The organism is Coprococcus hominis (ex Arizal et al. 2022), from assembly GCF_040094675.1.
GTDB lineage: Bacteria > Bacillota > Clostridia > Lachnospirales > Lachnospiraceae > Coprococcus_C > Coprococcus_C hominis.
In genome coordinates this window covers 1-57,671 of the sequence record NZ_JBBNHG010000038.1, presented here as the reverse complement: position 1 = coordinate 57,671, position 57,671 = coordinate 1, and the positions used below count along the sequence as shown (strand labels likewise).

The following is a 57,671-nucleotide window of genomic DNA, read 5'->3' as shown; positions in this document are numbered from 1 at the left end:
GTGTGTTCCTGATGGGACTTTCGAATCTGGAACCGATTATGCAGAGACTGCGCGAAGAGGGGGAATCGGAGGAGACACCGGTCAGTGTGATTTCAAATGGTATGCTGCCCGGAGAGACAATCGTGCGCGGTACGGTAGGGACGATCGGCAAGCTTGTTTCGAAGAACGAGCTTGTTTCACCGGCAATCATAGTCGTCGGGCAGACAGCTGCCTGCACGATGAAGGATAAGAAGCGCAGTGCGATTGATGGCTGCAAGATCGGCGTGGTTGGCACGGCAGTATTCCGGGAGAAACTGCGCGGACTGCTGGAAGAAAAAGGCGCATCGCTGTTTTCAATCTGTGATATGCATGTCAGAACGTGTCCGGATATGGAGAAGTTGGATGTGGCAATTCAGAATTTGAAGGATTACCAGTGGATCGTATTCACAAGCCAGAACGGAATCAGGTTATTCTTTGACCGGGTGCGCGCGTGTGCAGTCGATCTTCGGAAGTTTACAGATATCCGATTTGCAGTGGTTGGAAGTGGCTGTGCGCAGGCGCTGGAGCAGTATGGATTTTATGCAGATTATATACCGGAGCAATATACGACAGAAAGTCTTGCAAATGGGCTTTGTACCATTGTAAAATCAGGAGAAAAGGTTTTGATTCCGCGGGCGAAGGAAGGAAGTCTGGTCTTAGAACAGATTCTATCTGCGAACCGGATTGACGCGGAGATTCTATCCATCTACGATGTGCGTGGCGCGCGGACAGAAAACTGGAAATACTTAAATAATTACGATGCAATTTTATTTGCAAGCGCTTCCGGGGTGCATGCATTTGCAGATTGCCTTGCCGAGACCGGACAGCCAGACTGGAATCCAGCACAAGGAAAGAAGCGCATTGTACTTGGCACAATCGGACAGGTGACAGCAGACGCCCTTATAAAATGTGGTCTGCCCGCCGATGTCGTCCCGGAACAGTGCGATGCGGAAGGTTTAGTAAGGGCATTGGATATTGCCTTTGACATGAAAAAGACAGATAATAATAAAGAGTAAAAATGTAGATGGAGGTGGACATACTTACCAATTCTTAAGCAGACCGTTGAAGCACGCTGGCACTTAATGAGCGACGGATTCATCGTCGCGAATTTAGTACCATTGCGTGCTGAACCGAGCGAGGAGACATCCATGGAACGTAGTTCCATTTAGGATGGATGTCGACGACTTATCACAGAGCATAGCGATGTGATGTTACCCGTGCGCGTCTGCGTAGAAATGGTAAGTATGTTCAACTCCTGTAGAGAGGTACATTTATAATTACTGTAAGTTATAGGAAAAGAGGAATATACACACATGATACGATTAAGAAGATTGAGAGAAAATGAAGTACTGCGAAACATGGTGCGCGAGACACAAATCAGCAAATCCGATCTCGTCTACCCGGTATTCATCAAAGAAGGAACCAATGAGAAAAACCCGGTCGATTCCATGCCGGGCATCTACCAGTATACATTGGATCGGTTCGATGAGGAACTAGAGCGCATACAGGCGGCTGGCATTCCGGCAATTTTGATCTTCGGTATCCCGGAACACAAGGACGAATGCGGCAGCGGCGCTTATGATGAAAATGGTATTACGCAGCGTGCGGTGCGTGAGATCAAGAAGAAAGCACCGGAGCTTTTGATTATCGCAGATGTGTGCCTGTGCGAATATACCTCCCACGGACATTGCGGATTGGTGCAGGACGGAAAGATCCTGAACGATGAGACACTTCCGCTTCTGGCGAAGATGGCAGTAACACTTGCCAAGGCGGGCGCAGACATGATCGCACCGTCTGACATGATGGATGGACATATCGCATATCTGCGAAAGGCATTGGATGAAAATGGATGCGTGGATACATTGCTTATGGGATACAGCGCAAAGTTTGCGTCCGGATATTATTCTCCGTTTCGGGATGCGGCACATTCCGCTCCGGCATTTGGTGATCGCAGAACGTATCAGATGGACCCTGCAAATGGCAGAGAAGCATTGCGCGAATGTGAGGCAGATATCGAAGAGGGGGCGGATATCATTATGGTAAAGCCGGCACTTGCTTATCTTGACATCGTGAAAGCGGTGCGTGGCGAGACGAAGCATCCGCTCGCAGTCTACAATGTAAGCGGCGAGTATTCGATGGTCAAGGCAGCAGCATTAAACGGCTGGATCGATGAGAAGCGTATCGTCATGGAGAACATGATCGCGATGAAACGTGCGGGTGCGGATATCCTCATAACCTATCATGCACTTGACGTGGCTAGATGGCTACAGGATGAACAATAGAATGATTCGCAGGAATGTGTATCACGATAGATGTGTATCAGATGACAGGAGGAAGCATCATGCAGACAGAATCAGAACAGTTATTTGAAGAATCCAAGAAATATATCCCGGGCGGCGTGAATTCGCCGGTGCGTGCATTCGGCTCAGTCGGACGCTCCCCGATTTTTATAAAAAAAGCAAAGGGTTCCCGTATATTCGATGAGGATGGAAGGGAATATATAGATTATGTATGTTCATGGGGACCGGGAATCCTCGGACATGCAAAGGAGACGGTAATCGAAGCGGTGAAGGCAGCCTGTGATGATGGACTGACCTTTGGTGCACCAACAAGAAAAGAGCTGGAGATTGCGGAGCTTATCACGGCACATATGCCTTCGATGGAAATGTCCCGTATGGTAAATTCCGGTACAGAAGCAGTGATGAGTGCAATCCGCGCGGCACGTGGATTTACCGGAAGAGATTACATTGTGAAATTCAAGGGCTGTTATCATGGACATAGTGATGGACTTTTGGTAAAGGCAGGTTCTGGCGTGATTACACAGACAGTGGCAAACAGTGCCGGTGTTCCGGAGGGCTATGCAAAATACACCCTCGTCGCAGAATACAACGATGAGGAATCCGTAAAACAGTTATTCAATGCGTATAAGGGACAGATTGCAGCAATCATTGTCGAGCCGGTTGCGGCAAATATGGGTGTAGTTCCGCCGAAGGCAGGATTTTTAGAGTTCCTGCGTGACATCACGCAGACGGATGGTGCATTACTGATCTTCGATGAAGTTATCACAGGATTTCGTCTGGCACCGGGTGGCGCACAGGAATATTTCCATATCAAGCCGGATCTGACAACACTTGGCAAGATCGTTGGTGGCGGTATGCCGGTTGGAACCTACGGAGGCAGACGCGAGATCATGCAGTGCGTGGCACCGCTTGGCGAGGTATATCAGGCAGGAACCCTGTCCGGTAATCCGATTGCGATGACCGCAGGCATTGAGACATTGAAGCTGCTGGACGCACATCCGGAAGTGTATGCAAAGCTCGAAGGAAAAACCGCAGGACTTGCACAGGCAGCAAGAGAGGCATTTGGCGATCGGGTCTGTGTCAACCAGATCGGTTCATTGATGAGCATTTTCTTCACAGACAAGCAGGTGGTTGATATGGATACCGCCATGACGAGCGACACGAAGCAGTATGCAGCATTCTTCCGATATATGCTTGATCATGGAATCAACCTCGCTCCATCGCAGTTTGAGGCAATGTTTATCTCAGATGCACATACAGAGGAAGATATCCGGAAAACGATTGATGTTATAAAAGAATTTGCACACAGATAGATCGTGGATAAAATAAGAAATTGATTAAAAAAAATGAAACGAATGAAATAGAAACCAGTTTGGAGGAAAACGATGAGTGATACAAGGAAAGATGTCGTAATTATCGGTAGCGGTCCCGCAGGTTTATCGGCGGCGGTTTACGCGAAGCGTGCGTTGCTGGATGTGGCAGTGATCGAGAAGGAAATGTTCAGTGGCGGACAGATTGTTACAACTGATCGTGTGGATAATCTGCTTGGCTTCTACGGAACAAATGGCTATGATCTGTCAGTAAAGTTCCGGAAACATGCAGATGCGCTGGAGGTTCCATTTATGGAGGGTACGGTGACGGACATTGCCAATCAGGATGATTACAAGGAAGTGCATCTGGAAGATGGCAGTGTGATCGAGACAAAGGCAGTGATTGTAGCGACAGGAGCTGCTCATCGAAAGCTCGGCGTGGAAGGCGAAGCAAAGTTTGCCGGTGCCGGTGTTTCGTACTGCGCAACCTGTGATGGTGCATTTTTCAGGAATAAAACGGTGGCCGTTGTCGGTGGCGGTGATGTGGCACTTGAAGATGCCCTGTACCTTGCAAATGTATGTGAGAAGGTCTACCTGATTCATCGTCGTGATGAGCTGCGCGGTGCCAAGGTATTGCAACAGCGGATCTTCGATGCGGCAAATATCGAATTCCTACCACACACCGAAGTACGAGAGATCTGTGGTGAGAACATGGTTGACCATATCGTGATCGAGGATAACCGGACAGAAGAAAAACGAGATCTCGCATTATCCGGCATCTTTATCGCGGTTGGCATGCAGCCACAGACTGCACTTGTAAAAGAGGTCGTAGAGATGGAGAACGGCTATATCCGTGCCGGTGAGGACTGCCGCACAAATATACCATTTCTATATGCAATCGGAGATGTGCGCACCAAGACTGTCCGCCAGATCGCAACTGCAATCGGAGATGGTGCTGCTGTGATCGCGTCACTCGAACACGATCTGCTGGCATAGGACAAGCTGGCAAATCGTAATGGACGCCTGTTACAGCGGAAAAAATTGACAATCCTACCCACAAGATATATAATGTCTTGGATTTTACACAGTAGATATTGTACTTTCATACAAAAATCAAGGCAAAACAAGACAGGATTGTCTTGTGTTAGGATTTTGTATGTATAGCTGGTTTGTGATGAGGACAAAGAAATCTTCAACATATATTCAAATATAAATTCATGAAATATATATGTTTGGAACTTAGAAGTCCTTGATGTTCTTTCAGAGTGCAGCCATGTTTGAACACGATGTTCAAACAAGCCGCCACTGAGCCATGGATGGCGAATTGGCGGCGATGGCGGACATAGAGAAAAAGAAAATTAAGAACATCTAGTACTTCTTAGTTTCAATACATCATATATGAAATGAATTTGTATTTGGATATATGAGGAGAAAAGTTTATCTCATCACACACCAGCGAGGTTCAAAAGGAAAAAGGAGACAATCATGTCGAAGTTACGTTATCATATCGCAGTCATGGCTGCAAAATTCAGCAAAGTCATTATCCGCCTTTCGGGGCGCAACGGCACGCATACCCCAGGCGTTGTTGCCAGAAAAATCTGCCCGGATTTCATGGCGCAGGCACCGAAGGCACCGCTCTGTATCTGCGTGACAGGTACGAACGGTAAGACGACCGTATCAAACATGCTGACCGATATGCTGGAGAAGGAAGGCAAGAAGGTAGTCAGCAACCGGACCGGTTCGAATATCGTGCCGGGCTGTGTGACAAACCTGTTGAACAGCGTCAACTGGCTTGGCAGATGCCGCGTGGACGCAACTGTATTTGAGGTGGACGAGCGTGCATCCCGTCTGATTCTTCCATATGTAAAGCCAGATTATCTCGTCGTGACGAACCTGTTCCGTGATTCACTGAAGCGAAACGCACATCCGGATTACATTTTCAGTGTCATTGACACATACTGCCCGGACACAACGAAGCTGATCTTAAATGCAGATGAGCAGTGCAGCAGCAACTTAAAGCCGAATAGTGAGCATGTTTATTTCGGAATCGGAAAGCAGGACGATGACAAGACGGAGCCATACAACCTGATCGCTGATTATACATTGTGTCCAAAATGCGGTACGAAGCTGAAGTTCAACTACCTTCGTTATCATCATATTGGAAATGCTTATTGTCCAAACTGCGATTACAAGTCTGCAGATGCAGATTATCTTGCAACGAAGGTCGACAAGGAAGGCAAGAAGTTAATTGTCCGTGAAAAGGATGGAAATGAGATCGAATACGCACTGATCCATGATGCGTTGTTTAATATTTATAATGAATTGACTGTAATTACGATGATGCGGGAGCTTGGATATTCTTCCGACGAAGTGAAGAAGCGGATTGCAGAGATTCATGTGCCGGAATCCCGTTACAGCGAGACGAAGGTTGGAAATGTGACAGTCGTTCAGGCGCTCAGCAAAGGACAGAGCGCAGTCAGCTCCTGCCGTACGTTCGAGTATGTGGCAGAAGAGCCTGGTAAGAAGGTCATCATGATCGCAGAGGATGATTTCAGCGACAGACAGAAGAGTATCGAGTTTATCGGCTGGATCTACGATCTGGAATATGAGCAGTTTGCAAGAGACGATGTAATGCAGGTTGTCTGCTGTGGACCAAGATGTCTCGATCACCGCGTGCGTGCGCTGATCGCCGGAATCCCGGAGGAGAAGATTGCATGGGATCTCGATGAGGTTGCAGCGGTCGATAAAGTAAAGTTAGAGGGCGTTGATAAGGTATATATCTTATACGACTGCGATACCTATGGTATTTCCTGCAAGATGAAGCAGAAGCTTTTGAAGAGACTGGAGGATGAAAAATAATGAAGATTGAAATCCTTTATCCGGAGCTTTGTACCTTATATGGTGACAAAGGAAATATGCAATACTTAAAGCTCTGCTTACCGGATGCAGAATTTGTAGAGACAACACTGAATGCGAAGCCGCTGTTTCTGACAGAGGATATTGATCTGGTATATATGTGCTCAATGAGCGAGAAGAGTCAGGAAGTGATCTTAAGCCGTCTGCTTCCTCTGAAGGAAGAAATCTTCCGTGCATTTGATGCAGAGAAAACGGTATTCTTATTCGTTGGAAATGCGCTCGAACTGCTTGGCAAATACATTAAGCGGGAAGATGGCAGCAAGGTGGAGGCACTGGCGTACTTAAACAGCTATTCGGTCAGACAGACACCGAACCGTTTCAATACATTGATGAAGGCAAAATTCGATGACATCACACTGCTTGGTTATACAAGCCGTTTCTCCCATACATTTGGAATTCCGGAGCAGGAGAGCTTCTGCAAAGTAGAGATGGGAACCGGCATGAATCCGAAGTCGGTATTCGAGGGAATCCGCAAAGGAAAAATCCTTGCGACTTATATGCTTGGACCAATCCTTGTAGCAAACCCGGATTTCACACATTATCTTCTGCGTATGTTAGGCGCGGATATGGAGAAAATACCGTATGAAGATGCGATGCGGGATGCGTATAACCAGAAGATGAAAGAGTTTGACAAGCCGGATTTGGAATTATCTTAAGTCTGAAATACAGAATTCATTCTTTTTTCACTTGCGAAGTGAGAGAATGAGGAGTATATTATAGCTTGATTATGAAGAAAATGAGTCACACAGAGTAGGAGGTACGAGTGTATGACTGACGTTGAAGTATTTGAGAATTATGAATCAGAGGTACGTTCTTATTGTAGAAGCTTCCCTGCGGTCTTTACGACTTCAAAGGGTTCGATCATGAAGGATGAGAACGGAAAGGAATATATAGATTTCTTCTGCGGAGCAGGAGCCTTAAACTATGGACATAACAATGACTATATTAAGGAAAAGATGGTTGCATACCTGATGAGTGATGGAATTATGCATTCGATGGATATGATGACTGTTCCGAAGAAAGAGTTTTTGCAGTTCTTTGAAGAAAAGGTGTTACAGCCAAGAGGATTGAATTTCAAGGTAATGTTTCCTGGACCAACCGGAACCAATGGCGTAGAGGCTGCATTGAAGCTGGCGCGTAAAGTAAAGAAGAGAAATCAGATCTGGGCACTCATGGGATGTTTCCATGGTATGACACTTGGCGCATTGTCTCTCACAAGTGATGCGGGCAGCCGTGGCGGCGCAGGTGTATGTCTGAATGATGTTACACATATTCCGGCACCATATATGTTCCCGGAGCTTGATACAATCAAATATATGGAGACATTGCTTACGGACGACCACTCAGGTGTGGAGAAACCGGCAGCAATCATTATCGAGACCGTACAGGCAGAAGGAGGCGTGCATGTATTTTCCAATGAATACCTGCAGGGTGTCCGTGCGTTGTGCGATAAGTATGATATTTTGATGATCGTGGATGATATTCAGGTAGGCTGTGCGAGAACAGGAACCTTCTTCTCGTTCGAGCGTGCAGGTATCGTACCGGATATGTTCGTAATGTCGAAGTCCATCGGTGGATATGGTATGCCATTTGCTCTGACAATGTTCAAGCCGGAGTTAGATATCTGGTCACCGGGCGAGCACAACGGAACGTTCCGTGGCAACCAGCTTTCTATGGTTGCAGCGAAGGCAGGATTGGAATATATGCTTGACCATAAGGTTGAGGCTGAGGTAAAGCGCAAAGAGGGAATCATCCGCAAATATATGGATGAGAACATTGCAAGACCGGGTGTGGAGATCCGGGGAATCGGCTGTATCTGGGGCGTCCAGGTTGCAGATGGAAAGCTTGCTTTGGCAATCTGTAACAAATGCTTTGAAAAGGGATTGATCATGGAACGTGCAGGCCGAGATAACAATGTGTTGAAGCTGATGCCGGCGCTTGTGGCAACGGATGACGAATTGATGCGCGGACTGGATATCATCAGAGATTCAATGAATGAATTGATGTAAGAATTGTACAGAGATAATCTGTGTAGAAAGTAAATCGAGCAGGATGTATGAACCTGCTCGATTGTGTTTTATTTTAGATAATTTTGATGTACTTGATAAATGGAAAGGTATGATAGATTGTATGGAACCTTGGATGGGAAGAACAGCAGCCGTCGTAGATCTTGGTATGCTGAAAAATAACTTAGCAGAGATCCGCAAGAAATTAAAGCCGGGTGTCGAACTCATGGCGGTTTTAAAGGGTGACGGATACCGGCACGGCGCGGAAGGATTGTATCCGACATTGAAAGCCTGCGGCGTGACCAACTATGCGGTTGCACTGTGGAGCGAGGGTGTTGCCTTGCGGGAGCATGGCGCGACAGAGCCGATTCTTGTGCTTGGAGATACCAGAGATTATGACTTAGATGAGGCAGTCCGTTACAATCTGGACTTTCCAGTATTCTCGGTGGAATATGCGAAGACGGTTGCCGAGGCAGCGAAACGGCAGGGCAGAAAGCAGAATATACAGATCAAGCTCGACACCGGAATGAGCCGGATCGGGTTCCCGGATAACGATGAGACGCTTGAAGCAATCAAGGAGATTTCACAGATGGAATCCCTGAATATGACAGGCATTTTCACGCATTTTGCACGTGCAGATGAGTACGATCATAAGAGTGCAGGGAAGCAGCTTGACCGCTTTCTGCGTATGACAGAGAAGTTAAAGGAAATGGGAATCACATTTCCGAAGTATCATGTGGCGAACAGCCCGGCGATTTTGCTGATGCCGGATTCGCAGCTCGATATGGTACGTGCCGGAGATATCTTATATGGCTTGAATCCAATCGACGAAGAAGGGTTCAAAAAAGAGAACTTCAAGGAGATTTTGAGCTGGTACACGTATGTGGTTATGGTGAAGGAGGTTCCGACAGGAACGGAGGTTGGTTATGGCGGCACATTCGTGACGAAGCGTCCGACGAAGATCGCAACCCTGCCGGTTGGATTTGCGGATGGATACCGGAGAGATCTGTCGAACCGAGGAAAGGTGCTGATCCGTGGACAGGAAGCACCGATCATCGGAAGAGTCTGTATGGATCAGTGTATGGTCGATGTGACAGATATCCCGGATGTACAGAGAAACGATCAGGTGACGCTACTTGGCGGAGACCTTTCCATCCAGTGGATGGCAGATCTGCTTCAGACAAATGTCGATGAGATTGTATGCAATATCTCCCAGCGTGTACCGCGTGTCTATATTGATTCCACACAGGAATCATAAGTTCGTAGTAGAAAGAGGAAAGTTATGCAACAGGAAACCCGTGTAAGAAATGCCTCGCGAAATGTTGTGTTTGGCATGTTTTTGAAAGGCTATCAGATACTGCTTCCATTTATCATGCGTACAGCAATTATGTACTACATGGGCGATGGGTATCTCGGCTTAAACAGCTTGTTTGGTTCGGTGCTGTGGGTGTTGAACCTTGCGGAGTTGGGCGTTGGTTCAGCGATGGTTTATTCCATGTACCAGCCGATTATCGACAATGATAAAGAGCAGATCTGCGCGTTGTTAAAATTATATCGGAAATATTACCGGATCATCGGACTGGTAATCGCAGTCGTTGGCGGAATTCTGACGCCGTTTATTCCGTATCTTGTAAAGAGTGATATGCCGGAGGGCGTGAGCATCTATGTCGTGTATCTGCTCAATCTGTTCTGTACCTGTATGTCGTACTGGCTGCTCGCGTACAAGAACAGTCTGCTGACTGCACACCAGAGAAATGATGTAGCGAGCAAGGTCATGCTTGTGACGAATACGTTCCAGTATGCGGCACAGTTAGTTGTCGTTATGACAATCGGTGATTATTATATCTATCTGATTGTACAGATCTTCACACAGATCGTTACGAATCTGGTAACGGCATATTTTGCGAATAAGATGTATCCGGAATATAAGGCAGTCGGAAAGCTGCCGAAGGAGACAGTAAAGAAAATCAATAACCGTATCAGAGATCTCTTCACCATGAAGGTGGGACAGGTCATTGTGTCGTCTGCGGATACGATTGTTATATCGGCATTCTTAGGACTTGCTGCGAATGCATTTTACAACAATTATTACTATGTGCTGACTGCGGTAACCGGAATCATGAATGTGGTGTTTGTATCGTGTACCGCAGGTATCGGAAACAGCATTCTGGTGGAGACGGAAGAAAAAAATTATACGGATTTGAAGAAGCTTTCATTTATCATTATGTGGCTTGCAGGTATGTGCAGTGCGGTTATGCTCTGTCTGTATCAGCCGTTCATGCGGCTCTGGGTAACAGAGAAGCGAATGCTTCCATTTGCAGTCGTTGTTTGCATGGTTGTGTATTTCTTCATCAGCCAGGTAAACCAGATTCTGATCACTTACAAAGATGCAGCGGGAATCTGGCATGAAGACCGGTTCCGTCCACTTGTGACGGCACTTGTGAATCTGGTGCTGAATATTATTCTTGTACAGTTTATTGGTATCTATGGTGTTATCCTGTCTACCGTTATTTCGGTGCTGGCTGTTGGTATGCCGTGGATTCTGCACAACCTGTTTACGGTATTATTTAAGCGGAATGCATGGGAATATATACGGAAGCTTCTGTATTATACAATCGTGACAACGATTGTATGTACACTTACCTATTTGGTTGCAAGCCAGATACCGGGCGTTGGAATTCTGGCGCTGATCCTGAAGGCAATCGTGTCTGTGATCGTGTCAAATCTGTTGATGTTTGTGGCTTATTTCAAGATGGGAGAGTTTGCAGAAGTAAAGAAACTTGTGATACGCGTATTGAAGAGACAGGCTTAATGTGGGGCGGCAGCAACCATGTGAGCGGGAAGGAGAACATATGAGGAAGTTAAAATTATGGGTGGCGTGTGCGATGGCGGCAGCGATGCTTGCACTGACTGCATGCGGAAAAGAAGATAAACTGGTGCTGGTGACAACCGAAGCGGCAGCGTCACAGAGTGATGCGACAACGACCGAAGATATTCTGGCAGATATCCGGGAGGAAGCAGAGAATACAACGGAAGAGGAAAAGAAGCGCGAACCCGCTTCAGAGGAAGATAAGAAGGTCACGATGGAAGCAATCTATGATGCAAACAAAGGGGATACATTGCTTGCGGGTGGAAACAATTACAGCTTGAATACAATCTATTACAGTGATGGTGTTGAGGTGTATTCGGAATATCAGTTCCTTGGGTTTGCCGAGGACGGCACGTATCTGCAGGCGTACGAGGATTCAAATGGAATCGTGCAGGTGCTTGATAAAGAATATGGTTATTGGTATCTGATTGATGAGGACAAGACGTGTTATGCATTGATCTATCCGGAACCAAATGTGGCAGATGCGATCATCAACACGAATCACAACGATATGATTATCTCCCTTACAGAGGCGGATCAGACGATCAAGGATATCTACCGTGAGGACGGAGATCTGGTTGTGGAGACAAATTATAAGAATGACAACGCATCTTATGTATTCCAGTATGTTCTGGATGACAATTACAAGGTGCTTGAATATTATTGTTACGATGCCAATGGGGAAAAGGTATCATATTCCTGGGTGACAGAAGGAAATTCTTATACATATCCGGAGGCAATCGCGACCGCACACGAGTCTATGATGACGCGGACAGTTACGTTCAAGATTTTAGAGGGAAAAGGACTGGAGAGCAGTTATACAGTTCCAGTGGACAAACCGGTACAGCTTGCATTGCTGGAATATAAAGCATACACGGATGAGGCATGCACGACAACTTGGGAAGAGACCGCCGACGATTCAGGCATGTATACCGATGAAGTTATCTATCTCAAACGTGAAGGTGCGGACACAACAGAGGGAACAACGGAAGATTCGACGCCAAATCCGTAAATCTCTTTACAAATCAGTGGGATATGTAGTATACTACGGGTAAGAACGAATAGTAGGAGAATGTAAAAAGGAAGTGAGAATATGAGTATGAATATTAGCAGCAATTTTTTTAATAGCATGCTTGGAACATCTTCCAGCAATTCAAGCAGTGGATTGATGGGACTTCTCAGCGATTACAACTCCATTCGGAACGGCAGTTATCTGAAGCTTGCAAAGCATTATTATTCGAACGATAGTGCGAAGAAGGCAACGCAGAAGCAGTTTTCCAAGAGTAACATAGAGACGAAGACAGAGGATACTGCGACAAAGACGGCATCCGAGGATGCATGGAAGGATCTGAAAACATTGAAGGATGAGAAGCTGTATCAGAGTGCGGATACAGATAAGATCCAGAAGAATGTAAAGAGCTTTGTCAGCAATTACAACAGTGTGATGGAGAGTGCACAGAATTCAGATAAATCAGGCGTACTGAAGGATGCATCCAGACTGGCTTCTCAGACTGGAAATTATACAAGTGCATTAGCCAAGATCGGAATTACGGTGAAAAGTGATAACACACTTGCATTTGACGAGGAGGCATTTGCATCCGCAGATATGTCGGATGTGAAGAAACTGTTTGCCGGAGATTTCTCTTTTGGCAGTAATACACAGAGTCGTATGTTGCAGCTTGCAAGCGATGCATCTGCAAATTCATCGTCTGTATTTTACAATCAGTACGGAGCAGTGGCAGGCGCGTCAGTTGGAAGCTTCTACGATAGCTTATTCTAATTAGCAGAGACAGAAATATATAGTTCAATCTCCCCAAGAGGATTGATAATAAGAATGGGAAGATCCGCGGGTTGACTGTGGATCTTCTTCTTTTGTCTGGAAATGGGAGGACTGGTGCAATATGGCAAAAATACGAATCGACAAATATTTGGCAGATGCGGGTTTTGGCAGTCGAAAGGATGTGAAAGGACTGCTGAAGGCAAAACAGGTCACCATAAATGGTGAGATGTGTGTCCATGCGGAGGAAAAGCTGGAACCGGCGCAGGATGTTGTCTGTGTGCAGGGTAAAATGGTCGTGTATGAGAGTTTTTCTTATTATATGCTGCATAAACCACAGGGGGTGGTGTCTGCAACGAAAGATGCACATGAAAAAACAGTTGTGAATCTTATTACAGAACAAAAACGACGCGATTTATTTCCGGTAGGACGGCTGGACAAAGATACGGAAGGGCTGTTGCTTTTAACCAACGATGGAAAGCTGTCAAATGATCTGCTGGCACCGGGAAAGCATGTGGAAAAAACCTATTATGCAAGGATCAAAGGCATGGTCACGAAGAAGGAGGTCGCTGCTTTTGCTGAGGGTGTAGATATCGGAGATGAGCTGCTCACAGCACCAGCTGAACTGAAGATTCACAAGGCAGGGAGCGAAAGTGAGATCGAAATTACGATCACAGAGGGGCGGTATCATCAGATTAAACGAATGTTTGAAGCGGTAGGTATGCAGGTGCTATATTTAAAGCGTTTGCGTATGGGACCGTTGTATCTGGATGAGTCGCTTGCGTGTGGTGAATATCGGAAACTTACCACAGAGGAAATCCAGAGCCTGAAAAACAGAGAAGAATGGTAAATCGTTTGTGAAATACGAGAAAGTATGTTGACATATGAGGTAGAAAAAGTATAAACTGTAAAGAAGGTATTGCAGTTTTGCAGGAGGAAACGATATGGACGAAAATAAGAATCCGGAATCCAGATATGACGTGGATGAAGAAGAGGGTGCCACCACCGTATTACGTGCGATGGATGCAGAAACTGATGACGAAGAAGAGGGCGCGACGACGGTATTGCGCGCAGAAGATATGACACCTGAGGATGACGATGATACGGAAGGTGCAACGACGGTTTTGACAGGACCAGAACCAGCGATGATGGGTGCAGCACCAGCACCGGGCGCACCACAGTTTGAGGACAAGACACAGATGCTTCCGCCACAGGGAGCACCGATGGGAATGCCGATGGGACAGATGCCGAACGGACCGATGGGAGCACCAATGGGACAGATGCCGAACGGACCAATGGGAGCACCAATGGGACAGATGCCGAACGGACCGATGGGAGCGCCAATGGGACAGATGCAGAATGGACCGATGGGAGCACCAATGGGACAGATGCCAAATGGATCAATGGGAGCACCGATGGGTATGATGCCGAATAACGGACAGATGCCGCCGATGAATGGTGGAAAGCCGCCAAAGGCGCCGAAACCACCGAAAGCTCCGAAGGAGAAAAAACCGAAGGTACCAAAACAGCCAAAAGTAAACAAAGATGGTTCACCAAAGAAGAAAAAGACAGGTCTGATCGTGGCTATCTGCGTCGTTGTGGTATTGGCACTGGGCGCAGGCGCATATTTCCTGTTCTTTACGCCAGAGAAACGGTATGAGAGGAAGATGGATGTTGCTGAGAAGGCGATGACAGACAGCAATTACGAAGAAGCTGTCACGGCGTATGAAGCAGCACTTGGTATCTTTGATGACCGGGTTCCGGCTATGAACGGTTTGTTATCCGCACAGATTAGTGCCGGTGAAAGCGATGGGGCAAGAGAGAATTTCACAGAGTTCCGTACAACAATCACGGGCTTTGATGCAGATAAAGTAACAGAGAACAGTGAGGATATCGTAGCATTCTATGAATACGCAGATGATCTTTACAGTGATACGGATTCTCTGATCGATGCATATAAGGAAGGGTATAACCTGACAAATGACAACGGTCTGAAGAAGAACCTCGTAACTGCATATGTAGACCGTGCCGATGCAATGGATAACTCTGATTATGAAAATAAGATTGCTGCTTATGGAGATGCTTTGGATCTCGACAGTACGAATGAGTCGGCTCTGAGTGGAAGAAAGGCATGTGCATATGCTGTTTTGGATGATATGATGGATGCACAGCAGTATGATCAGGCAGAATCCTTTATCAATACATATGCGGACAGCATGTCGGATGTGGACTTCTCTTCTTATACAGAGAAGATTGAGTCAGAGCGTGCGTTGATGACAGCCAGACATGATCTGATGGAGCAGGTAATCAGCCTGATGTCAGCTTCCGATTATGCAGGCATGATGGACGTGGATGGTTCCGATAATGCAAGTACAGTTGTTGCAAATATGGACGGTGATTCTTATGTTTATGCAACGGATGGCTATGACAGCTCCTATACAGGAAAAGCTGCGGGCGTTTACACATATTCTACTTTGTTGAGTTCTGGTTATTACTTCTATTATGGTGATTACGAGAACGGTGTGCGAAGTGGACAGGGAACGATGTTCGTCAAGATGGATGGTTATAATCAGGCATATCTGGTTTATGAAGGTGCATGGAGCAACGATAAACCGAACGGTGCAGGTACTGAGACATCTGTCAACGAGGACGCTGGCGATGAGCTTGTAACGGTAACCCGTTCTGGTAATCTGGTAGATGGATTGTTTGATGGAGAGGTAACTGTATCGCTTGTATCGAACGATGAAGAGTATGGTGGAACTTACACAGGTACATTTACTGCATCGAACGGTGATGCACCGGATATCCGAGAGAATTATCCGGATCTGGATTTTAGTGATGTATCGGAAGATAAAACAGTTTATGTGGTACTGGAATGTGACGGTTCACCAATGTACTGGCACTTCTCAAAGGGATCAGCCGCAAAGCTCGGTATACATACTTTTGGGAACTAAGATAAAAATAAATGGTGGTAAAACATATGGACATATTGATCAATGACTATATAAATGGAGAGCGCTCCCTGTGTAGGGATGAAGCTCAGTTTTCCGCGTATCTGTTCCAGATTTTGAACGGATGCAAACGTGTCAAGATCGATTCTGACAATTTTACAAATAAGACTTACGAAGTAATGCAGGCATATTATATGCCGGCGTTCCTGCGTGATTACTTCAATTATGCGGACAGTAAAGCTGAATTCAACCGGAAGCTTGTGACATTTGCAAACCGGAAGTTACGTGCACTGTATGCAGGTGAAGAGGCGCAGGGGGCGATGCTTGAGGATGTAGATGCCAAGGCAGTGAATGCTGCGGAGATTTACAATCTGGATAAGGAACTGGATATAGAAAATCCGGGGTTCGATCTTGGAAAGCATATCAATGGATGGTCTGGAAAAGAACGCGAATATCGAAATCCGCTTGCACGTTGGATGATGAATGTGCGACCGGATATCGCAGTTTTGCTGAAACGACGCGGCATCAAGCGTACAGAGCTACGGATGCATGAGATTGATTGTCATTATCTGAATAGTGTAGACACGTATCCAGCGATGATTGGACGCGTGGATGAAAAAGGACATGTGACTGGGTGCAAGAAGATCGTGTGTACGAAGCAGCAGGTAGAACAGTATGCGTTGGAGTTTCTGTGTGAGACACCAACGGAAGAATACGCAGATACCATCGGTATGAAATGGTGGGGACCGGCGAAGGAGTCGGACACACCGGTAGAAGACAGCGGTATTGCGATTGAACCTGGCTTTATTAGTATGGCGAATCTGGTTAGTGCAAAGAATGCACAGATGTATGAGGAAGTGGACAAGCCGATCGCAATGCAGAAATTGCAGGAATACAACAAAGCATTCTATGCGGAAGAGCGGAAAGTGAAGGAACCGAAAGCAATCCTCGGAAGTGTTTTGGAATTACAGATATAAGCAGGATAAGAAAAAGGGTTGAAACATAGTTGTTTCAACCCTTTTTTATGGATACAGAATCTATCAATTATTCCATAGCTGCTTTTAATGCGGCGTCTAAATCCTCTAAGATATCATCGATGTTCTCCAGACCAACAGAGAAACGAACCATACCAGCATCAATACCAGCTGCAACAAGCTGCTCGTCGGATAACTGGCGATGTGTTTCACTTGCTGGATGCAGGACACAGGTACGGATATCTGCAACATGCACTTCGTTGGAGGCAAGCTTTAATGAATCCATGAATTTTGCCGCAGCCGGACGTCCGCCCTTGATGATAAAGGAGATAACACCGCAGGATTTGCCACCGAGATATTTTTCTGCAAGTGCATGGTTTGGATCAGAAGGAAGTGCTGGACAACTGACACTGACAACTGCGTCACTCTTTTCAAGGTATTCTGCAACTGCCATTGCATTTTCTGTATACTGCTTCATACGAACTGGAAGAGTCTCTAATCCGAGATTCAACAGGAATGCAGAATGTGCGGCTGGATATACACCGAAGTCACGCATGAGCTGCATTCTTGCCTTGACGATATATGCCATATTGCCATAAGATTTTGTATAGCAGGTTCCATGGTAGGATTCGTCAGGCTCGACAAGCTCTGGGAACTTGCCATTATCCCAGTTGAACTTGCCGCTGTCTACGATGACACCGCCGATCTGAACGGCATGTCCATCCATATATTTACTTGTGGAATGTACGACGATATCAGCACCGAAGTCAAAAGGTTTACAGAGAATCGGAGTTGCAAATGTGTTGTCTACGATCAATGGAACTCCCATTGCATGTGCAATATTTGCGAAACGCTCAATATCAAATACAGTCAGCGCCGGGTTTGCGATTGTCTCGCCAAACACGAGCTTTGTATTCTCTTTAAAACAGGCCTTGATCTCATCGTCAGACATATTTTTATCCACGTAGATACATTCAATGCCAAGCTTCTTCAAAGTGAAAGAGAACAGATTGATCGTGCCGCCGTAGATTTCAGGGGTACTGATGATGCTGTCACCAGCCTGACAGATATTTAAGATGGAAAGCAAGGTAGCTGCCTGTCCGGAAGTGGTACACATGGCACCGACACCACCTTCCAGGGCTGCAATTTTCTCCTCGACTGCCATGACTGTTGGATTGGCAAAACGGGAATAACAGAGTCCTTTTGTTGGATCATCAAAGATGCCGGCAACTTCTGCGGCAGATTCGTACACATACGTTGTACTTTGGACGATAGGCAGAACACGAGGCTCGCCATTCTTTGGTGTATAGCCTGCATGCAGGCATTTTGTTTCATCTTTCATTGTAATAAAACCCTCCTATGGTATATAGTAGTTACTATGATTTAATGTAACATAAATACTATATTAATACAACAGTCGGGTGTAAGCGAGAGCTTTGCATGTTATTTCGCGAAATAACGACGAAAAAAATGAGAAATTCTGAAAAAATTGCTTGCAAAATAAAATTCCGTATGGTAATATCTAACTCTGTGATATATTTTTATATTCCTTGCTTCCGACCAGTTCGGAGGCCAATAGACCATAAGGAGGTGCAATAACATGAACAAGTATGAATTGGCGTTGGTTGTTAGCGCAAAGATTGATGATGACGCAAGAACTGCTGTTGTAGATAAGGCTAAGGCTATTATCGAGAAGGCAGGCGGCACAATCACAAACGTTGACGAAAAAGGCAAGCTGAGATTAGCATACGAGATTCAGAAGATGAAGGAAGGTTTCTACTACTTCATCCAGTTTGATGCAAACGCTGAAGCTCCAGCTCAGATCGAAGCAAGTGTTCGTATTATGGAATCTGTTCTCAGATATCTTTGTGTTAGACAGGACGCAGAGTAATAGTTAGGAGGATTTCCGATGAACAAAGTAATTTTGATGGGTCGTTTAACTCGTGATCCGGAAGTTAGATATTCACAGGCTGCAGAGCCTTTAGCAATCGCAAGATATACACTTGCAGTTGACCGTAGATTCCAGAGAAGAGACAATTCTGGAAATGAGCAGACAGCAGATTTTATCTCCTGTGTTGCATTTGGCAGAAACGGAGAGTTTGCTGAGAAGTATTTGAAGCAGGGTACAAAGATTGCGATTACAGGTCGTATTCAGACAGGCAGCTATACCAATAAGGACGGCAATAAAGTTTATACAACAGAAGTTGTCGTAGAAGAGCAGGAGTTTGCAGAGAGCAAGAATGCATCTGGAAACAACGGCGGTGGATATCAGCAGGAAGACAGACCGGCACCTGGTAATGCCAGTGCAGATGGATTCATGGATATTCCAACAGGATTGACAGGCAACGATTTACCATTTAAGTAAGGAAATTAAATGGAGGTAATTAGTAATGGCTTACAATAAGACAGAGAAGAGCGATCGTCCAGACGCTCCTATGAAGAGAAGACCAATTCGTAGAAGAAAAAAGGTCTGTGTATTCTGTGCAGAGAAGAATGCAGTAATTGATTACAAGGATACAAACAAGCTTAAGAGATACATCTCTGAAAGAGGTAAGATTCTTCCTAGAAGAATTACTGGTAACTGTGCAAAGCATCAGCGTGCACTTACAGTTGCAATCAAGAGAGCAAGACACGTAGCTCTTATCCCTTACGTTGTAGAGTAAGAAGAACGTATAAAACTCCAATTTGCGGATTTCCGCAGATTGGAGTTCTTTTTTGTCATAATATATACGAATTGATACAAATTAGATACATTTTCATGGTAAGATAAGAACAGTAAAATAAAGGATACTGTGAGGAGATTGTGGTGAGAAAGATAAGAAAAAGACGAATGGCAGCCGTGATGGTACTCTGTGTGGGACTGCTCAGCGGATGTGCCGGCAAAACCCAGACGGATGATCTTGTGATCACGATACCGGAATATGAGAAAATTACATACACAACCGAGCCAGTCGTGCATGGAGACATTGCGCCGGTGCTCGATCTGCGATTGAAATCAGAACAGTTTGAACGGAAAGAATACTATCCTGATCATGATGAGATGGAGGTTGATCAGGTATTTGTCCATGTTGGAGATGTCGTGCAAAATGGAGACACACTTGTCACCTTCTCTTCGGAGGATATAACGGAGGAACGAAGACAGTATGAAAACCGTGTGGAAGAGGATGCGCTTCTGATCGACCATTATACGAAGCTGGATGCAATTAATCAGACAGATGAACACCAGGAGAGTATCGAGCAGTTAAAGAAAGACCAGGAGATTGCAGGACTGTACATCAAAGATCTGGACGCAAGACTGGAAGCTTATACGATTAAGGCAGAGGGAAGCGGCATTGTGAGCAGCCTGTCGGATATGCTTGATTATGGAACCGTGTATGCCGGAGATGCAGTTGTAACGATCCTGTATGGCTCGGACAATTATACTACGACGACAGAGGATGATTATGCGTTTGAGGTAGGACAGACATTTACGGCAACTTTTGGCGTTGGAAGCTATGAGGTCAGATTGACAGCGATTGATGTGCTGGCGTCGGATACGGATGCCGGGATGAAACGGCAGCTTACATTTACATTGGTTGACTCAGCGAAACGGCCAAGCTCGGATTCACTGAATCTGGAGATCGAGAAAAATGTGCTCAAGAATGTCCTGTATGTACCAGAGGATGCAATCGTGTATGTGGGAAATGACAATTACGTCTATGTGCTGGATGAAGACGGATTCCGACATGGCGTACAGGTGCAGACTGGGGCAACGATTGATGGCTATACAGTGATTGAAGATGGTTTAAAAGAGGGCGACAAGGTGGTGATTGCAAAATGAGAATCGGACAGAAACTAAAACGACAGCTGGGATTTTTGATGAGTGTACTCTGCGCGGTCTCTCTGGTTGCCTGTGGAACGAAATATGCAGATGCGCCAGCTTTGCTGGAACCGGTATCTGGAACGGAATCGTACCGGGAAGTATCTGTGGGAGATGTAGGCGATCTGAAAATCGCATATGGATCGATCGTGCCAACAGAACATGCGGTGTTCTGGACGACACAGGTCAGCGTGGCAGAAGTCCTTGTCGACGTTGGAGATTATGTGGAAGCTGGACAGGTGGTAGCTACTGCGGATCTGGAAGCGGCACAAAAGGCAAAACAGGATCTGGAAGAAGCCCGGAGTCTGCTCGTGCAAAAACGTGAGCTGGAGGTGCAGAAACAACAGCTCACGATACAGAAGCTGAATCTAAAACAGGCGGGAGAAAATCAACTGGGAGATTCTGACAGTGCTGCGAAAACAGGAAAAGAGATCGAGACGGAACAGGAAAATGCCAATTATGATGAACTGCTTTACAAGCACCAGCTTGCCGATTACGATGATCAGATTCAGAAGCAGCAGGAGATCATTGAAGATGGAACCCTCAAGGCAACTGCAAGCGGGTATGTTTCTTATGTGCGTCAGTTTACATATGGCAATCAGGTTACAAGCTCGATGAATGTTATCACGATTGCAGATTATGAGGATACATATATTCAGATACAGAATACAACGATCAAAGACAAGCTTCTGGAGAAATACGACCGTTATTATACGATACAGGATGGCGCGAAAATTTCGCTTCGGGAGTATGCCTATACAACACAGGAGCGCCTGACAGCCGAAAATCAGCAGAAATATCCGGCACTTCGAATGCAGTATGAGGATGCTCAAAAGAGCGCGCCAGTCGGTTCTGTAATCGCCGTTTATCTCGTCAGAGACCGCGTGGAAGATGTCCTGTATGTCGGAAACGATTCTATCTATGAGGACGATCAGGGATCATTTGTCTATGTAAAAAATGGGGAGCAGCGCGAACAGCGCTACATTGAGACAGGAGTCAGTGACACGGTAAATACAGAGGTGATATCCGGGCTTTCTGAGGGAGAAAAAGTGTATTATACATCAGAGGCTGCATGGCCGGATGCATATGAGGAATATACGGTAAGTGCTCCAACGAATTATGATTCGATGTTTTATACAAACCGCTATGCGATTGCAGATACGATGCGGATCAATTACACATCTCCATATGAAGGTACAATTCAGGAAATCTGTGTATCCAATGGAGATTATGTGCAAAAGGGCGATGTGTTACTCAAGGTTCGAACGAATGAAGGCAGCGCGAAGCTGGCGGAGATGCGGTCAGGAATTGAGGATATGAAAGAAAATCGCACGAAAGCAGTGCAGGCACATGAGAATACACTTCAGTCGCTGCAACAGGAAAAGCAGGCAGCGTTGACTGCCGGACAGACACCACTTGCAACCGGTACGGATGCACAGAAAGCAACCGACGGTGATGCAGAAGAACAGGCAAATCCGAATCTTTCATCTATGCTGGATGTCGATATTCAGATTGAGAATCTGGATTTTCAGATACAGACGCTGGATTATACATATCAGCTCAAGCAGTCAGAGGAAGCATATACGGAGGCAAGCTGTAACAATGACGGAACAGGTGTTATGTCAATCTGCGCTGAGCAGGAGGGCGAGGTGTTGGATTTCTGGAGAGACACCGGAGGCAAGCTGGAGCTTGACTCGGATATTCTGGCGATTGATACGCCGGTGAAGGAGAAATTGGCATTGTATGGTGGAAACAGCAAGGTTGCGAACGGGACACCTGTATCGGTGCAGGATGAGGAAAGTGGAAAGACGATACAGGGCATCATCTGTGGTTCTAACGGAATCACGGAAGGAACAAAGGAAGAGTATTATGTCACGACGGTAGGGAATCGTGTCTATATCACGCAGAGTCTGACGGACGACAGCCGGATGTACTATGTGAAATTAGACGGGAACGCATCCGTGGAGGATATGACCGGAAGTCAGATAATTTCCTATCCGCTGATTTCTTATTCGGATGTGTACACGATTCCGGCAGATGCGCTCTACACAGAGAAGGCGAACTCAGGCAAGGAGACATCCGGGGATTTCTATTATGTGTGGAAAATCGTAGATGGAAATATCGAGAAACAATATGTGGATGCAGCAATCTGCAACAGCGCACAGGATACATCCAAATATAAAAAGGGCGATGTAGTGGCATGTATATTTAATGGTATTTCGGAGGGAGATATACTGGCGGGACCAGTTTCAGAGGAAGAGGAGTAAAAGATGATACGGTTCGTTTTACAAAAAATTAAAAACAAAAAATGGTTGACGACCTGCCTGCTTCTGGGACTTGTCTTCCTTGTGGCGGCGGTTTCCTGTCAGCCAATGTTCAAGGCAGGCTCGCTCAACAAGATGCTGCTGGACAGCTTTCATAATGCAGGTGAGGAAGCAGAGGCATATCCGACGGTGATCGGAAGAACAGGTGCTTATGTGACGGAGAAACGTCAGACAGCTGCGGCTGTGCTCGACGGTGTGAAAGGGTATCAGCAGACATGGGAGAAATATCTTGGATCCATAAAGGCGGTGAATACGCAGACTATTCTGACGCTGGATGAACAGTCCGCACAGGGCGCGTATGGTGGAAAAGGAAAATATCTGAGGGTATCGTATATGCCGGATATGCTGGCACATACACAGGTGCTTGTCGGCGAGGACTACGATGCGTATGCTGAGAATCTGTATGGCTGTATGTTGTCCGAGAGTGTGATGGATGCCTGCGGCTTTACAGTCGGTGAGACATTGGAATTCCCACTTTGGACAGATGCAGACGGGGAAACGCTGAAGCTGCAGATCTGTGGTATCTTCAAGGAGACGGACAGCACAGACACCTTCTGGTATACAGCGCCGAATACGATGGAACAGGAGATGTTTGTAAGTGAGGAAACCTTTGATGCCATCGTGAAGCAGTTTGCACCGGAAAAGATCAACTATGCGACCAATGTGCTGCTTGATTATACGAAGATCAATCAGAAGAATGTAGCAGATGTGCAATATTATATCGAGCAATTTCATAAGGAGGATGAGAGCTTTACCGATTCGTTCCTGAATCTGCTCAAGCAGTACCAGAAGGACAAGAAAACGATAGATATCACGCTCTGGGTATTGGAGCTTCCATTGCTTGGTCTGGTGCTTGCATTTATCTATATGGTGACTGGACAGATCATCGACACAGAACAGGGCGAGATCGCCATGATGCGGAGCCGGGGATACCGCCGCAGCCAGATTGTAGCGCTCTATGCATTGCAGGCGTGTATTCTCTGTCTGGTGGCAATGCTGATTGGAACGCCACTTGGATATGGACTTTGTAAGCTGGCTGCATCGACCACAGATTTCCTGACGTTCCATGCAGGGAATCTCTCGATGTATCATTTTACACCAGTGATGCTTGTCTATGGACTGGCGGCGTCTGCCGTTGGAATTCTGTTCATCCTGATTCCGGTCGTGATTCATTCCGGGGTATCGATCGTACAGCAAAAATCTGATCAGAAGATCAACAAGAAGATGTTCTGGGAAAAATATTTTCTGGATATCGTGTTGCTTGGTGTTTCAATCTATCTGCTTCACAATTTCAATCAGGAGATTGATAAGATTCGTGCACGGGCACTGCTTGGGGCGAAGATGGATCCGTTGATCTTCTTAGATTCTGTATTGTTTATCGTGGCGATGGGACTTGTTGTGCTGCGGTTGCTGCATTATCTTGTGCAGCTTGTCTATCATATCGGCAGAAAAAAGTGGCGTCCGGCAGTGTACGCGTCGTTCTTACAGATCACGCGGAACTTCCGCAAGCAGGGCTTTATCTCGGTATTTTTGATTCTGACCGTGGCGATGGGACTGTTCAATGCCAATGCGGCGCGCACGATCAACCAGAACTATGAAAACCGGATCCGCTATGCAGATGGAGCCGATATCCGTTTGCAGGAGACATGGAAGATGCAGGCATTTTATGTGTCTGCCAATGATATCGACTATAACTATGTGGAGCCAGATCCGGTCAAATATGACGAGCCGGTCAAGCAGGGACTTTGCACGAGCATGGCAAAGGTAATCCGAACCAACAATATATCGGTAAGCCGGGGAAAAACGAAGATTGCTAACTGTGAGTTCATGGGAATCCATACAAAAGATTTTGGTGAGACTGCGTATTTGCAGGAGGAACTAAACAGAGACGTTCATTGGTATACATATTTAAATGAACTGGCACAGCAGGAAAATGGTGTGATTCTGTCGAAGAATCTGGCAGCGGCACTGGAGGTCAAAGTGGGGGATGTTGTGGATTGTTCCAGATATGGGGATTCCGTGATGAAGAAGGAGACGGTGCGCGGTACGATCAGCGGAAAGGTTGTAGCGGTTGTAGATGCGTGGCCGGGTTTTGTACAGTATACATATGAGGATGGAGAAGAAACCGAGCATTATCTGATCGTCGCAAACTATGCGAAAACGGTGCAGAGCTTCAAGATTTCTCCATATGAGATATGGTACAAGCTGGCAGATGGCGTGGACAGTGATGCGGTACGGGCTGTGATCGACGCGAGTGGAACGAAGTTGTCGGCATATACCGCTTTGGACCGGGATATTGATGCGATGAAGGAAACAGCGATGATACGCATTACAAACGGAATGTTCACTTTGAGCTTTGTCATTGCACTGATTCTATGTATGATTGGATTCCTGATTTACTGGATTTCATCGATCCGGCAGCGGGAATTGTTATTTGGTGTATATCGGGCGATGGGCTTAAGCGAGAAGGAGATAAACCGTATGCTTGTAAACGAGCATCTGTTTTCCACATTGCCATCGATTCTGGCAGGTGGTGCCTGCGGCGGTGTGGCGACATATCTGTTTGTGCGGTTATTTGGTGTGATTTATCTGCCGCAGAAACATAACTTAAGCATCTATGTCTATCTCGACCAGATGGATGTGTTGAAGCTTGTCGCGGTGCTCCTGGTTATGATTTTGCTGTGTATCGTGATCCTGCGGCGGCTGGTACGGAGTCTGAATATCACGCAGGCATTGAAATTAGGAGAGGAGTAGGAGTTTCGCTTATGAATATCATTGAAGCAAGAAATATTACACGGATGTTCCCGGTTGGTGACGGCGAATTCTACGCCTTGAAGCATGTTGATATTGATATACCGGCAGGGAAACTTACGATATTGAAGGGACGTTCTGGAAGTGGAAAGACCACATTGATGAATATATTAAGTGCCCTGGATGCACCGACAGAGGGAGATGTCAGTTTCGATGGACAGGTGTATTCGGAGATGGAAGATGCACAGAAGGAACAACTGCGAAGAAAAGAAATTGGGTTTGTCTTTCAGGCAGTTGCGTTGATCCCGATTATGAATGCATATGAGAATGTGGATTTTGCAATGCGGCTGGCAGAACCGGAGCTGACCGCGAAGGAGGTTGACGAACGAATCAGGGAGACACTTGCCTTGGTCGGAATGGAAGAGCGTATGCGGCATATGCCGGGACAGATGTCCGGTGGAGAGCAACAGCGGGTCGCAATCGCGCGGGCAGTGGCACACCGGCCGAAGGTTGTGTTTGCAGATGAACCGACCGGAGCGCTGGATACCGAGTCTGGACTTCGGGTCATGCAGTTGTTCCGAAACCTGATCGAGAAAGAAGGCGTGACGATCGTTATGACAACACATGATCCAAACCTGATGGAGCTTGGCGATGTTGTCTATGAGTTGGAGGATGGTGAGATTATTGACAGACAAATACGAGAATGATACATTGGAAGATAGGAAAAACGACATGGCGGAGGAGGCAGATCTGGCGGAAACTGCCCCTCTGATCGTCTGCGATTCTCTCGTGAAGATCTATAAGACAAAAGAGGTTGAGGTGCTTGCTTTGCAGGGACTTGACCTGACGGTCAACCGCGGGGAGCTGATGGCAATCATCGGGAAGAGTGGAAGCGGAAAAAGTACGCTTATGAATATCGTTGGAGGTCTGGAAGTGCCATCCGCCGGACGGATCATCGTGGATGGACAGAATCTGGCGGAATTTACAGAGCGTCAGATGGTGCAGTACCGGAAGAAACAGATCGGGTTTGTATGGCAGAAGAGCGGACGGAATCTGTTTCCGTATCTGACTTCGCTGGAAAATATTGAGGCACCAATGCTTGCAATCCATAAAAGCGCGAAGAAACGGCGGGAGAAGGCAGAGGAATTGCTGGCGTTAGTTGGCATGGAGCATAAACGGGATTCTTACCCGGCACAGATGTCTGGTGGAGAACAGCAGAGAGTGGCAATCGCAGTCGCGCTTGCAAACGAGCCGGAAATCCTGCTCGCCGATGAGCCGACCGGAGCGGTTGATACAAAGACTTCTTCGAACATTCAGGATCTGTTCCGGAAGTTAAACCGGGAGCTTGGACTTACGATCATCATAGTCACGCATGATATGAAACTTGCACATAAGGTAGACCGTGTTGTCATGATTTCGGATGGCAAGATCAGTACAGAGAAGATCCTGAAACAGCATTACCGGGATATGCTGGATCAGTTGGAATTACCGGATATGACGGATGAGACACATGAGGAATATTCCGTGCTGGATAAGGCACATCGTGTGCAGCTGAGCGATGATATGCTTGCGGCAGCAGGCATTGATACGAACAAGGTCAAGGTGCGCATCGAGGATGGACGCGTCGTGATCGAGGCGGAGGAAAAGAAGGAATGATTAAGATACTGGTAGTGGAGGATGAACGCGCGATTTCGGATCTCATTCGGATGAATCTGGAGGATGCCGGATATGCCTGCACCTGTGTATATGATGGTATGGCGGCAGCGGATCAGATAGAGACACAGACGTTTGATCTGGTTTTACTGGATATCATGCTGCCGAAGGTAAATGGATATGAATTGTTGGAATATATCAAGCCGACGGGAACGCCGGTGATTTTTCTGACAGCAAAGGCAGGACTGGATGATCGTGTCAGGGGATTAAATCTCGGTGCTGAGGATTATATCGTGAAACCGTTTGAGATCGTGGAGTTGATCGCGCGTGTACAGGTTGTGCTGCGGCGGTTCCATAAGGATGCGACAAAGCTTGTGTATGGCGATCTTGTCATCAATACGGATAATCGCACGGTGCTGCGGGACTGTGTACCAGTCGAACTGACACCAAAAGAATTTATGCTGCTGGAGATATTTGTGCGCAACAGAAATATTACCCTGTTTCGGGACAAAATCTACGAGCTTGTCTGGGAAAATGACAGCTACGGTGATACGCGTACCCTCGATCTGCATGTACAGCGTCTCCGTAAGAAACTTGGTCTGACCGATAAGCTGAGGACGATTTACAAAGTTGGATACCGGCTGGAAGATTAAAGGAATAGAGAAGATTCGTGAAGTTTCGTTATAAAGTTGTAATTATCAATATCATATTATTATCGCTTGGAATTGGAACCGTCGGATTCTTTATGATCCGTCGGAATTTCCAGCTTGCGCTTGATGCACAGATCAAAACCTCGATCGAGGAAAACAATCTGCTGCAATCGACGATCGAGTATCGTTTGCTCGATACGATCAATTCATCCCCATCGAATCTTGTATATCAGATGAAGAATTTAAGTGCCGATGTCGTAGGTAAAATGGGCGGAAACAACAAAGGTGTCTATGTGTTCTACGATGGTGCGGAGGTTGTGCATTCTGCGGCAGACGACAATAAACTTTCCTGCCCGGAGGAGCTGTGGAGTACCGCAGTGATCGGGCAGAAGCAGTACATGATCACGAAGGAAGCCGGGCGGTATTATCTGTTTTCCTGTTCAACAAGTCTGGTTCAGGACAAAAAGATGAATATTATCAATGCGCGGGATATCACCGAGACATATCAGCTGGTGGAGAATGAACGGCGGTATTTTGTCCTGCTTTTAGGTATTGTCGTGCTTTGCTGTACGGTGGCAGTGTTTGTGATTACATATCTTCTGACGAAGCCTTTGGAGACGCTGAACCGGGCGTCGAAGAAGTTTGGAGAGGGCGATTACGAGAGCCGCGTGCATCTGCGCAGTCACGATGAAGTAGGTACACTGGCACAGACCTACAACCAGATGGCGGATGCAGTGTGTGAGCATATGGATGAACTGCAGGGAATGGTGACACGACAGGAACAGTTCGTGGCAGATTTCACGCATGAGGTCAAAACGCCGATGACAACGATCATCGGGTATGCGGACATGCTGCGTTCCAAGGAGATGAAAAGGGAGAATCAGGTGCTTGCGGCATCGTATATTTTCCATGAAGGAAAACGTCTTGAGGCAATGTCGATGAAGCTGTTTGATTTTATTTACACGAAACACAGAAAGATTGAGTTTCAACTGATCTCGGTTGTGAACTTCATGCAGGAGGTTACGGAGAGTGTGACGCCAATCCTGGCGCAGAAGAACCAGACGCTTGTCTGTACGACGGTGGAAGCGAGGATCGAGGGAGACAGCAATCTTTTGAAATCCGCATTTATCAATATTATAGACAACGCCAGAAAGGCGTCAGAGCAAGGAAGTGAGATTCGGTTCTTTGCGAAGCAGACGGACGATGGCGTGCAGATTGGCGTGCAGGATTTTGGTGTTGGTATCAGTGAAGAACATTTACAAAGAATCTTCGATGAGTTTTATATGGTAGATAAATCGCGTTCACGGAAAGAGGGCGGTGCGGGACTTGGACTTTCGCTTGCGGCATCTATTGTGGAAAGCCATGGGGAGAAGCTGGAGATCGAAAGTACAGTTGGAGAAGGCACAACAATGTGGGTGGTATTTCATGAAAAAAATCTTACAGAACAATAAAATACGCGTCGGACTGTTATTTGTCTGTTGTGCGCTGATCGTCGTGCTAAGCATCGTAGCACCGAAATATCTGCTTGCACGGACGCTTACGGAACAGACGAATCACGTCGAGGTGGCACCGGAGGAATATTATCTGGAAGCGGGAACGATGATGTCACGCAATACATCCTCAAATCTCTCGGCTGTCGATCGGATCAAGCTGATCTCCGGCACATGGGACAGTAACATGACAAAATGCGATATCACAGAGGGCTTTCTGGATGAAGTCGAAGCGGTGGAACTTGCGAAGAAGCAGTTGGATGTCTATTACAAGCAGGGTGTGTATCCGTATTCCGTGCAGATCCAGTATGACAATCTGTATTCATATTCGTCAGAACTTTACTGCTACACGGACACCAGCTTTGATACCTATGCGGCATATCTCTGGAAGATCACATTTACGAAGTATGATAACAGCGTGGAGAATATCGTTTATATGACAGAGAGTGGGACAATCCTGCTTGCATGGACAAACAACACGAAGTTTGCGCAGACAACAACACTTCTGGACTTCTATGAAAATGTGCAGATACGGGATGTCCTTGGGGAAAATAAGCTGTACACGGCGAGCGCGGTGGAGTATATGCCAGTTGCTTCTGTGACGATTCCTTACCCGGACGCAGAGGAGATAAAAGAAATTAAAAATGGAGCATTGATCACACTCCGGGTATCTGGTGACTTAGAGAACCTACAGGCATTGCAATATACGACGGAGCATGGACAGGGAATTGTCCTGATGCCATTACAGAACAACAAATGATATATTTTCTCATATATAATTCTTGATTTTCATAATAAGTTCCTGTATGATGCATATAGTTAGCTTAGACTAACTTATATGCATCAAGGTGAGGAAACGATATGCCGATACAGGAACTGGTTCAAATCAAACAATCAAACGATCTCGAAAAAAACACAGCCGTGATGATGGCGGTCAATTGTGCACCGGTGATCAAGGGAAGCAAGGCTTCGAATCTGATCACAGTGACAATGCAGGAGTTTTACATGATCCGGAAGCTTGTGCGGGGAACAGGGATTTCTTATCATCTTCTAAAAATCAAAGCGAATAAATTCATGTTATTTTTGTATCGGAGAGAAGCACTCAAACGCTACATTCTATCTGAGAAGGTACAGAAATTTCTGCGTGGTTATGGCTATCCGGCAGATGATTTTTCTGCGATGCTGCATAGACTGTTTTCGCGTGTGGAACAGTATAGCAGAGGAGAGATTGCATATCCACATGAGATGGGAGCTTTCCTGGAGTATCCGATCGAGGACATCTTAGGATTTATGGAGAATGATGGAGAAAATTTTTCCTTTTACGGATATTGGAAGGTTTATCACAATGAGCAGGAGATGACACAGTTGTTTCAGCGTTTTGACGAGGAACGGGAGCATGTGCTGCAGGAGATTCTGGAGGGTAAGACAATCCGGGAGATCGCAGTCTGAGCTGTGACTTGCAAAACGCCAAATATATAACAAAAAGAAAGGGATAAGTTATGAGCAAAGTAAGTATTGTATATTGGAGCGGAACAGGAAATACAGCCATGATGGCAGGCAGTATCGCAGACGGTGTAGCAGCCGCAGGCGGTGAGGCAGAGCTGATCACGGTAGATCAGGCAAGCGTTGATGCATTGAAGGATGCATCCGTGATCGCACTTGGCTGTCCATCTATGGGCGCAGAGCAGCTGGAAGAGACACAGATGGAGCCATTTATGTGTGAGCTTGATGGCGTGATCGCTGGAAAGCAGATTGCACTGTTTGGTTCTTACGGCTGGGGCAACCAGGAGTGGATGCGTGACTGGGAGGATCGTATCGTTGCAGATGGCGCAACAGTTGTAAATGGCGAAGGTATCGCAGTAAACGGAACACCTGGTCCGGACGCAGAAGATGAACTGAAGGCACTTGGTCAGACACTCGCAAGTCTGTAATAATTGCGATTATTTAATATTTATCTGGAATAGATACAAATTTGATACATTCCTATGCTACACTGAAACCATCAAATCAGAAGGGGGAGGAATCCGAGATGAAACGATGGATAAAAGTGCTATGCATAGGAATGTTTTTTTCGCTATTAACCGGATGTGGAAAAAAACGGGGCGATGTTGGCGCAGATTATCAGAAAAATGCTGAGGGAGGTACATTTGAGGCGGGAGAACCAACGAATATAAGCTATCAGGTTGCCGGAAATAACAATGTGACATTTACGGTCGATGCCGATGTGACAGGAGGCGAGCGGCTCTCTGGCAGCCGGTGCTATGGAGCAAAACCACAGGTGCTCGATGACGCGTATGTGGAAGCAAAGGTATATCCGGTATTTGATGTGGGAACGGCACAGTCGGTAAAACCATATATGGTATGTACAGATAAAGAGATGGATGACCGAAGAGATGCTCTTTGGGCAGAGATAGACAAGGTGTATCAACAACCGGCATCCCAGACGGATGCCGTTTCTGAGATCTGGAGGTATGGGTATTTTGCGGATATGAGTGAGTTGAATTGCAGTATGGACACGAAGGGACAGGCGACGCATACAATTTTGACAGGGGAAGAAAAAGTGGATCCGAGAATACCGGTTACAGCAACCAACCAGAAAACCTATAGCTATGTCGATGCAGAAGGTAAGGATATCAGCCGGGCAAGAGTGGATGGTGAAATCGATGGTCTGCCATATGTATATGAAACGTATTATCGGGCGGCTTCGGACAGCGAAGAAAATGTAAACTGGGTTACCTTATATATGCGGTACGACAGATATCGGAAGCAGATCCTTGTGCGACCGAAGGAGGACGGGGATGAAATCCCGGATCTGGGTGAGGCGGATGCACAGGCGGTTGCAGATGCATTTTTACAGAAGCTTGGATATGGAGACTTTGTATGTTGTGGAACGGAGATTGGTGCTTATAGGGAAAGGGACGAAGACCCTGATACGATGAGTGCCAATCTGATTGATCACTGGTATTGCTTTTCCTATAGCCGGAAGGTGGATGGGATTTCTGCAGCGGTTACAGCAGGTGTCAATGATTTACGGTTTGGCGTATCGGGGGAGCTGACAGCTCCGCAGGAGACCATCGATGTTACGGTGGATGCACAGGGCGTTGCAACTGTGAAGATACAGGCAAATCAATATGAATTAGAGGAAGAAGGAACCGGTATCACGTCCTATCTTACCTTTGAACAGGTGGATGCAGCCGCTCAGAAATATATGAGTGAATATAAACAACCGGACTATATCACGAAGAATGTGACACAGGCGATCATCATAACACATGTAAAGCTAAATTATGCCTATGTGCGTTATACAGATGGAAACTACAATATGATCCCTGTGTGGGCATACTATGGATATCAGTTTGAACAAAATCCATATCAAGAAAGATACAGTGGAGATGCTTCACCGCGGGAATGTTTCATGTTTGGAGTCAGTGCGGTGGATGGACAGATTATCGAGGGCGTGTATTCCAAGGTTGTAGCAAATCCGTTTGATCTATAAAAAGGGGAGGATAGTATCATGAGACGATGGAATAAAGTGATCTTCTTAGGGGTAACATGTCTGGCGCTTGCCGGCTGCGGAAAAGACCGGGGCGATGAACTGGCGAAGGACTACCAGAAGAACGACGAGCTGGCGAGTGATACATCTGCAGATGCAGATATTACAGGACATCTGACCTATGAGCTTATCAGTGATTCCGGAATCACATTCACGGTGGATGCCGATGCGACAGGCGGTGGAAAGCTTGCAGAAAGTCACTGCTATGGGGCAAAACCTGTGGAAGTGGATGAGGCATATCTAAAGGAGCATGTCTATACAATATTTGACGAGGGGACTTTGCAGCAGGTCAAACCGTATGAGGTGTGCAGTCAGCAGGAGCTTGCAAACAGACAGAATCAATTACTTCAAAGACAGCAGGAATTACAGTTACAGACAGATACGGAGAACAGTTCCGTTCATGCAATATGGGAAAATGGTATTCAGTCGGATTTGGAAACGGAGGACTGGCTTGCAGATCAACGGGATGAGTCAATGGTCACAGAGGAAACAGGAAAGGCTATTTATACATATGAGATTGCAGATGGAATCACGACGAGTCTTGCTCGCGTGGATGGTGAAATCGATGAGATCCCGTATGTATATACATGTGCATATTATGACTCGAATGCATATCCTTATTCCAGCATGCGTTACATGCGGTATGATATGTATTCGTATGAAGCGAAAATTACAGTGCGGCCGAAAACAGAGGAAGATGCCGTGGAGGGGCTGGATATAAGAGAGGCGGAGGCAAAGGCCGATGAGTTTCTTGCAAAACTTGGATATGACGATTTCACATGCTTTGAAACCGGTATTGGAGCAAAACTCGTTGCAAATGAAGATGCCGCATCTATGAATCCGAGTACGTTGAACGATTGTGCGTACTGCTTTAGTTACACTCGTACGAGGGATGGAATTCCGGTAGCTGGGACACCCGGTGCATATAATTTTACATTTGGAATTGCCAATCAACTGCCGGCTTCGGAAGAGGTGATCACGGTTGCGGTAGATGTTGACGGCGTGGCTGTGGCAGATATACAGTCAGCGCCATATGACGTGGAAGAGACCGGAATCGGAATTGAAAGTGTTCTTACCCTGGAACAGGTGGATGCAGCGGCGCAGAACTATATGCAGAAATTTGAAAAGACGAATGCCTATGCAGATGTCCATAAGATAATGATAGACCGGGTGGAGCTAAATTATGTCTATGTGTGTTATACGGATGGAAAATGTAATGTGATTCCGATATGGGCGTATTATGGATCTACGAGAGAAGGGGGAAAAGAGCGATATCTGTTTGGAGTCAGTGCCGTGGACGGTCAGATCGTGGAAGGGCAGTATATGTATTATTTAGATCTTACATTCACAGTATAATGAAGCCGGCTGTTTATTTATTTGACGGATAAATAGACGATATCGAGATTCTATTGGAGAGTGCGTTGCACTCTCCTTTTTTTTATGGTAAAATTTCAGTGGTTTAGTTTGGAAAAACGAGTAAAATATAAAATAAACGAAAAAAAGATGGAAGGTGAGCATATGCGTCTTCATTTTACGAAGATGGAAGGGCTTGGCAATGACTATGTCTATGTCAATTGTTTCAAGGAAAAAGTAGAGCATCCGTCGGAGCTTGCAGTGCGGGTATCAGACCGGCATTTCGGAATTGGCTCAGATGGACTGATCCTGATCAAGCCGTCGGAGGTGGCGGATTTCAAGATGGATATGTACAATGCGGACGGCACGCAGAGTGAGATGTGTGGAAACGGCATCCGCTGCGTCGGAAAGTATGTGTATGATTATGGGCTGACGGATAAAACTTCCGTGTCCATCGAGACGCTGGCAGGTATTAAATATCTGGAGTTTACATTTGGCGATGAGGAGAAAAACGGACGGAAGACAGTAGAACTTGTGCGTGTCAATATGGGAGCCCCGATTCTTGCACCAGAGGACGTACCAGTGGATCTGCCGGATGCAGGGGATATCGTGCAGGATTATCCAATCATGGTAGCGGGAAAAGAATACCGCATTACCTGCGTATCCATGGGTAACCCACATTGTGTGAGCTTCGTGGACGACGTCGACAACTTCCCGTTGGAGGAAGTAGGACCGCTGTTCGAGAACAATCCAATCTTTCCGCGTCGTGTCAATGCAGAGTTTGTCGAGCTAGTCAGCCCGACGTATGCGAAGATGCGTGTATGGGAGCGTGGAACCGGCGAGACACTTGCCTGTGGAACCGGTACCTGTGCGACTGCCGTTGCCTGCATCTTAAATGGCAAGACAGAAGATGAAGTGACAGTGAAGCTGCTTGGCGGCGAGCTTATCATCCGCTGGGACCGCGACGCGAACATCATCTACATGACAGGCCCTGCTAAGGTCGTCTTCGATGGTGAAATTGAAGTATAGGGATTATAATCCAGACAAGGCAGAGTTTACGAAAACATATATTTTGTTTGCAAAATCGGATAGAATATAATGGAGACTGATTAGAAATTTATAATATTATATTTTAGAGAAAATGTTAATAGAGTTGACCGAATTTATCAATTCTCAAGCAGACCATTGAAACACGCTGGTACTTAATGAGTGCCGGCTTGTCTGGCACGAGTTTAGTACCACTGCGTGTTGAACTGAGCGAGAGCGCGTCTGCGGAGAATTGTATAATCCGGGCAACTCGTATAAGAATATGTATATTGTACAATTTAGGAGGAAAAAGACATGTTTAAAGTAAACGACAACTATTTGAAGCTTCCGGGAAGTTACCTCTTCTCAACCATCGGCAAGAAAGTACGTGCGTATCAGGCGGCAAATCCTGACAAGGAGATCATCCGTCTTGGTATCGGTGATGTAACCCAGCCACTCGCACCGGCAATCATCGACCGTCTGCATGAGGCAGTATCCGAGATGGGCGTGCAGGAGACATTTAAGGGCTATGCACCTGACCTTGGTTATGAGTTTTTGCGTAGTGCGATCGTAAAGAACGATTACAATGCACGCGGTGTTGACATCGCAATCGACGAAGTATTTGTCAGTGACGGTGCAAAATGTGATTCCGGAAATATTCAGGAGATCTTTTCCCTTGACAATAAGATCGCTGTCTGCGATCCTGTATATCCGGTTTATGTAGATTCGAATGTTATGGCAGGAAGAACCGGAACGTATGATGCAACAACCGGTCTTTGGAGCGATGTGATCTACATGCCATGTAAGGAAGAAAATGGATTCGCACCAGAACTTCCAGAGGAGACACCGGATATCATCTATCTGTGTTTCCCGAACAACCCGACCGGTGCAACGATCACGAAGGATCAGTTGCAGAAATGGGTAGATTACGCAAACGAAAAGCATGCAGTGATCATCTACGATGCTGCATATGAGGCATATATCAGTGAGCCGGATGTACCACATACCATCTATGAGTGTGACGGTGCAAAGACTTGTGCAATCGAGCTTCGAAGCTTCTCGAAGAATGCCGGATTTACCGGAACAAGACTTGGATTTACAGTGATTCCAAAGGAGTTAAAATCCGCAGATGGTGTTGCCCTGAATCCACTTTGGGCAAGACGCCATGGAACAAAATACAACGGTGCTCCGTATATTGTGCAGGCAGCCGGTGAAGCTGTGTATTCTGAGGCAGGAAAGAAGCAGACTGGCGAGCAGATCGCATACTATATGAAGAATGCAAAGTATATCTTTGATGGATTGAAGAGTGCCGGATATTCGGTATCCGGTGGTGTGAATGCACCATATATCTGGCTGAAGACACCGGATGGCATGAGCTCATGGGAGTTCTTTGACTATCTGTTAGAGAAGGCAAATGTCGTTGGTACACCGGGTTCTGGATTCGGACCAAGCGGCGAAGGATATTTCCGTCTGACTGCATTTGGAACCTATGAGAATACAGTCAAGGCAATTGACCGGATGAAGGCGCTGTAACAGGTTGTTGGTATGACAGAGAATGTTTATAAGCTTGTTATGTTAGGGTTTGTAACTGGATCGTGGCTGTTTTTAAGCTCCATGTTCCTGCTGAAACGGAAACCGAGATCGTTTCTGTTTCATGCAGGCATGTGGGCTGTGTTGATGGTATATTTTATACTGTATGAGTTTTTGATGAGTTATCACGGTGAGGTAGCGTGGTTTCCGGCAGGACTCGTGGAGATTGCAGTCATGATGACGGTTGTTGCCGTGAATAACGAGGGAAATCTATGGAGAAACTTCTGCATCGTTGTGTTACAACAGGGTGTTGGAAGTCTGTTTTTTACAATGGCGGCGCTGCCATTTCCGAAGCTGCAGGAGTACCAGCTGAGTATTATCGGATTCCAGCCACTTCCAATATCTGTTACGAACTTTTTGATTTTGGGGTTGATGAATGTGTGCTGTGTCATTGCAACACTTATTCTGAAATTCATTTTCCGGAAGGAATATACCGGGGATGGACGTCTGTACCGGAATATCATGATCGGGTATATTCTGATCGCGTACGTATCCCTTGCTTCGCGCTGGAAGCTGATTGACCGGATACGACAGGGCGATGTGGAAATCAGTAATTTTGTTGTTTTGTATGTGGTGTGGATCATAGGAATTGTGATTTTATGCAATTATGTTCCGTATGTCTATAACCGGTCAGAAGCCAGATGGCAGAAAAAAGAACAGCAGATGCTGGCACAGATGCTGGCAGAGAGTGAACGCCACTATGAGCGGCTGGTAGAAGCACCGTTTGTCTATGGACAGACACTGAGTGGAAATGTGACGCTGGATGCAGTGGTGGCAGATTATACGAAGCGTGCGCAGGAACGAACGCTTTTGTTTGATGCTGTCGTAGAGCCGGTACATATATCGGATATGGCAGAGCTGGATGTGACGGTAATCGCCGATGCGATGTTAGAAACGGCATTTACACATGTCTCGACAGGTGCTGATGCGTTTGTACAGTTTACCGTGCGACAGAGAAAGGGCAGTTTGTTTCTGGATGTCGATTATATGACAGGAAAACGAATCCTGCGCAAGAAGGAACAGACGCTTGCAGAAGCCCTGATCAGAAAATATGAGGGCAGTAAACAGATCAGAAGAAAAGGAAAAGAACGGCAGATTTGTGTGCTGCTTCCAAATCAGGTACAGAAGGAAGAAACAAAGGGATAAATTGTGGGGGTACTATGGTAGAAGAATTATTTTCTGTGTTGGCACTGGGGCTAGAGATTTCCGTGTGGTTGTTTATAACGTGCATGGTTTTGATTAAGCGGAGACGGCGGAGCATATGGATGCGTCTGCTGTCTCTGTTTATGATTGTCGGGTATTTTGAAATCTACGAAGTTTTGATGTTTTATCATGGAGAGAAGCTTTGGCTTTATAGCGGACTGACAGAAATCCTGATGCTGGCATTGTTAATTGTAATCAATAACGAAGGATGCTTCTGGCGCAATTACTGTATCTTGATTTTGGAACAGGGCATGACCAGTCTGTTATTTTCCATTTTCGGTTACGCATCTCCAGATTTGAATGAAGATCTGACAAAATTAGTAAGCTTTACACCGGTTGCACCGGTTCGGGCATGCATTCTGGTGTTTGGAGTGATGTCACTGGCATTTATTCTCTCAGCACTCTTCTTAAAGAAAATGTTCAAGCAGGAGTATGAGGGAAGCGGGTATATCTACAAACGGATTGTATTTGGCTACACGTTTATCTCGTATGTGTCTCTGGCATCCCGCTGGAAGCTGATTGATCAGTTGCGGAAAAATACAATTGCAGGGTACGAGGTACTGGCACTGGGTATCGTGTGGGTTGTATCTTTGATTATGGTTTGTAATTATGTGCCATATGTGTATAATAAACTTGATATCGTATGGCGAAAACGGGAGCAGGAAACGCTGCAAAAATTACAGGCGGAAAGTCAGATGCATTATGCAGCACTTGCAAAACAGCCATTTGTCTATGGACAGAACCTGAGTGGAAATGTTACACTAGATGCAGTCGTGGCGGATTATGCGAAGCGTGCACAGGCACGTGCGCTGCTGTTTGAGGCAGTCGTGGAACCGCTGCAATGTACGGATAAGGCGGAACTGGATGTAACGGTAATTGTGGATGCGATGCTGGAGACGGCATTTGCAGGAGTTGTTGAAGAGGCGGACGCATTTGTACAGCTTACAGTGAGTGAGCGGAAGGGCAGTTTGTTTCTGGATGTTGACTATGTGACGGGAAAACGAGTACCGCACAAAAAGGAACAGGCACTTGCGGATGCACTGATCGGCAAATATGATGGCAGTAAACAACTGCGGAAAAAAGGAAGAGAACGGCAGATCTGTGTGTTGCTTCCGCAGTCTACGGTTCGCCGCTGAAAGAGAAATACGAAGGAACGGAACGATTATTACGATGAAGATTATTATATGTGATGATGAACGAATGGATGCCGAGCGCGCGAAAATAATATTACTTTCCTGCAAATGTGTTCAGGAGGAAGACATTACGATTCTTACACCACAGGAGATGCATCTGGGACTGGAGGTGCAGGATATAAAATGTGATATTGCGATTATGGATATCGAGTATGAAAACCGGCAGTTCAACGGGATTACATTAAGCAAAGAGTTAAATAAAAAGCTGCCGCTGTGCCAGATCATCTATCTGACATGGGTATTGGAATTTGCACCGGAAGTGTATGATACGATCCACTGCTATTTTGTGTTAAAGCAAAACGAGGAGAAGATGTTGCCGCGTGCGATGGAAAAGGCGATACAGATTTATTGTGATCAGGAAGACCATGAAATTATTGAACTTAGAAATCATGGAAAGATGATGTATATCCGGCAGGCAGATATTATATATGCCGAGAGACAGGATCGGATTGTGCAGATTCACACAGCACAGGGAACGTACCAATGTTATCAGTCATTGACGAAGATTATGAAACTTCTCGGAAGAAATTTCCTGCGCTGTCATGGCGGATATGTTGTGAATTATAATTATATTGATACTGTGATGCGGGAAAGCGTGATTTTGTCAAATGGTACGGAGATTCCGATTGGACGGACATACCGGACATCATTTCATGAACAGTACATGCGTATGGTAGAACAGCATGTGTAATACAGATACAGGGAGAAATGCAAATGGAAAAAACAGTGGGGATTGGACTGTTTGCCTTGCTGGTTGTGGGCGTTGCCTTTGTGCAGGTGCATTATTACCGGGAGCGGCAGCGGGCAAAGGCAGAGTGTGAACGGCTGGAGCAAAGCATCGGGCAGATGCAGAAGCAATATGTCGATGTGGTAAAACAGAACCAGTCATATCGCCAGATGAATCATGAATTAAAAAAGTATCAGTGGCTTGTACAGGTTATGCGTGAGAATATGGGAACGGTCACGCATGGACAGTTGCTGGAGCTTGTATTGCAGAAGAAAATACAGGAAGCAGAGCATAAACAGATCACTTGTGATGTGCAGGGAACCTTAAATGGAAATCTGCGTATGGACGAGATGTCGCTGGTCAGCCTCGTGATGAATCTGCTGGACAATGCGATCGAAGCATGTGTGCAGACGGAGACCAGACAGATTCAGGTTGTGATCGCAGAAGATCCTGCGGCGCAGATGCTGGAATTGAAATTACAGAACTCAAAGAACAGCAGTCAGAAGCTGCATGCGAATGAAGCAGGAATAGGATATCAGACGACAAAAGAGGATCGCGGCTCGCATGGGTATGGAACACAGATCATCCAGCGGATCGTCGATGAAAATGGTGGTACAATTCGGTATGTGGATGCCGGGGATACCATGCAGATCACCTGCAGACTCTGTATGGAAGATAAAAAGCTTTTGAGCGAGGGATAACGTATGACACAGGATGAATTTAGCTGCCTCTATGAGGAGAATTCATTTACATGTATTATAAAAAAGGGGCTGGCGATGCTGGATGGTGACCGCATCCGAATCGAGCATATCGACAGCGATATGGAAGTTCTGACCATCCCGGATGAGCTTCCGGTTACGCTGTTTGATATACAGGGAAGAAGCTACACGCGCATCCTTCCAGTTTCCGAGCTTGGGAAAAAGGCGTGTTATGAGAAGAAAAATTTAAAGCAGGTGCGCCTTGGAAAAAATTTTCGATTTCTGGATGACTATGCGTTTGCACGCTGTGAACATCTGACAGAGGTTGTGGCAGAGGGCATCGATGGATTTGCTGACCTGCGTCTTGGCAATGGCGTGTTTGATGATTGTGGAAGCCTGGAGATTTTAGCACTCGACGGTGACCGGGAAGCGAAAATTGCAAGGCTGCTTGCAGCTGTACCACGGTTCCTGAAAGCGGAGGATCTGTTGACAGGCGGCGAGATCGGGACGGACGCATGGTATGAGCGTTGGGATTTTGCCCTGCGTGCCTTTTTGAAGGAAGACGATGTTGCGGGCTACATGCAGGCAGTGCTTTTTGGCAAGCGGAAGTTCGCAGACCGGGAAGCGTACATTGCCTATGTGCAGGAGGCAAAGCGCGCATTGTGCAGACTGCGGTTGGAATACGGAGAAGAATTGCAGGCATTTGCCCGGAAACAGTGTGAGGAGTATCTGGGAGAAATGCGGCAGGTATAACGGGTACGAAGAAACAATGATTTAGGAATTGTAAGATCTGGTTTTTATACAGGAAGGAAGATGGCATGTCTAAATTTACAAAGCAGGCGATCATGGATGGATTTATTGAATTGTCCAAGCAGATGCCGATCGATAAGATCACTGTAAAAAAAGTAACCGATTATATCGGAATTACACGGAATACATTTTACTATCACTATCAGGATATCTATGCACTGTTAGAGGAGATTGTCGTCACAAAGGCGAAGAAATTATTTGTCTTAGATGAGGACAATCTGGAGAACTCGTGGAAGAGTAACCTGCGTTTCATGGGACAGTATGGAAAGAAGAACGAAAACTTTATAAGAAACCTCTACCAGTCAATGGGACGGGACTCGTTTGGTGACCAGCTGTTAGAAATCAGCTATGGCTCCATTTACCGGAGCGTGCAGGCGTACGCAGAAAAAGAGATGGTGCAAAATCCGGACATCACATACAAGGAACAGGCAATCAAGGATACATCTTATATACTCGCGAAGATGCTTTCGGAAAATGCAGTTGAATGGATACGCGGTCGTGTGGAACAGGATCCGGTCGCACTGATGGAGAAAGCGATAGCCGCGGTGGACGGCGTCGGACAGGTGCTGTTGAATAATTTGAACAAGAATTATAATAATAAATAAGCAGAGAAGAATCAGGAGGGTATATACATGGCAGGATCTCATATTGCAATCCCGACAATCTTGAAGATTGGGAGCGGAACACTTGGAAACGTAGGAAAATATCTGCAGTCAAGCGGATTTAAGAAAGCGGTTGTATTCTTTGGAAATGGACTTGTGGAGATGTTCGGAAAGACGGTAATGGATTCCCTTTCCGAGGCGGATATCGAGGTGCTTTCGTATTGTGAGCTTGACACAACGGATATCAAGGATATCATCGATCTGGCATTTACAATCGACGCGAAGACACAGGTGATCTTAGGCATCGGCGGCGGCAAGGTCATTGATGCCGGAAAATATGCCGCTTATCTGCGGAAGCTTCCGTTTATCAGCATGCCGACATCGGCATCGAGTGATGGATTTTCTTCGGCAAGTGCATCACTTCTGGTAAATGGCAAGCGTACGTCTGTGCCAGCACGCATGGCATATGGAATCGTGGTGGATACGGATGTATTGAAGTCCGCACCGACGAAGTTCTTATATTCCGGTATCGGTGATATGGTATCGAAGATCACAGCACTGTACGACTGGATTTTTGAGGCGGAGCATGGCGTGTCCGAGGTGAATGATTTCGCGGTAATGATTGCGAAGAAGGCGGTCAACAGCTTCGTGCGGACACCATTTGAGAGTATTCAGGATAACCTCTTCCTGAAGGAGCTGGTTGATTCGCTGGCGATGAGCGGAATTGCAAATGAGATCGCAGGTGGCAGTGCGCCGACGAGCGGTAGTGAGCATCTGATCTCCCATGCGCTGGATAAGCTGCTGGAGGTGCCACAGCTCCACGGTGTGCAGGTTGGAATCGCCACCTATGTGATGGCAGTTGTACAGGATCACCGGTATGTGCGTGTCAATAAGATCTTCGAGGATACCGGATTCTGGGATTTCGTATCGACACTTGGCTTGAATCGCGCAGACTACGAGTCGGCAATCGATATGGCACCGCAGATCAAGCCGAATCGTTACACATATCTGCATGAAGCAAAGTACCGGGAGAAGGCGAAACAGGTGCTTCGCGAAGATCCGGTGATGAAGCGGGTATTTGGTGAATAAGAACAATTAAAAAAAGTTGTGCAAATTAGGCGGAATGTGTAAAAAATATACACATTCCGTTTTTTGACACTTGTAGGAACTTGGAATATATGCGAAAATAACACAGTGCTTTTCTACGCGTATACCAATGTTAATTAGATGTATGCAGGGAGAACACAACAAAATTAGAAGATAAAGTGTGAGCGAAGATGAAGATACTTTTGATTAACGGAAGCTTGCGTGGAGAGTATAGCTCCTCCCTCAAAGTTGCCCATGCATTTGTCAAAGGCATGGTGGAAGAATATGGAGCGGACACGGAAGTCTGTGAGGTAGCATTGAAGGACAAAAGGATTGACCATTGTCATGGGTGCTTTGTCTGTTGGAAGACGACACCGGGGCAGTGCTGTATCCACGATGATATGGATGAGCTGCGGCAGATGGTGATGGACAGCGATATCATTGTTGAGAGCTTTCCGCTTTATTTCTTTGGACTGCCTTCAAAGCTGAAGGCATTTACGGATCGTATGATCTGCTATGTACAGGAGTATCGCGGGAATCCGGGCGATGAGGAGAATCATCGGTTCCTGCATAACATGCGGTATCCGGAGCTCGAAAAGAAGAAACTGATTTTAGTATCCACATGCGGCTATGAGGTGACAGACAACTGTTACGATGCCGTGTTTGCAGAGTTTGACCGGATCTGCGGCGAGGGAAAATACACAACGGTGCTGGCACCGCAGGGGGGTCCACTCTCAGAGCAGGGGTTTGCAGAGAAGGTGGCACGCTATCTGGAGAAATTCAAAGAGGCTGGTCACGAATATGCAAGGGAAGGCTGTTTATCGGAACGTACGTGGAACAAGCTGCAGCGACCGTTGCTTGGACACAGTACATTCGAGATGGCAATCAATATGAACTGGGACAACCCGGAGGTTGGACCTTACGGAAAGCTGGTGTAGAACGTGGAGATACTAAAGAGATTTGCAGCGAAGCTTGCCTTTGCGATCGCGAATGGCGTAATCCGTATCCTGTACCCGCCCAAGGTAACGTGGGAAGACAAAAAGGCAACGAAAGATGCGTTGAAAAAAGGCAACTGTGTTGTTTATTCCAATCACACAAGTCATGTGGATGGGTTCTATATGACACGACTGTTTGGTAAATATAGGGTACATACCTTTGTTGCGCGGGACTGGTATGATAAGAAGAAGATTAACTGGTTGTTCCGCAATCTTCCATATATCCCAATGAACCGTCAGGAGATGGATACAAGCTGGCTGTCGATGGGATTGGAGAAGATGAATGAGGGCTGCCCGATCTACATATTCCCGGAAGGACATACGAGCCATACCGGAGTGATGGATGAATTCAAGCCAGGATTTCTGATGCTTGCGAGACAGGCACAGGCGCAGGTTGTACCAGTTGTGATCGACGGCGAATTTAAGGTCTTCCATCGCATGCACATTATCGTCGGCAAGCCGGTCGAGATGGATTTAAACGAAGAAGGCAGACCATCGGTTGTCCTCAAAAAATATGCAGGCGTCTGCAGAGACAGGATCTATGAGTTGCGTGATACCTACGGTGTGAAGAAACAATCATGATATTTGGAGTGGAAACACTCTTAAAATATACCCGTTGATTCGGGGTAAAATATAAGAAAAGGAAGGATACATAGAATGAACGAAAAAGAGTTAGAAATCGCTGAGAACATTAAAGGAATGCTTTCAAAGAATCTTAGAATCCCTGAGGAAGAATTAGATTATGAAGTTCCATTGTTTGGTGATGGAATTGGACTTGATTCTGTTGATTCCCTGGAGATTATCGCTTGTATCGATTCTGCTTACGGCGTAGCTATGACAGGTGTTGCAAAGGAGCACTTCTACAACATCGAGAGCCTTACAAAGTACGTTGTAGCAAATATGTAATAGCAAGTCATACAAAGAGGGCTGTCCCGAAAGGAAACTTTGGGGCAGCCCTGTGTATTCTGAACAGGTAGATAGGAAACGCGCGAATGCGTGGTGGCATATAAAGGAGATAAAAATGGATAAGATTACAAATACACGTTGCGTTGTAACCGGACTTGGCATGATCAGCGCAATCGGAAATAACGTAGATGAGTGCTTCGCAAATGCACTGGCTGGAAAAACAGGAATTGATAAGGTAGCATCTGTTGATACAACCGACTGCTATGCAAACCTTGGTGCAGAAGTACACTGCGATACACTGGATGAGATCGATGAGGCAAAGGATGTTGACCGTGTCAGCAAGCTCTGCCTGAAGGCTTCCAAGGAAGCACTCGATGATGCAGGTCTTGTGATCGATGAGAGTAATGCCGGTCGTGTCGGTGTTGTCATGGGAAGCTGCGTCGGTGGTGTTGTCAGTGTAGAAAATTATGTAACAAAGGGTGAGCATGCAGAGGATATCAACAAGATGACGATTGCCTCGATTGCAAACCATGTAGCAAATATGGCAGGCGCAAAGGGTGTTGTCACAAACGTTGGTAATGCCTGCGCAGCAAGTACGATCAGTATTGCTTATGCGTGTGAGTTGATCCGTGCCGGTGTGGCAGATGCGTTTATCGTTGGTGGTGCCGATGCATTTGCATCTGTTCCATTTTCAGGCTTCTTAGCTCTTCATGCGCTTTCTGAGCAGGCATGTTCGCCATTTAACCACAGCAACGGTATCACACTTGGTGAAGGTTCTGGTGCGATCATCGTGGAGAGCTATGAGCATGCAAAGAAGAGAAATGCGAAGATCTACTGTGACGTGCTTTCAGCAGGAATCAGCAGTGATGCCCATCATATCACAGCACCACGTCCGGACGGACTTGGACAGATGTATGCGATTCGCGAGGCAATTGAGAAGTCAGGCATCGAGCCAAAGGATGTTGCATATGTAAATGCACACGGAACAGGAACCGCCAAGAACGACGAGGCAGAATTCCTCTCCTTACATACAATCTTTGATGAGACAAATCCAGACTTAAGCGTCAGCTCTACAAAGGCAATGGTTGGCCACTGCTTAGGTGCAGCCGGTGCGATCGAGGCAGTTTTCGCAATCAAGGCTCTGACAGAGAACAAGATTCCACCAACGATCGGATATTCTGAGGAGGATATCGAGGCGCTCGGTGAGAAGGCAGGCACATTCGATTTCATGCCGAATACAATGAAGGAAAAGGATTTGCACTATGTAATGTCTAACTCCTTTGCATTTGGCGGAAGCAATGCAAGTATCATCTTCTCGAAGGAGCCGGGCAATGTGAAGGAAACTGAGAACGATGAGAAGGTTTATATCACAGGTCTTGGTATCGTCAGCCCACTTGGAAATGGCGTTGCCAACTATATCGATAAGGTCAATGCACAGATAAAGCCGGAAGCAACGTCTGTACATGCAAATGTCGGAAAAGAAGATTACGACAAATATGGTCTGAAGATGGCGTTCTACAGAAAGCTCGACAAGTTCAGCCTGATGCAGGTAATATCCGGCCTTGAAGCACTGCAGGAGGCAGGCATCGAGGTAACAGAGGAGAATGCAGAAGAGCTTGGTATGATTGTTGGAACCGGCGATGGCCCGCTTACAACCGTATATGAGTTCCAGGAGCACATTTCTGAGAATGGAACAACAGCAGGTTCTGCCTTCAACTTCCCGAACACCGTTTACAATGCAGCAGGTGGATACCTCTCGATCAAGACAGGTATGCGTGGCTATAACGTAACAGTGACAAACGGCGCACAGTCTGGTATGAGCAGCTTGTGCTATGCATATAACGAGATCAAGCAGAACCGCGGCAAGGCAATGCTTGCAACTGGTACCGATGAGAACAGCGAGGTTATGGAGAAGCTCTATGCGAAGCTTGGCAAGGTAGCCGGAGATGTGAAGCAGGCATACGCTGGCGGTGACGGATTCGTGCTTGCCGATGGTAGTACGAGTATCGCACTCGAGAACGAGACATACGCAGCAAGCCACAATGCGAAGAAGTACGCAGAGGTATGTGGTTACGCCATGACACACGAAGGCGTTGCTTACGGTGATGTCGCAGGTACCGAAAAGGGACTGATGAACGCCATCGTAGATGCAGCCGCTATGGCAGGCATTACATTGGATCAGATTGATGCCGTTTACGGATTCGCAAATGGTGCCGACGAAGTCGACACATTGGAGCGCCATGTGTACGAAGAAATTTTCGCAGGAAAGGTTCCTGTACATCAGGTCAGAGATTATACAGGTGAAGGCAGAGCTGCAAGCTCCGCACTGTCTGTTGCACATGCCGCACTTACACTGTCCGGCGATCTTGCCACAAGACAGAATGCTTACTATGTAACAACCGAAGAGGTAACGAAGGAAGTTGTCGACACATCCGCATACAAGTATGTACTCGCAACAAGCTGTGCCATCGGTGGCAGCTATGCCGCAGTCATCTTAAAGAAAGTGGCATAGTATGGATTATAAAAAGATAATTATAGAGGCAATTGCGAACAAAAAGATAAAGTGAATTATATATTTCCAGTTTGTTTCATGAACATATACGATATGTTTGAATATTAGAAGTTCTTAATGTTCTGTAATAATATTAGCCATGTTTGAACACGATGTTCAAACAAGCCGTCATTGAGCCATGGATGGCGAATTGACGGCGGTGGCGCATATTATAGATACATATATCAGAACATTTAGAACTTCTTAGATTCAATACATTGTATATGGAATGAACAAACTGGAAATATATATTCGAGATATGTGGGGTTCGCAGTTGTAGAATATACAGAATAAAGGAGAAAAACATGACAAATGGTAAAGTAGCGCTTGTCACAGGCGCATCCCGCGGAATCGGGCGCGCATGTGCGATCAAGCTTGGAGAGGCTGGCTACAAGGTAGCCGTCAACTATAATTCAAACGAAGCAGCTGCAAATGAAGTCGTAGAGAAGATCAAGGCAGCCGGAAGCGAAGCCGTTGCCATCAAGGCAAACGTATCCGATCTTGCCGAAGTAAAGACAATGATGCGTGAGGTCATAAACACATTTGGACAGTTAGACGTCCTTGTCAACAACGCTGGAATCGTAAAGGATGAATTTGTCCTGATGATGAACCCGGATACGATTGATCAGTGTCTCGACCTGAACATCAAGGGATACATGTACTGTACCCAGCAGGCAGTTTTGAAGATGTTCTCGAAGAAACAGGGCGTGATCGTGAATGTATCATCCGTAAGTTCCAAGCTTGCAGTACCGGGACAGAGTGTATACAGCGCAACGAAAGGCGCTGTGAACTCCATGACAGCCACGATGGCAAAGGAACTTGCACCATATGGAATCCGCGTCAATGCAGTGGCACCGGGCTTTATCGCAACCGATATGGTAGAGGCATTGCCGGAAGATAAGAAGGAAGAATATTTAAAGGATATTCCGATGAAGCGGTTTGGTACAGCCGAGGAAATCGGTGATGTAGTTACGATGCTTGCCGGACCTGCATGCTCCTACATGACAGGGCAGGTCATTGTATTGGATGGAGGACTGAGCCTGTAATGATGAATATTAACGAAGTACAAAAAAGAATCAAGCAGCGCCCACCGTTCCAGATGATCGAGAAGGTTTTAGAGGTGGAAGACGGCGAATATGCAAAGGGAATCAAATGCGTTTCCGTGAATGAACCATATTTTGCAGGACACTTTCCGGATGCACCGATTATGCCGGGTGTGCTGGTCATTGAGGCGTGTGCGCAGCTTTGCTCGATTACGATGGAGAGTCAGGGCACGGAGGACGATAAGATCTATGTGCTGTTAAAGTGCGAGGAATTCAAGTTCTTGAGACCGGTCATTCCGGGCGATTGCCTGGAGATTGAAGTCCGCAAGGAAAGCGGCGGTGCCGGACTGGTGAAGTTTAATGCGAAGGTAACGGTTGATGGAAAGGTAAAAGCAAAGGGAATCCTTGCATTTACATCCATGAACAAAGAGGATATTTATAACCAATAAAATATACATATTTTGAGAACTCTTTTTAATATGTAAAAAAAGTAAAAAAAGTTATTCCTTTTTTCGATGTTTAATGCTATTATAATGCAGGTTGAAAAATCAATGTGCAACTTGTCACAGGTACATATGTGGCATAACATAGATTAAAGGAGGACGATGATATGACAGTAGCACAGATTTTGGCTGTATCCATCTTTGTAGTCATGTTTGTGTTGATGGTGCTGGATAAGATCGAAAAACAGTACATCACACTCGTGGCTGGCGCACTGACACTGATCCTTGTATTTGGTGTGGCAATGCATAGCATGGATGCGGTCATCGAGACATTGAATGTAAAGAATATTTTCACGAAGGGATTCTGGATTACATCCGGTGAGGGTTCCGAGGAGTCATCCGGTATCAACTGGGCGACGATTATATTCCTTGCAGGTATGATGGTAATGGTAGAAGGTATGGCAAAGGCCGGATTCTTCCGGTGGTTATGCTTACGCCTTGCGAAGCTGGTGCATTATAAGCCAATACCGTTGTTCGTGACGTTTATGGTCATGGCAGCCGTTTTGTCGATGTTCATTGACAGTATTACGGTTATTTTGTTCCTTGCAGCCGTTACGATCGAGCTTGCGAAGCTGTTGCATTTAGATCCGGTGCCGATGATTCTGTCAGAGGTGTTCTGTGCGAACTTGGGTGGTTCGGCAACGATGTGTGGTGACCCACCAAATATCATCATCGGAACAGGACTGGGACTTTCATTCTCCGACTTTTTGACAAATACCGGTCTGATCGTCGGTATCTGCCTTGTTGTAGTTATTATTTACTTTTACCTTGTATACCGCAAGGAGTTGCTGTCAGAAGAGTCACAGGAGCTGGATACATCCAACATTCCAGACCCTTCTACAGCCATTACAGACAAGAAGAAGTTTATCATCAGCAGCGTGATTTTTGCATGTGCGGTGGTACTTCTTGTATCGCATGCATCAACAGGTCTGACGGTTGCGTTTATCGGTACGGTTATCGCGATCATTACTCTGGTCACATCCGGAAAAGATGCGTTAGAACTGCTTAAAAAAGTAGATTATAAGACACTGTTATTCTTCATCGGATTGTTTATTGTCGTTGGAGGATTGGAGCAGACAGGAATCCTGAAGTCCATCGCATCCTTCATCGGTAAGGTCAGTGGTGGAAATGTATATGTGATGGTAGCAATTATCATTTGGATCTCTGCGATTGCAAGTGCATTTGTAGATAATATCCCATTTGCAGCAACGATGCTTCCAATCATCAAGAGCCTGGCAGGTGCAAACCAGCCATTGCTTGATTGCCTTGCATGGACATTGTCCATCGGAACTGATATCGGTGGCAGTGCAACGCCAATCGGAGCTTCTGCAAATGTTGTTGGTACATCTGTGGCAGCAAAGAACGGATATCCGATCGGATGGGGCAGATATTGTAAGACAGCCGCTCCGGCGATGATTATCGTTGTGACGATTTCTATGCTTATGATCTTCCTGCGTTACTGTGGCGGTGTAACGATGTAAGAGTGCGTGCCACAATATCCGGATAACAGAATATAGAAACGAACGAAACAAAACTCCGTGCATCGTCTCCGGTGCGCGGAGTAAATTATATCAGGAGACGCGCGGATGCGTGTGTGAATTATCGCGCGGATGCAGGGAAATATAGGAGGTGGCATATGTATTTAGTATTTGATGTGGGTGGTACATTTATCAAGTATGCGCTCATGGATCAGAAGGGCAAGATTTATGAGAAGTATAAAGTCCCGACGCCGTTCCAGGATGGAAAAGTGGACGATAATGGCGATGAGATTACACCGTATACGGTGAAAACAGAAGATGGTATTGCCGCATTTCTCGAGCAGATTGATATTATATACGGAAAGTATAGCAAGGAATATCAGATTACGGGAATTGCGATGAGCCTTCCCGGGCAGGTGAATGTGAATCAGGGTATTGTTTATGGTGGTGGCAGTCTGCCTTACCTTGACCGGGTGCCACTTGGCAATCTGATCAGCAGACGATGCGGAAATGTTCCGGTTGCACTTGAAAATGATGCAAAGTGCGCCGCACTTGCAGAGGTCTGGATTGGAAACGCCAAGGATTGCAAAGATGCCTGCGTGCTTGTGTTTGGTACCGGAATTGGTGGCGGTATTATTATTGACCGGAAGGTGCGCCATGGTGTCGGCATGATTGCAGGAGAGATGTCCTTTTTGTATGATGGACTTCCGATTGAGGATGTGGACAAGATCCGTCCGCTCGAAGAAATCAATTCAAAGCAAGGGGGAGAACTACCGGATCCTTGTATATGGACGCAGCAGGCATCTGTGCAGGCGCTTCGCCGGAAGGTTGCTAAGGCAAAAGGTCTCAAGTGGCAGGAAGTAAACGGTGAGGATATCTATGAGATGGCAGAGACCGATCCGGAGATTCAGGATATTCTGGAACGGATGTATTACAACATTGCATGGCATTGCTGCAATCTCTATATCACACTGGCACCGGAGATTATCCTGATTGGTGGTGGCATCAGTGCACAGCCGAAGTTTATGGAGGGAATCATCAAATACACATCGAAGCTGCGGCGTCTGTCTTATATTTATGAGCGGATGAAGATTGACTTATGCAAATTCGGTAATGATTCGAACCTGATCGGTGCATTGTTTAATTTCATGCAGAAATATGACCTTGCCAAGTAAAGAAAAGAATGAATAAAATGAAGATGTGGGTGTTCCCTGCGATAGATGCAGTCTGAAACCCGCAAGGAGGACTTACATGGAATTATGGGATATCTACGACCGGGACAAACAGCGGACCGGACGTACAATGAAGCGAAATGACTGGCATATGCAGCCAGGGGATTTTCATTTGACGGTACTTGGTGTGATCCGTCATGTAAATGGTAAATATTTGATTACGAAGCGCGTTATGACGAAGGTATGGGCGCCGGGAAGCTGGGAAGTATCCGGTGGTGCAGCACAGGCAGGCGAGGACTCTTTGGATGCCGTAAAGCGCGAAATCAAAGAAGAAACCGGACTGGATGTATCTTCCTTTGAAGGTGGTTTTGTCTTTTCTTATACACGCGAGAATCCGGAGGAGGGTGACAACTATTTTGTGGACATCTATCGATTTACCGGAGATTTTACAGAGAAAGATCTGCATCTGCAGGAGGCAGAGACAGATGGATATATGTTAGCGACTGCTGAGGAAATCGAAGCGCTTGGCGCACAGGGCAAGTTCTTGCACTATGACAGTATCAAACAAGTATTTTCATAAAATTTACAAAAAAATCAAAAAAAACATATTTTGATGCTAAAATGATGCAACAATGATGTAAAATAGCAGAGAGAGGTCAGAGATGGCTCCTCTCTGTTTTTTGTGCAACCGACCGTCATACGGAATGGTTTGCATTAAGCCGTCATTTACAAATAACAAGGAGACAGTTTTATGAATCGTATTTTAGTTGTGGAAGATGATACATCCATCTCCAATGTTATAGAAATCAGTTTACGGAATGCGGGGTATCTGTGTGATTGTGTTTACGACGGCACTTCGGTTTCCGGACAACTGGAGCAGGAGGTATATGATCTGGCACTCGTCGATATTATGCTGCCGGGACCGGATGGATTTTCCCTGATGGAGTATTTCAACTATTATCATGTCCCGGTGATTTTTCTCACAGCGATGGGAGATGTGCAGGATAAGGTTAGGGGATTAAAGCTTGGCGCGGAAGATTATATGGTAAAGCCATTTGAAATCATCGAACTGCTTGCCAGAGTGGAACGTGTGCTGCGTCGGTATAATAAAGTATCACAGACACTTACCGCATATGATATTGAGGTGGATACGCAGTCATTTCAGGTAAAAAAAGCCGGGGTGGAGATTCACCTGACGAAGAAAGAGTATGAGATTTTAGTGATGTTTATGCGAAACCCGAATGTCGCATTGTTCCGTGAGCGGATCTTCGAGAGTGTATGGCATGAACCATATTATGGGGACAGCCGTACGGTTGATCTGCATGTACAGCGTCTGCGTAAGAAGCTTGGCTTGGAAGATAAAATTGTACCGGTATATAAGGTGGGATACCGGCTGGAGGTATAAGCTTGAAATTATTCTGGAAACTATTTTTATCCGTTTGTACCTGTATGATGCTGGCATTTTCGGCGTGTGGAACATTTCTGATCCATTCCGGATTCAAAAGTGCAAGAGAAAAGGATATCCAGAACGGATATAATAATGCAAGCGTTGTCTGTATCAATCTTGTACAGAATGTAAAACGGACGATCAATCTTGTATATCGGGATACCGGATATGAAAAACAAAAAAATGTTGTCGTACGTCAGGCAGCGCAATCGGTTTCTGTCCGGAATGCCGGAGAGGAAGTACAGTTTGCACTTTGGACAGACGAAAAGACAAGAATTTACAGTACGAATGGACTCAAGGGGGCAGACGTGTCAATCTGCCGGGACGATCTAGAAGCAGGGCAGGAAGGCTATAAGATTGTAAAACGAAATGGCAGATATATGCTCTATACCGGAACAAGCTTTCAGGTACTTGATCGAGTCTACTATGTTGAAACATTTTCGGATATCACACGTGACTATGAAAACCGTGACGCGCAGCTTCGGATGTTCCGCATGATCATGATTATTGTCATGATTGTCTGTCTGATGCTGATGGCAATCTTAAATAATATGATTGTGGTGCCAATCCGACGGTTGTCGAAGGCAACGAAGCTGGTAGCTGGCGGACGTGCGGGAATCCGGATCAGAAAAAGAAGCAAAGATGAGATCGGTGTGTTGGCAGAGGATTTCAACCGGATGTCCACGAGTCTGAACAGGACAATGAAGGAACTGGAAGAAAAAACAAAAAGCCAGGAGATGTTCACAAATAACTTTGCCCACGAGTTAAAAACACCGCTTACCTCAATGATCGGATATGCAGATCTGATCCGCTCCAATCAGCTTTCGGAGGAGAAGCTGATCACCTATGCCAACCAGATTGTTGTGGAGGGCAGGCGCTTAGAGAAAATGTCCATGAAACTGATGGATCTGATCGTGCTTAAAAAACAGGATTTCCTGTTTTATGATATGGATATAACGATTTTTGCGGAAGCAGTGTATGAGACATTGCTTCCGGTCGCCGGTAAATATGGGGTTGAACTGACAGTCAATGTACAGCCTGCGATAGTGAAGCTTGAGCCGGATCTGATGAAGACGGTATTGATCAATCTGTTTGACAATGCCAGAAAATCGATGGATGGAAAAGGGAAAATTTCTCTGTTCGGTGTGTGGGTATCAGACGAATATCGTATCGGAATCAAGGATAACGGATGCGGTATCGATGAGGAGAATCTGAGCCGGCTGACCGAAGCATTTTATATGGTAGACAAATCACGCTCCCGGGCAAACGGTGGTGCGGGACTGGGACTTGCTATCTGTAACGAGATTGTGAAGCTGCATCAGGCAAAGCTGCAGATCATGAGTAAAATGGGGATTGGAACGCAGGTGAGTGTCTGTTTTCCGAAGGAGGTATGCAGACAGGTTAATTCGGAAAAGATGGAAATGGAGGAAGAAGTATGAGGGGACATGCGGAAACAAAGAAAAACGAACAAAAAACAGAGAAAAACAATGAAATGCATAAAAATATCCTGCGCAATTGCCTGTGCGTGCTGGCGGGAGCTGCTGTTTTGACAATCGGAATTATGGCACCGAAGACGATATTTGCCATGATGGATAAAAGTGAGGTTGATCACATATACGTGCAGCAGGCAGATACATCCTATCTGGATACTGCCGCGCAGATGACGATGGAAGAAAAACTTGATTTGATGGACGGGAGATCAAAAGGGATGCATGTGTCAACTTCTTATCCGGTGGAAAATGCAGACGTATATGATGATTATGATATGCAAGTGCAGGTAGCACCGCAGATTGAAAGGATGCAGGCAGCACATTTACTTCCTGAATTAGATTTTGATATTCTTGATATATATGCGGATACGCAGTATGAAACTCTGGTTAATCTGGACAATATGAATCAATACGTGATGCTTGAATATATGGTGTGTCAGGTTTCTGATGATTATATGTATTTATGTGTAGATGTGGAAACCGGAAAGATTTTGGGGTATACTGTATATGCCTATATGACAGATGCTGAATGGCAGGCGTTTTTAAAAGCGGATGTGGTGAAATATATGGCGGAGGAGCTGGGCATTTCCGAAGAGGTTATTATTAAGAAGTATAACTATGGCGTCTATAATGAAATGTATGGAGAAGGCTATAATATGAATGCAGATGGCAAACTGACTGCGAATGATATGGCAGGTGTGAAGGAGCAGGAAAAAGACGGAAAGCAGTTTGTAGAGATTGGCATGTGGGTCGATCAGGATATATCATCGATTGGAACCATCTATGATGGAGTTGCGATACAATGAGCAATATGATGGATGCACCTGCACAGACAGACATAATGTGAAGGCACATGTGGAGCCGTCAGGTGACATACAAAAATATGCAACTAAGATGGAAAAATGATACATATATGAGACAGATATGATGCACAGTCCATGTAAACTACGGGAAGTTTATAAAAGGAGTGTGCATGAAAATGGAATACGAAAGATACAGTGAAAGATACAGACGGAATGAAACGAACGGGAATGTGGGTATAATTTCCGAGGATTCAGAAGTCATCAGGAGGCGGACGATGTTGCAGGAACAGCAACGCGAAGAACTGCGTAGAAAGAAATTAAAGAAACGAAAGGAAGAGCTGCGCCGGCGCAGAAGGAGAAAACAACGGGCAAAGGAATTGTTCTGCTTGTGTATCTGTGTTGCCATGCTGGTATTGATCGTGGCATTGGTGCGGAGAGGGATTTCCTCTAAAAAACAGGATGTATCCGAAGTGGTGGCTGCCAGTGAATCGGCGTCCACAGAGCAGCAGGCAGATGCCGCGGAACCAAAGGTGTCGGCAACCGGAGAGATTGCGCAGGTACAGAGTCAGGCATTGCCGAATTATTATGAGAAGAAATATATGGTGGGTTCACCGGCACACTATTCGATGGAGGAGATTCAGACAAGATTGAAGAATCTGGCAGACCGATACCCGGAGTTTCAGACAATCTACGATCACATGGATCAATACCCGGAGGCACTTTTAAATAATTTATGCTGCAATCCGAATATGCTGGATTTTGCGCTTGGCTATCAGGAAAACTATGATACAACTTCAGGTACGTTGGAGGCATCTGAACTAGATGGAATCCCTCTGTTTATCCAATGGGATAAGCGCTGGGGCTATGATGCCTATGGAAATGATGTTATCGGATTGTCAGGTTGTGGACCAACCTGTCTTTCAATGATCGTCATTGGACTGACGAAAAATCAGGAGGCAACACCGGACAAGCTGGCGGACTATGCAACGGAACATGGATACTATGAGCAGAATTCCGGAACGAAGTGGTCATTTATGGACGAGGTGGCTGCAGTGTATGGTGTACAGGGATATTATATCTATCTGAGTAAAGATAACATGCAGGAAGAACTCTCACAGGGACATCCGCTTGTATGTGCGATGCGATCCGGAGACTTTACTTCGCAGGGACACTTTATTGTGATCGCAGGAATGGAAGGAGACAAGTTCCTTGTTCATGATCCGAATAGTATAGAACGGAGCCAGCAGTTGTGGGATTATGATACATTACAATATCAGATCTCTGCGATCTGGGCATTTAAGGTCGCACAGTGACCGAAAAAAGGAAACCAAGCCCCCAATTCGACAAAATTAAAAAAAATGAAAAAGGGGGTTGACTTTCCAAAATTAGAGTGCTATTATAAGCAAGCTGTCACTGAGACGACAGCAAAACTTCAAATTCGACATCACCGTCGAAATCAAAAACTTTGAAAAAAATAAAAAAAGTTCTTGACAAAGACGAAACAAAGTGATATCTTATAGAAGTTGTCGCTAAGAACGACAAAACAACGAACCTTTGACAAATTAATAACATGTTAACCCTGAAAATTTCTTTA

The 57,671-nt window shown here is 46.0% G+C and carries 52 protein-coding genes (1 of these 52 running past the window's edge); 51 read left to right on the top strand and 1 reads right to left on the bottom strand.

The features are described 5' to 3' along the window. The 14 genes from cobA to AAAT93_RS11495 form a co-directional block, all read left to right on the top strand. Window positions 1-1,034: the 3' portion of a uroporphyrinogen-III C-methyltransferase gene (gene cobA, locus AAAT93_RS11560; protein WP_227573429.1), read on the top strand. 484 nt of this gene lie to the left of the window's left edge; the window shows 1,034 of its 1,518 coding nt (coding positions 485-1,518); its start codon lies off the left edge, out of view; the stop codon is at window positions 1,032-1,034. 297 nt (window positions 1,035-1,331) lie between these two features. Then, the gene (gene hemB / locus AAAT93_RS11555; RefSeq protein WP_195541197.1) at window positions 1,332-2,300 is read left to right on the top strand and encodes a porphobilinogen synthase; all 969 of its coding nucleotides are present in this window, start codon (window positions 1,332-1,334) and stop codon (window positions 2,298-2,300) included. A gap of 59 nt (window positions 2,301-2,359) precedes the next feature. Next, a complete protein-coding gene (gene hemL / locus AAAT93_RS11550; RefSeq protein ID WP_021985887.1) occupies window positions 2,360-3,631 on the top strand; it encodes a glutamate-1-semialdehyde 2,1-aminomutase in 1,272 nt (423 codons plus the stop codon). Between the two features lie 72 nt (window positions 3,632-3,703). Continuing rightward, window positions 3,704-4,624 carry an NAD(P)/FAD-dependent oxidoreductase gene (locus AAAT93_RS11545; protein ID WP_195541196.1) on the top strand — a complete coding sequence of 307 codons (921 nt, stop codon included), beginning with the start codon at window positions 3,704-3,706 and terminating at the stop codon, window positions 4,622-4,624. Window positions 4,625-5,113: 489 nt separating this feature from the next. After that, window positions 5,114-6,487: a MurT ligase domain-containing protein gene (locus tag AAAT93_RS11540; protein ID WP_117780318.1), complete on the top strand. Its 1,374-nt coding sequence runs from the start codon at window positions 5,114-5,116 to the stop codon at window positions 6,485-6,487. Then, entirely contained in the window at window positions 6,487-7,200 is a 714-nt protein-coding gene (locus tag AAAT93_RS11535; protein WP_178017084.1) for a hypothetical protein, read from the top strand. The genes AAAT93_RS11540 and AAAT93_RS11535 overlap by 1 nt, the downstream gene beginning before the upstream one ends. A 111-nt stretch (window positions 7,201-7,311) precedes the next feature. Beyond that, the gene (gene ectB / locus AAAT93_RS11530; RefSeq protein WP_021984150.1) at window positions 7,312-8,553 is read left to right on the top strand and encodes a diaminobutyrate--2-oxoglutarate transaminase; all 1,242 of its coding nucleotides are present in this window, start codon (window positions 7,312-7,314) and stop codon (window positions 8,551-8,553) included. 133 nt (window positions 8,554-8,686) lie between these two features. Then, window positions 8,687-9,808, top strand: coding sequence for an alanine racemase (alr, locus tag AAAT93_RS11525; RefSeq protein WP_227573428.1), 1,122 nt, complete (start codon window positions 8,687-8,689; stop codon window positions 9,806-9,808). Window positions 9,809-9,832: 24 nt separating this feature from the next. Then, window positions 9,833-11,362: an oligosaccharide flippase family protein gene (locus tag AAAT93_RS11520; protein WP_195541195.1), complete on the top strand. Its 1,530-nt coding sequence runs from the start codon at window positions 9,833-9,835 to the stop codon at window positions 11,360-11,362. Between the two features lie 40 nt (window positions 11,363-11,402). Next, on the top strand, window positions 11,403-12,431 hold the full coding sequence (locus AAAT93_RS11515) for a hypothetical protein (RefSeq protein ID WP_117780322.1): 1,029 nt from the start codon (window positions 11,403-11,405) through the stop codon (window positions 12,429-12,431). Between the two features lie 81 nt (window positions 12,432-12,512). Then, a complete protein-coding gene (gene fliD, locus AAAT93_RS11510; RefSeq protein ID WP_021984146.1) occupies window positions 12,513-13,199 on the top strand; it encodes a flagellar filament capping protein FliD in 687 nt (228 codons plus the stop codon). 121 nt (window positions 13,200-13,320) lie between these two features. Further along, the gene (locus AAAT93_RS11505; protein WP_117780323.1) at window positions 13,321-14,046 is read left to right on the top strand and encodes a pseudouridine synthase; all 726 of its coding nucleotides are present in this window, start codon (window positions 13,321-13,323) and stop codon (window positions 14,044-14,046) included. A 94-nt stretch (window positions 14,047-14,140) separates the two neighbouring features. Further along, on the top strand, window positions 14,141-16,150 hold the full coding sequence (locus AAAT93_RS11500) for a hypothetical protein (RefSeq protein ID WP_227573427.1): 2,010 nt from the start codon (window positions 14,141-14,143) through the stop codon (window positions 16,148-16,150). A gap of 26 nt (window positions 16,151-16,176) precedes the next feature. Then, window positions 16,177-17,124 carry a hypothetical protein gene (locus AAAT93_RS11495; RefSeq protein ID WP_021984143.1) on the top strand — a complete coding sequence of 316 codons (948 nt, stop codon included), beginning with the start codon at window positions 16,177-16,179 and terminating at the stop codon, window positions 17,122-17,124. A 67-nt stretch (window positions 17,125-17,191) separates the two neighbouring features. Here the strand turns inward: AAAT93_RS11495 and AAAT93_RS11490 are convergent, their stop codons facing one another. Then, entirely contained in the window at window positions 17,192-18,463 is a 1,272-nt protein-coding gene (locus AAAT93_RS11490) for an O-acetylhomoserine aminocarboxypropyltransferase/cysteine synthase family protein (RefSeq protein ID WP_021984142.1), read from the bottom strand. Window positions 18,464-18,721: 258 nt separating this feature from the next. Between AAAT93_RS11490 and rpsF the strand changes: the two genes are divergently transcribed. The 37 genes from rpsF (at window position 18,722) to AAAT93_RS11305 (ending at window position 57,390) form a co-directional block, all read left to right on the top strand. Continuing rightward, on the top strand, window positions 18,722-19,012 hold the full coding sequence (gene rpsF, locus AAAT93_RS11485) for a 30S ribosomal protein S6 (protein WP_021984141.1): 291 nt from the start codon (window positions 18,722-18,724) through the stop codon (window positions 19,010-19,012). A gap of 18 nt (window positions 19,013-19,030) precedes the next feature. Continuing rightward, complete coding sequence (locus tag AAAT93_RS11480; RefSeq protein WP_117780326.1) at window positions 19,031-19,486, top strand: single-stranded DNA-binding protein; 456 nt, start codon at window positions 19,031-19,033, stop codon at window positions 19,484-19,486. Window positions 19,487-19,511: 25 nt separating this feature from the next. Then, window positions 19,512-19,784, top strand: a complete 273-nt coding sequence (rpsR, locus tag AAAT93_RS11475; RefSeq protein ID WP_021984140.1) for a 30S ribosomal protein S18 — start codon at window positions 19,512-19,514, stop codon at window positions 19,782-19,784. A gap of 143 nt (window positions 19,785-19,927) precedes the next feature. Next, window positions 19,928-20,941 (top strand): efflux RND transporter periplasmic adaptor subunit, encoded by a 1,014-nt coding sequence (locus tag AAAT93_RS11470; RefSeq protein ID WP_021984139.1) that lies wholly within the window; start codon window positions 19,928-19,930, stop codon window positions 20,939-20,941. Further along, window positions 20,938-23,247, top strand: coding sequence for a biotin/lipoyl-binding protein (locus AAAT93_RS11465; protein ID WP_118671346.1), 2,310 nt, complete (start codon window positions 20,938-20,940; stop codon window positions 23,245-23,247). Before AAAT93_RS11470 ends, AAAT93_RS11465 begins: the two co-directional genes overlap by 4 nt. Before the next feature lie 3 nt (window positions 23,248-23,250). Then, window positions 23,251-26,058: an ABC transporter permease gene (locus tag AAAT93_RS11460; protein ID WP_118671347.1), complete on the top strand. Its 2,808-nt coding sequence runs from the start codon at window positions 23,251-23,253 to the stop codon at window positions 26,056-26,058. Window positions 26,059-26,069: 11 nt separating this feature from the next. Then, the gene (locus AAAT93_RS11455; protein WP_117780330.1) at window positions 26,070-26,762 is read left to right on the top strand and encodes an ABC transporter ATP-binding protein; all 693 of its coding nucleotides are present in this window, start codon (window positions 26,070-26,072) and stop codon (window positions 26,760-26,762) included. Further along, on the top strand, window positions 26,728-27,711 hold the full coding sequence (locus AAAT93_RS11450; RefSeq protein ID WP_331682259.1) for an ABC transporter ATP-binding protein: 984 nt from the start codon (window positions 26,728-26,730) through the stop codon (window positions 27,709-27,711). The genes AAAT93_RS11455 and AAAT93_RS11450 overlap by 35 nt, the downstream gene beginning before the upstream one ends. After that, window positions 27,708-28,361, top strand: coding sequence for a response regulator transcription factor (locus AAAT93_RS11445; protein ID WP_117780331.1), 654 nt, complete (start codon window positions 27,708-27,710; stop codon window positions 28,359-28,361). Before AAAT93_RS11450 ends, AAAT93_RS11445 begins: the two co-directional genes overlap by 4 nt. 17 nt (window positions 28,362-28,378) lie before the next feature. After that, a complete protein-coding gene (locus AAAT93_RS11440; RefSeq protein ID WP_227573426.1) occupies window positions 28,379-29,809 on the top strand; it encodes a sensor histidine kinase in 1,431 nt (476 codons plus the stop codon). After that, a complete protein-coding gene (locus AAAT93_RS11435; protein WP_117780333.1) occupies window positions 29,784-30,608 on the top strand; it encodes a hypothetical protein in 825 nt (274 codons plus the stop codon). Before AAAT93_RS11440 ends, AAAT93_RS11435 begins: the two co-directional genes overlap by 26 nt. 101 nt (window positions 30,609-30,709) lie before the next feature. Then, complete coding sequence (locus tag AAAT93_RS11430) at window positions 30,710-31,297, top strand: DUF3793 family protein (RefSeq protein ID WP_117780334.1); 588 nt, start codon at window positions 30,710-30,712, stop codon at window positions 31,295-31,297. Window positions 31,298-31,347: 50 nt separating this feature from the next. Continuing rightward, window positions 31,348-31,779 carry a flavodoxin gene (locus tag AAAT93_RS11425; RefSeq protein WP_118373966.1) on the top strand — a complete coding sequence of 144 codons (432 nt, stop codon included), beginning with the start codon at window positions 31,348-31,350 and terminating at the stop codon, window positions 31,777-31,779. A 98-nt stretch (window positions 31,780-31,877) separates the two neighbouring features. Beyond that, on the top strand, window positions 31,878-33,344 hold the full coding sequence (locus tag AAAT93_RS11420) for a DUF6034 family protein (RefSeq protein ID WP_227573425.1): 1,467 nt from the start codon (window positions 31,878-31,880) through the stop codon (window positions 33,342-33,344). A gap of 18 nt (window positions 33,345-33,362) precedes the next feature. Then, window positions 33,363-34,757 (top strand): DUF6034 family protein, encoded by a 1,395-nt coding sequence (locus tag AAAT93_RS11415; protein WP_227573424.1) that lies wholly within the window; start codon window positions 33,363-33,365, stop codon window positions 34,755-34,757. Between the two features lie 147 nt (window positions 34,758-34,904). Next, window positions 34,905-35,783, top strand: a complete 879-nt coding sequence (dapF, locus tag AAAT93_RS11410; protein ID WP_227573423.1) for a diaminopimelate epimerase — start codon at window positions 34,905-34,907, stop codon at window positions 35,781-35,783. Between the two features lie 312 nt (window positions 35,784-36,095). Then, complete coding sequence (locus AAAT93_RS11405) at window positions 36,096-37,313, top strand: LL-diaminopimelate aminotransferase (RefSeq protein ID WP_216508072.1); 1,218 nt, start codon at window positions 36,096-36,098, stop codon at window positions 37,311-37,313. A 12-nt stretch (window positions 37,314-37,325) separates the two neighbouring features. Further along, the gene (locus AAAT93_RS11400) at window positions 37,326-38,516 is read left to right on the top strand and encodes a hypothetical protein (protein WP_021984125.1); all 1,191 of its coding nucleotides are present in this window, start codon (window positions 37,326-37,328) and stop codon (window positions 38,514-38,516) included. Between the two features lie 14 nt (window positions 38,517-38,530). Beyond that, on the top strand, window positions 38,531-39,709 hold the full coding sequence (locus AAAT93_RS11395) for a hypothetical protein (RefSeq protein ID WP_147341757.1): 1,179 nt from the start codon (window positions 38,531-38,533) through the stop codon (window positions 39,707-39,709). 34 nt (window positions 39,710-39,743) lie between these two features. Then, window positions 39,744-40,457, top strand: a complete 714-nt coding sequence (locus AAAT93_RS11390; RefSeq protein WP_182428826.1) for a LytR/AlgR family response regulator transcription factor — start codon at window positions 39,744-39,746, stop codon at window positions 40,455-40,457. Between the two features lie 23 nt (window positions 40,458-40,480). Then, window positions 40,481-41,194, top strand: coding sequence for a GHKL domain-containing protein (locus AAAT93_RS11385; protein ID WP_196021322.1), 714 nt, complete (start codon window positions 40,481-40,483; stop codon window positions 41,192-41,194). 3 nt (window positions 41,195-41,197) lie between these two features. After that, on the top strand, window positions 41,198-41,944 hold the full coding sequence (locus tag AAAT93_RS11380) for a hypothetical protein (RefSeq protein WP_021984121.1): 747 nt from the start codon (window positions 41,198-41,200) through the stop codon (window positions 41,942-41,944). Window positions 41,945-42,009: 65 nt separating this feature from the next. Next, on the top strand, window positions 42,010-42,606 hold the full coding sequence (locus AAAT93_RS11375; RefSeq protein ID WP_021984120.1) for a TetR/AcrR family transcriptional regulator: 597 nt from the start codon (window positions 42,010-42,012) through the stop codon (window positions 42,604-42,606). Window positions 42,607-42,633: 27 nt separating this feature from the next. Further along, on the top strand, window positions 42,634-43,692 hold the full coding sequence (locus tag AAAT93_RS11370; RefSeq protein ID WP_118373974.1) for an iron-containing alcohol dehydrogenase family protein: 1,059 nt from the start codon (window positions 42,634-42,636) through the stop codon (window positions 43,690-43,692). Between the two features lie 188 nt (window positions 43,693-43,880). Next, window positions 43,881-44,627, top strand: coding sequence for a flavodoxin family protein (locus AAAT93_RS11365; protein ID WP_227573422.1), 747 nt, complete (start codon window positions 43,881-43,883; stop codon window positions 44,625-44,627). Between the two features lie 3 nt (window positions 44,628-44,630). Then, window positions 44,631-45,266 carry a lysophospholipid acyltransferase family protein gene (locus AAAT93_RS11360; protein WP_021984117.1) on the top strand — a complete coding sequence of 212 codons (636 nt, stop codon included), beginning with the start codon at window positions 44,631-44,633 and terminating at the stop codon, window positions 45,264-45,266. Window positions 45,267-45,341: 75 nt separating this feature from the next. Next, window positions 45,342-45,590: a phosphopantetheine-binding protein gene (locus tag AAAT93_RS11355; RefSeq protein ID WP_021984116.1), complete on the top strand. Its 249-nt coding sequence runs from the start codon at window positions 45,342-45,344 to the stop codon at window positions 45,588-45,590. A gap of 115 nt (window positions 45,591-45,705) precedes the next feature. Beyond that, window positions 45,706-48,102, top strand: a complete 2,397-nt coding sequence (locus AAAT93_RS11350; RefSeq protein ID WP_227573421.1) for a beta-ketoacyl-[acyl-carrier-protein] synthase family protein — start codon at window positions 45,706-45,708, stop codon at window positions 48,100-48,102. A gap of 344 nt (window positions 48,103-48,446) precedes the next feature. Then, a complete protein-coding gene (locus AAAT93_RS11345) occupies window positions 48,447-49,187 on the top strand; it encodes a 3-oxoacyl-ACP reductase family protein (RefSeq protein WP_021984114.1) in 741 nt (246 codons plus the stop codon). After that, complete coding sequence (fabZ, locus tag AAAT93_RS11340) at window positions 49,187-49,633, top strand: 3-hydroxyacyl-ACP dehydratase FabZ (RefSeq protein ID WP_021984113.1); 447 nt, start codon at window positions 49,187-49,189, stop codon at window positions 49,631-49,633. Before AAAT93_RS11345 ends, fabZ begins: the two co-directional genes overlap by 1 nt. Window positions 49,634-49,794: 161 nt before the next feature. After that, window positions 49,795-51,168 (top strand): SLC13 family permease, encoded by a 1,374-nt coding sequence (locus tag AAAT93_RS11335; protein WP_021984112.1) that lies wholly within the window; start codon window positions 49,795-49,797, stop codon window positions 51,166-51,168. 155 nt (window positions 51,169-51,323) lie between these two features. Continuing rightward, window positions 51,324-52,340, top strand: a complete 1,017-nt coding sequence (locus tag AAAT93_RS11330) for an ROK family protein (protein WP_118373979.1) — start codon at window positions 51,324-51,326, stop codon at window positions 52,338-52,340. Window positions 52,341-52,416: 76 nt separating this feature from the next. Continuing rightward, window positions 52,417-52,917, top strand: coding sequence for an NUDIX hydrolase (locus AAAT93_RS11325; protein WP_118373980.1), 501 nt, complete (start codon window positions 52,417-52,419; stop codon window positions 52,915-52,917). Between the two features lie 171 nt (window positions 52,918-53,088). Then, complete coding sequence (locus AAAT93_RS11320) at window positions 53,089-53,742, top strand: response regulator transcription factor (RefSeq protein ID WP_021984109.1); 654 nt, start codon at window positions 53,089-53,091, stop codon at window positions 53,740-53,742. Window positions 53,743-53,744: 2 nt separating this feature from the next. Then, complete coding sequence (locus AAAT93_RS11315) at window positions 53,745-55,223, top strand: sensor histidine kinase (protein ID WP_118671356.1); 1,479 nt, start codon at window positions 53,745-53,747, stop codon at window positions 55,221-55,223. Beyond that, the gene (locus tag AAAT93_RS11310; RefSeq protein WP_021984107.1) at window positions 55,220-56,080 is read left to right on the top strand and encodes a hypothetical protein; all 861 of its coding nucleotides are present in this window, start codon (window positions 55,220-55,222) and stop codon (window positions 56,078-56,080) included. Before AAAT93_RS11315 ends, AAAT93_RS11310 begins: the two co-directional genes overlap by 4 nt. Window positions 56,081-56,352: 272 nt before the next feature. Continuing rightward, complete coding sequence (locus tag AAAT93_RS11305; RefSeq protein WP_021984106.1) at window positions 56,353-57,390, top strand: C39 family peptidase; 1,038 nt, start codon at window positions 56,353-56,355, stop codon at window positions 57,388-57,390. Window positions 57,391-57,671 lie beyond the last annotated feature (281 nt).

Bases quoted from the DNA above. Each gene is read 5' to 3' on its own strand.
- hemB (WP_195541197.1), top strand. From the start codon at position 1,332: ATGATACGATTAAGAAGATTGAGAGAAAATGAAGTACTGCGAAACATG.
- hemL (WP_021985887.1), top strand. From the start codon at position 2,360: ATGCAGACAGAATCAGAACAGTTATTTGAAGAATCCAAGAAATATATC.
- AAAT93_RS11545 (WP_195541196.1), top strand. From the start codon at position 3,704: ATGAGTGATACAAGGAAAGATGTCGTAATTATCGGTAGCGGTCCCGCA.
- AAAT93_RS11540 (WP_117780318.1), top strand. From the start codon at position 5,114: ATGTCGAAGTTACGTTATCATATCGCAGTCATGGCTGCAAAATTCAGC.
- AAAT93_RS11535 (WP_178017084.1), top strand. From the start codon at position 6,487: ATGAAGATTGAAATCCTTTATCCGGAGCTTTGTACCTTATATGGTGAC.
- ectB (WP_021984150.1), top strand. From the start codon at position 7,312: ATGACTGACGTTGAAGTATTTGAGAATTATGAATCAGAGGTACGTTCT.
- alr (WP_227573428.1), top strand. From the start codon at position 8,687: ATGGGAAGAACAGCAGCCGTCGTAGATCTTGGTATGCTGAAAAATAAC.
- AAAT93_RS11520 (WP_195541195.1), top strand. From the start codon at position 9,833: ATGCAACAGGAAACCCGTGTAAGAAATGCCTCGCGAAATGTTGTGTTT.
- AAAT93_RS11515 (WP_117780322.1), top strand. From the start codon at position 11,403: ATGAGGAAGTTAAAATTATGGGTGGCGTGTGCGATGGCGGCAGCGATG.
- fliD (WP_021984146.1), top strand. From the start codon at position 12,513: ATGAGTATGAATATTAGCAGCAATTTTTTTAATAGCATGCTTGGAACA.
- AAAT93_RS11505 (WP_117780323.1), top strand. From the start codon at position 13,321: ATGGCAAAAATACGAATCGACAAATATTTGGCAGATGCGGGTTTTGGC.
- AAAT93_RS11500 (WP_227573427.1), top strand. From the start codon at position 14,141: ATGGACGAAAATAAGAATCCGGAATCCAGATATGACGTGGATGAAGAA.
- AAAT93_RS11495 (WP_021984143.1), top strand. From the start codon at position 16,177: ATGGACATATTGATCAATGACTATATAAATGGAGAGCGCTCCCTGTGT.
- AAAT93_RS11490 (WP_021984142.1), bottom strand. From the start codon at position 18,463: ATGAAAGATGAAACAAAATGCCTGCATGCAGGCTATACACCAAAGAAT.
- rpsF (WP_021984141.1), top strand. From the start codon at position 18,722: ATGAACAAGTATGAATTGGCGTTGGTTGTTAGCGCAAAGATTGATGAT.
- AAAT93_RS11480 (WP_117780326.1), top strand. From the start codon at position 19,031: ATGAACAAAGTAATTTTGATGGGTCGTTTAACTCGTGATCCGGAAGTT.
- rpsR (WP_021984140.1), top strand. From the start codon at position 19,512: ATGGCTTACAATAAGACAGAGAAGAGCGATCGTCCAGACGCTCCTATG.
- AAAT93_RS11465 (WP_118671346.1), top strand. From the start codon at position 20,938: ATGAGAATCGGACAGAAACTAAAACGACAGCTGGGATTTTTGATGAGT.
- AAAT93_RS11460 (WP_118671347.1), top strand. From the start codon at position 23,251: ATGATACGGTTCGTTTTACAAAAAATTAAAAACAAAAAATGGTTGACG.
- AAAT93_RS11455 (WP_117780330.1), top strand. From the start codon at position 26,070: ATGAATATCATTGAAGCAAGAAATATTACACGGATGTTCCCGGTTGGT.
- AAAT93_RS11450 (WP_331682259.1), top strand. From the start codon at position 26,728: ATGGTGAGATTATTGACAGACAAATACGAGAATGATACATTGGAAGAT.
- AAAT93_RS11445 (WP_117780331.1), top strand. From the start codon at position 27,708: ATGATTAAGATACTGGTAGTGGAGGATGAACGCGCGATTTCGGATCTC.
- AAAT93_RS11435 (WP_117780333.1), top strand. From the start codon at position 29,784: ATGAAAAAAATCTTACAGAACAATAAAATACGCGTCGGACTGTTATTT.
- AAAT93_RS11430 (WP_117780334.1), top strand. From the start codon at position 30,710: ATGCCGATACAGGAACTGGTTCAAATCAAACAATCAAACGATCTCGAA.
- AAAT93_RS11425 (WP_118373966.1), top strand. From the start codon at position 31,348: ATGAGCAAAGTAAGTATTGTATATTGGAGCGGAACAGGAAATACAGCC.
- AAAT93_RS11420 (WP_227573425.1), top strand. From the start codon at position 31,878: ATGAAACGATGGATAAAAGTGCTATGCATAGGAATGTTTTTTTCGCTA.
- AAAT93_RS11415 (WP_227573424.1), top strand. From the start codon at position 33,363: ATGAGACGATGGAATAAAGTGATCTTCTTAGGGGTAACATGTCTGGCG.
- dapF (WP_227573423.1), top strand. From the start codon at position 34,905: ATGGAAGGTGAGCATATGCGTCTTCATTTTACGAAGATGGAAGGGCTT.
- AAAT93_RS11405 (WP_216508072.1), top strand. From the start codon at position 36,096: ATGTTTAAAGTAAACGACAACTATTTGAAGCTTCCGGGAAGTTACCTC.
- AAAT93_RS11400 (WP_021984125.1), top strand. From the start codon at position 37,326: ATGACAGAGAATGTTTATAAGCTTGTTATGTTAGGGTTTGTAACTGGA.
- AAAT93_RS11395 (WP_147341757.1), top strand. From the start codon at position 38,531: ATGGTAGAAGAATTATTTTCTGTGTTGGCACTGGGGCTAGAGATTTCC.
- AAAT93_RS11390 (WP_182428826.1), top strand. From the start codon at position 39,744: ATGAAGATTATTATATGTGATGATGAACGAATGGATGCCGAGCGCGCG.
- AAAT93_RS11385 (WP_196021322.1), top strand. From the start codon at position 40,481: ATGGAAAAAACAGTGGGGATTGGACTGTTTGCCTTGCTGGTTGTGGGC.
- AAAT93_RS11380 (WP_021984121.1), top strand. From the start codon at position 41,198: ATGACACAGGATGAATTTAGCTGCCTCTATGAGGAGAATTCATTTACA.
- AAAT93_RS11375 (WP_021984120.1), top strand. From the start codon at position 42,010: ATGTCTAAATTTACAAAGCAGGCGATCATGGATGGATTTATTGAATTG.
- AAAT93_RS11370 (WP_118373974.1), top strand. From the start codon at position 42,634: ATGGCAGGATCTCATATTGCAATCCCGACAATCTTGAAGATTGGGAGC.
- AAAT93_RS11365 (WP_227573422.1), top strand. From the start codon at position 43,881: ATGAAGATACTTTTGATTAACGGAAGCTTGCGTGGAGAGTATAGCTCC.
- AAAT93_RS11355 (WP_021984116.1), top strand. From the start codon at position 45,342: ATGAACGAAAAAGAGTTAGAAATCGCTGAGAACATTAAAGGAATGCTT.
- AAAT93_RS11350 (WP_227573421.1), top strand. From the start codon at position 45,706: ATGGATAAGATTACAAATACACGTTGCGTTGTAACCGGACTTGGCATG.
- AAAT93_RS11345 (WP_021984114.1), top strand. From the start codon at position 48,447: ATGACAAATGGTAAAGTAGCGCTTGTCACAGGCGCATCCCGCGGAATC.
- fabZ (WP_021984113.1), top strand. From the start codon at position 49,187: ATGATGAATATTAACGAAGTACAAAAAAGAATCAAGCAGCGCCCACCG.
- AAAT93_RS11335 (WP_021984112.1), top strand. From the start codon at position 49,795: ATGACAGTAGCACAGATTTTGGCTGTATCCATCTTTGTAGTCATGTTT.
- AAAT93_RS11330 (WP_118373979.1), top strand. From the start codon at position 51,324: ATGTATTTAGTATTTGATGTGGGTGGTACATTTATCAAGTATGCGCTC.
- AAAT93_RS11325 (WP_118373980.1), top strand. From the start codon at position 52,417: ATGGAATTATGGGATATCTACGACCGGGACAAACAGCGGACCGGACGT.
- AAAT93_RS11320 (WP_021984109.1), top strand. From the start codon at position 53,089: ATGAATCGTATTTTAGTTGTGGAAGATGATACATCCATCTCCAATGTT.
- AAAT93_RS11310 (WP_021984107.1), top strand. From the start codon at position 55,220: ATGAGGGGACATGCGGAAACAAAGAAAAACGAACAAAAAACAGAGAAA.
- AAAT93_RS11305 (WP_021984106.1), top strand. From the start codon at position 56,353: ATGTTGCAGGAACAGCAACGCGAAGAACTGCGTAGAAAGAAATTAAAG.